Here is a 48,985-nt window from a genome sequence, read left to right as displayed (position 1 = left end):
AGGATTTCCTGTATGCATATTATATCATATCCCTAACCGCCATTCATCCCACGGCCTAAAGGCGCGTGGGTTTTCTGTCGGGAACTTTATAAAAATAGCTACCTCAGGTAGCTATTGAAAACGTAAGGGTAATTCCAACCCATTTGACTCTAGAATATCTTTATTTATAAGCATCTGTTTATCACCTTTTGTAACAAGCATGCCTTTATGAATGAGAATGACTTCATCAACAAGATCATAAGCCATATCTAGATCGTGAGTAGCAAGAATGATACTTTGGGGAAGTGATTTTAAGATATTGATAATTCTTCGTCTGGCCTTAGGATCAAGGAAGGCTGTTGGTTCATCAAGAAGCAGGATATCCGGTTCCATTACCAGTACTCCAGCTAATGCAACAAGACTCTTCTGCCCCCCTGAAAGCTTCGCACAATTTCTTGCAAGCAGGTCATCAATATGTAATTGGTAAGCCATCGCTTCGACCTTTTCTTTCACAACATCCTGATCCATTCCCTGGCTGACTAAGCCAAAGGCAATATCTTCATAGACCGTATTCATGAAGAGCTGATGGTCAGGATTCTGAAAGAGATAGCCCACCCGTTTGCGTATTGTATGTAGATTCTCTTTCTTCACTTCTATACCATCGACAAGAATCGATCCGGCCATGGGATGCAGGCCGACAATGGAAGTCAGAAGTGTACTCTTCCCACTGCCATTTTCACCAATGATAGCTGTCACAGGTGCATGGATGGTTGTTGTAAGATGATTGATAGCTATAATTGTATGATCATAGACAATACTGACATCATTAATTTGTATCATGATAACACCACCTTCAAAATAATCATTACACCCGCCATCAGTACTATGAGAAAGACATCTTCAGCATGTATTGACTGATGAGGTCCATAATAATGACCAGGATCATAACCCCTTAAGCTCATCGCATCATCAACTAAATGTGCATGATGCAAGCTTCTTACAAACAGCAAACCAAGAAAGCTTCCCATATGCTTCATCTCTAAGGCATCTTTTTTAAAATGTCTTAAAATATAGGCTTGATGCATCTTGCCTGCTTCTTCCACTAGTAAATAAATATAACGATATGTCACTAAGATAATGCTGACTAGAAAATAAGGAACATGCAGCATCACAAATGCCCCAGCTATATCTTCTAGTGGCGTTGTCGCCACAAACAAAAAGACAATGGCAAGACAGAGAAAGGTCTTAAGCATAATACTGATCATTGATAAGAGACCTATTGTTAGGGGAATATTGTAGAAACTGATTGGCGTTGGCATAAGAATAACATTGCTGAGGCCTAGAAAGAAAGAGAAAGGTAAGCCAATAAGTGTACGCTTCAGCATTTCTCTTACTGGAATCTTGGCAAGAAAGCATATAAGAATGACAAGGCAAATAAGAAAGAGATAGGAGAAGAGCGCATAGGATGTTGATGTTAAGGTAAAAATGATAAAGAATACTGTAAAGAAAAGTTTAACTATGGGTTGTAAGTGATGGATTGTTGTATCTTTTTTGGTCAGCTCTTCGATATGTTCTAAAGAAAAGAGGGAGTAGGCATATTTATTCATGACGATGTTTCTTTGAAAGCATATAGCCTGCGCCACCCGCTACTACAAGTACAACACCAGCTCCAATGATGCCTGCACTTGCCCCTGATAATGGAGAGTCGTTATTTTTAAAGGCATAATCAGGAAGTAATGATGTTTGTTCCTGAACTTTTGCGATTTCTTTCTTCGTTGTATTTTTCTCTTCGATTTCTGTTGAACCAGTAATGCTGGCAATTGACCATTCTAAGCCATCAGGATGACTTGAGGCAAAAAGTGACAATCCACCGGCAATCACAAGGGCGCTAAGGCCAATGATCAGGGATGCTTTCTTGCTTTCAACGGCATTTGTCATATAAAGTGCATCTTCAATAATAGCTGGGGAATATTTATTGACAAAGCCAACAACAGCACTTGTAATAAGCCCTTCAACAAGTCCAATCACCACATGAATTGGCAACATTAAGGCTATAAATGTAGTAAAAGGTAATGCGGTTATATGACTAGCGAGTGTCTGCAAGCTTACCGACAGTGCTCCTAGCTCTATACCAACAATACATGAAAGAATTGAAGCAATGGTCAATGTTTTACCATTAATTCCAAACTTATTTAATATTGGTTTAACGATAAGTGGATAAGCGACAAAGAGAGGTAAAACCCCCATATTGAAAATATTGCAGCCTAGCGCTAACAAACCACCATCACCAAACAAAAGAGCCTGAATGACAAGCACAGCAACAATGGACAAGAATGCAGGATACTGTCCTAGAACCATTGCCAGCATGATGCTCCCTAGAATATGGCCTGAAGAACCTGTCCCAGGTATTGTAAAATTGATCATCTGTCCTGCAAAGACAAATGCCCCCATCACTCCCATTAAAGCAACTTTATGAGACAGGTTGGCGGTATTACACTTCTTAATCGCATACGCAATCAAGAATCCAATTACAACATAAAAGATTACACCAACAGGTATCGAAATCAACCCGTCAGCCATATGCATCATAAAATTCATAACTTTCCTCCTTCAAAATACTGATTTTCATTTTAACATGTTTTCAGTTGTTATGCTAGAAAGAAGAAAAGTCTATATAAAAGGACTAGAATATCTTTAGAGTAAGTGCTTCTAAGAATCTAGGCAAAAGGGAAGAATGCAAATACGACATAAAGTTAAAGTCAAGATGCCAGTAAAGAAAAGAGGGTTTCTTAGAATAAAGAAAACTGTCATGGAAACCCATACTGTTGAAGTGGATGACAAGACTTATAAGAAACTTAAGCGAGATCATAAAGGTCAGCCTTATATAATTGAAGAGATGATGCTTTATGACGATATTTTCTTTGATGACTAGAAGCCATAAAGAAAAGCATATCAGCCATAATATGACTGATACGTCTTTTCGTCTATGCATAGTGATGAAGATAGTCGTTGATCTTTTGTGCAAGCTGTTGATGTCCCCGTAGTGTAAAATGTATGCCATCTTTATCCATATCTAAATCATCCTTCATGCTTAGATAATCAATATGATGCTTAATAGCAAGCTGTATCATAGCATCTTCAAGTTTCTTTGACTGATCGAATACATCTATAGGATAATCCCACCCAACTACACATTCATAATGAATATAAGGTGGTATCAACAATAATATCTTTTCATTTTCAAGTACAATGAGTTCTTCTAACTGCATGATGATACGATCAATCGAATAGCCACCAATAGATGAAAGGTCATTTGTCCCTAGCATGATAATCGTTAATTCATGGGGTTGTTGGATAGCTTTAGTAAAGCTACCTAAACAATTGGTCGTACGGCCACATACACCCTCATTAATAGTCTGATATTTCTCACTTTCTAGCAATCTAGGATAGTTGTCTTCAATCCTGCCACCTCCAGCATGATAGCCATATGTATTTGAATCACCAAAACAGAGTATTTTCATGATTTCCTCCAAAAAAAATCACTCATAAAGAGTGACTTTTTTATAACACAAGACTAGGTGCTGTATAAACACGAGCAAGAAGTTCCTGATTTAAGGCATAGAGTCCTTTTGGATCAGTACCAAATAAGTTATATTTCTTAATTAAATCATCAGCATTCTTTTCTTCTTCGCCCTGTTCTTTTACAAACCAGTCAAAGCACTGCATTGTACGATAGTCATTGACATCACTTGCAGCTTTATAGATTGTATTAATGAGACTTGTTACATACTGTTCATGTTCTAAGCCATAAACAAGTGGATCTTTTAAAGATTGATATGTTTTATCAGGCTTAGCAACAGCTTCAAAAGTAACACTTTCTCCATTATTTATGAGATATGTTCTCATTAACATCGCATGATCTCTTTCTTCCTGTGCCTGGATTTCATACCAGTGCGCAAAACCATCAAGACCCTGATCATGATAATAATTTGAGAAGTCTAAATAAAGATAAGCACTATAGAATTCCTGGTTGATCTGTGTGTTGATAAGTTCTTTTACTTTTGTATCTAACATTTTCTTTCTACCTCCAGTGCCACTATTATAGCACTCCTATGAAAAATAAGTTATAATTATTCGAAGAATTGGAGGGAAATTTCATGACACGTTGTTCCTGGTTGCCTGAGGGTGATAAACTCTATGAAAACTACCATGATCATGAATGGGGCAGACCGCTTCATGATGACCATAGGCTTTATGAGATGTTTGTTTTAGAGCTCTTTCAGGCTGGTTTATCATGGCGTATTATTTTAGGCAAGCGTGAAGCTTTTAGAGAAGCATATGATGATTTTGATATCAATAAGGTTGCTTGTTACGATGAAAAGAAAGTTGATGAATTGATGCAAAACAAAGCTATCATTCGCTCTTTAAATAAGATTAAAGCATCCATTTCAAACTCAAAGATTATCCTTACTATTATTAAGGAATATGGCAGCTTCAATAATTATGTTTGGTCCTTTACCAACAATCAAGTTATCTATGAAGTAGGAAAGACTACCAATGCTATCAGTGATGCGATGAGTAAGGACTTGAAAAAAAGAGGTGTAAAATATGCCGGAAGTGTAACTATCTATAGCTTCTTACAGGCTGTCGGTGTTATTAATAGCCATGAAAAAGACTGTTTTCTCTTCCATAAATAATAGAAAAACGGATTGCACAGAATTGTGTGCTTTCCGTTTTTAAACAACAATATTAAAATGACTATTTTACAGTAATAATAACGCGCTGATAACGTGTATTTGGAACATTCTTCTTTTCTGAGACTTGGATGATCATATGAATTGTGTCACCTTTTTTAGCATCCTTTGGAACAGTAAATGACATATTCTTTTGATCTGCATTGTTTATTTTAATTGTATCAATCTTTTCACTCTTATCTCGTTTTCTTATAACATTGAGCTGTAACCCACCCATTACTTCAGGTTGATCTTTCATTTTTGACACTGAGTCCTGATAAGTATCTGCTTCAAAATAACGCCACCATTTATAAGTCAATGCATCATGATCTTTATCAGTAGCTTTAGCTGTAAGTGTTACTTTTTCACCTGGCTTAGCCGATACATTGATACCTTGTTCAACACTCACCTCCGGAGCATTATTGCCTTCTTTTGATAAAGTCCATTGAACTCTATTAGCAAAGTCATTTTGAATATCATCAAACCATCTGCTTAATGTATATTGTGCTTCATATTGTTTTGTATATGGTTCATAATCCAGAACATTATTGACATATAGTTTATCAGTCTTTTTCCCAAAACGGCCGCCCCAGCCTCCATATGTTGGATTTTCCATAGAACGTAAGCCATTATTTATTAAATATAAGAATGATGGTGAATCACCTTCGGAAATAAAATCATACTTTTTATAGTTTGGGTTCTTTTTAAGATAATCCATTGTTCCTCTTTGTTCATCATAGAGTTCACCTTCAACCATCTTGCCATCACCCATAAGTGAATAATTAGCCATTAATGGCGAATTATTATTAACAATATTCTTATATTCCCAATCACTTTTTAGTGTACGGTTAACCTGATCACTATGTAATTGCCATGCATAGGCAAAATGCCAGAAGTTTGACTTATCATTAATAACTTTAATATTACTCCAATTTTTTGCTATATAATTCGAATAGCTCTCATCCTGGTCTAAGATAATATAAAGAACAAGTTTATCATTAATCTTCTTTTGGATACTTTTCCATTTATCTGTGCCTTTATATCTTTCTTCTATTGACTTAAGAGCACGAGCAGTTGTATTTGTACCACCCCAGGTCTGAACATATAATTGTCTCTTATCATCATCTAAAAAGAGCTTTTCAAGAAATTTAGAACCTTCAGTAACTTCATCCATCTCACCCTTATTTTTAATATTTCCAATTTTCGTTATACTTTTTAATTTTGTGGCAGTTGGATATGTTGCATCATGTGCTTTTAGATTATCATAGACCTTTCCATAATCATCAATATACTTATATAACCAATCACTGCCAGTCCATCGAAATGGCTTAATCCCTTTAGCATTGTCTCCAGCATAATGATACATTGAACTCGTAAGAACAATACCTGCAATATCCATTTCATTCGCATAAAGCAATGCACGTATTACCGAGTTTCTGTCATCCACTTCTCCATCAGTAGTAATCACTGTTCTTGCCTTTTCTTGTTTAAAGCGGGTTATAACATTCTCTTTCTTGGACGTCCCACCACATCCTGCAAGCATGCCTGCAGCCAAAATAACTTCTACAATTTTCCTTAACTTCATAACTTCCTCCTTAAATACTGAGATAAGTATAAAAAAGATAATCATAAAAAATAAGTTCATTTATGACCTATTGAGAGTCATTTTTGAACTTATTGCGAAATACATTAGGTGTTGTTCCATGATATTGTTTAAAGGTATTATGAAATGATTTTGTGTTAGGGAAACCTGATTCTATGGCTATTTCCTTGATTGTATACTTTGAATGAAGCAATAGGCCAGTTGCTTTTTCTAGGCGTTTATTATTGAGATACTCTTTTATTGTAATATGTGTATGATCCTTGAAAGCTCTAAGCATGTAGCCATAAGAAAAGCTGAATTGTTTAGCTAAACTCGTCATTTTGATATCTTCCCGGTAGTGTTCATCTATATAATGCATAATCGCAATCACAAAATCAGGAGTAGGATTACTACATTTATTAATCATTCTATCACTAACATATAAAGATAATTCATCTATCAAGAGATATACGAAGCCCATGGTTGCGAGTCTATGTTCAGTGATATATTCATTACAAAAATACTCTATGAGCTTTTTAAGCTTACAGTGATTTTTACTAATATGATTTCTAAACTTTATATGATCAATTTCCGGATAGATGGATTGAAGCATATCATATTCAAGCTGAATAATATAACATCGATATTTTTCATCTGCCTCCAGCAAGGATGTTGAATGAATTTCATTATGATTAATAATCGCTATCTCGCTTCTTTTAATAATATAGACAGAGCCTTCAATCATTATTCTAAAAGAACCCGAGACTGGCATAATAATCTCCACGCCATGGTGAAAATGAGCATTTGTATCAGGTACTTCATATTCTTTCGTATTCATGACAATGATATTGACTCCTACACTATCATAGGGAATCTTCTCATATAATATGTCATCTCGCCAGTTTTTTACAGACATTCCATTTATTGCTTTAATCATTCCTATCACCTTTTATGACAACTTGTATTAGATAATCTCTAACTGTTCTTATTTTAATACAATTTTGTTTATATTTCTTGAAAAATTTTCATGATTGTATACAGAGAATTATAACATTCATAAAAAAAGCCTGAGGTTGAATAACCTGAGGCTTTATGCTTGATCGTTGTTGTAGCGGGAGAGGAACTTCTTTGTACGTTCATGCTGTGGATGGTTGAACACCTGATCAGGAGTGCCCATTTCACAGACTTTCCCCTGGTCCATGAATAATACTATGTCACTGACTTCTTTCGCAAACTGCATTTCATGTGTCACAACAGCCATCGTCAGGCCTTCTTTCGCCAGATTCTTCATGACATCAAGAACATCACCAACCATTTCAGGGTCCAAGGCACTTGTTGGTTCATCAAAGAGAATGACATCCGGGTTCATACAAAGCGTACGGGCAATCGCTACTCTTTGTTTCTGCCCACCTGACAATGTTGTAACAGAAGCATTCGCAAAGCGTTCCATGCCTACTTGCTTAAGATATTTTAAGGCTGCATTTTTCGCTTCTTCCTTGCTTCTTTTGAGCACTTTGATTTGAGCAAGCATACAGTTCTCAATAACGCTTTTGTTTTCAAATAAGTTAAAGCTCTGGAAGACCATGCCAACCTTGGCACGATAGCTATTGATATTCTTGTGTTGGCGAATATCTTCGCCATGATAGAGAATCTCTCCCCCATCTGGTATTTCAAGCAAGTTCATGCATCTTAATAATGTACTCTTGCCTGAGCCTGAAGAGCCAATAATCGTAATAACCTGACCCTTATCAATAATAAAATCAACATCTTTTAATACCTCAAGCGCACCAAAAGATTTTTTTAAATGTCTGACTTCAATAACGTGTTCCATTGTCTTTACCTCTATGCACATGCATCCATTGTTGTAGCTTTATTTGTCTTGTTGAGCTTCTTTTCAATCGTATTCAAGACAAATGTCGCAATAGTCGTCAGGGCTAAATACATAATTGCTACTAACATATAGATTTCAGTATATTTCATTGTTGAACCAGCAATGCTTGTTGCCTGGAAGTAGAGTTCTGTGACCGCAATTGCATTCAACATACAACTGTCCTTGATATTGACAATAAGCTGGTTACCAATAGAAGGGAAGCTGTTTTTAATAGCCTGTGGTAAAATAATGTTGAAAAGTGTCTGGCCATTTGTCATACCTAATGCCTTAGCGCCTTCATATTGCCCACGGTCAATCGCCTGAATACCAGAACGAATAATTTCCGCCATATAGGCTGCGGTATTGATGGAAATAATAATCAAGCCTGCTGTCAAACCATCCCAATGGAAGATGGGCTTCAATAAGTAATAAAGGAAGACAGCCTGAACCATCATTGGTGTTCCTCTAAAAATCCAGACATAGAAAGAAGTCAGCCCTCTGCCAAACTTCTTAAGTGCCTTGATTGAAGATGAATCCAGTGGATCAATCTCTAGCGAACGAATAGCGCCTAACAATAAACCAATAATTAAACCTGCAACTGTACCTACAATCGCAAATGTCAAAGTCATGGCAATACCATAGCCAAATAATGGCCAGCCATCAATTAACGTCTGCCAAGCAAAATGAAAATCAATACTCATAACACTTATCCCCCTATTGATCATTATAGAGTGGAGCTCTATTAACAGCTCCTTCCATAATCTTTTGTCTTTCTTCTTGTGAAATGGAATCTAAGGCTTTCTGGACATCCTTAAAGAGCAATGTATTACGGCTGTTGTTTTTCATGCCAATCGATACAGTTGTATCCACCTTAAAGCCCGTTCCTTTATTAAATCTTACAATAGCCAAGTCCTTGTTTGCCTTGACAATACCAGTAGCGACAGGAAGTTCAGCAGTTATGCCATCCGTATCCTTGCTTCTTAACGCCATAACAAGTTCAGGATATGTTGATTTAGGAACCTGATGCTTAACCCCTTTGATCTGATCGATAATCGTATCATAGTTGGTATTCTTCTGTCCCATAACACGGCTTCCCTTGAATTGGGCGATGTCATAATACTGAGATTGTTTACTGTTCTTTCTAACAACCATAACCATGTCACTTGAATAATAAGGTGTGGTGAAATCCATGCCCTTCTCTCTTTCAGGGCTAGCTGTCATACCGGCAATAATTGCATCAATTTCACCAGACTCCACGGCACTAGGCAAGCCTTCCCAGCTGATTTTCTTAATGACAAGCTTCTTGTGAATCTTCTTGGCAATTTTTTGTGCTATGACTACGTCATACCCATCGGCAATACCAGCACCACCATCAAGATATACACCTGTTGAGCCTCTCTTGATTGCTTGCCAGTTAAATGGCTGATAGGCAGCTTCCATACCAACGACAAAATTGTCTTCAGTATTCTTTGTCGTCATGCATCCTGTTAGGACAAATGCCAGCATGATAATGACTAACTTTTTCATATTTTCATCCTTCCCGATGAAGAATAAAAAGGACTATGCATTATTTGCATAGCCTTTGTGATTGCTTTACAGATAACGCCTCTTCTTACGAAGGAGTGATTAATGTCTTTCACTAATCCCCAAGAATATCACTACCATGACATTCTTTCGGCGATGATTACCTTTCATATGCTTCAACCAATGTCTTGTCCCCATACTACTCTGATGCACCGCAGCCTTTATCTTCATCTTTAACCCCATTATACTGACTTCTACTCATTAATCAACAAAAAAGACTTCTTAGCCTATTAATCCTTGAATAAACACAATAATAATCAAAACAGGCAAGACATAACGGAAATAAGGTAACATCCATCTCTTTAGCTTTAAGCCCTTGCCCGTATTGACTTCATTAAGATAATTATCCTGACACCAGCCATAACGACTCACACAGAAAAGTAGAATAATAAGCGAACCTATTGGTAAGATGAAATTGCTGACGAGAAAATCTTCCATATCTAGAATATTCTTTGAACCAACTGTTATCCAGCTTAAGACATTATAGCCAAGTACACATGGCAATGATAGGACAAAGATGGTCACACCAGAGATCACTGTTGCCTTTTTACGAGTCCAGTTAAAATTATCCATAAAGCTCGCAATAATATTTTCAAATACAGCCATCACCGTTGTAAAAGATGCAAATGTCATAAAGACAAAGAAAAGCGTTCCCCAGATCTGTCCGAATTTCATATTAATAAAGACTCTTGGCAAGGTCACAAAGATAAGTGATGGTCCTGAATCAGGTGCGACACCAAAGGCAAAACAAGCTGGGAATATAATCAATCCACTCATAATAGCGACAAAAGTATCTAATGAGGCAATGGTTATTGATTCACTTAAGAGCGTTTGGTCTTTAGACATATAACTACCAAAGATTTCCATACTCCCCATACCTACGGAAAGGGTGAAGAATGCCTGACTCATGGCTGCCATAATGACATGCCCTAACCCACCTGCTTTTTCAACATTCCGGATATTTGGCATAAGATAGAACTTAAAGCCAGCTTGTCCACCTTTTAAAGTAAAGGAATGTAAGGCAAGAATGACAATAATACTTAGTAATAATGCCATCATGACTTTAGTCATCTTTTCAACGCCATTCTGTAAGCCAAATGAACAGATCACAAATCCCGCAATAACTGTAATAGCCATGGCTATCATCATTTCACTAGGTGATAACAGCATCTTGTTGAAAACGGCATCAACCTGCTGTGTCTTAAGATGCTGGAACTGGCCTGAGGCAAACTTAAAGGCATAATTAAGCATCCAGCCTGATACTGTTGTATAGTACATCATTAAGACAATACAGCCAAGATTCGCAATCCTCCCATGAAGATGCCATTTTGCCCCTGGCTTTTCAAGCTTACGATAAGCCTGATAAATACTTTTCCCACTCGCTCTTCCGACAGCTAATTCCATGGTGAGAATGGGCACACCAATAATCAATAAAAACAATAGATAGATGATGACAAATAAGCCACCACCATTCTGTCCAGCCAAGAATGGAAACTTCCAGACATTGCCAATACCTATCGCACACCCAGCACTGACAAGAATAAAGCCCAGTCTTGAGCTAAAACCTTCCCTTTTCATAAAAACCTCCTCAAATTGTGCCTTTCTATTCTATCATAAAAGAAAGAAAAAACTACTTTTTTGAAGATTTTGTAAGCAAATAGGACTGTTGGAGAAGCTCTTCTATTCGAGAATCTTCAAGCGTATCATCAAGAATAATGGAAACCCAGTTCTTCTTATTCATATGATAACATTCATAGATGCCTTCTTCTAAGATGAGCCTATCAACATCTGCTGGGGGAGCCTTGACATTCATGACTTCACACATGCCCTCTCCCTTTGATATCTTTGATCGTTCGATATACATGATAATCGTGATCCATTTCTTATTGTCCTGATGGCGATAGATGGCATGCTGATTGGTCTTCCAGGGAAATTCCGGCTTGAGATGGTAGTTGTCTTCAATCCACTTCGCAATGCGCATTGTCTGGTTGTAGACAAAGAGCTGGTCATCAAAGCAATGTGTGACTATATCTTCTAAGAGGGCCTGATAGCTTTCTCTGACTTGTGAGATATATGTACCTTTTGATAATGATGAATGAATCAAGGCGTATTCTTCATTGAAAGAAGCATCATAGACATGACATGCAACATGATCACTAACTTCAACAATACAATAAAACGCATCATCAAAGAAGTAACGTTTGTAGAAGTAGCAGTCCCCTTTCTTTATAAAGCCATAAGCGATTAGCTTTTTGATATTGGCTTTCTTGCGATTAAAGATGTCTTCTTGTGCCATGAGTCATCACCTCGAGATGTTTAATATATTTGGCAGGAATAGTCTTATCAACAATGGTAATCGTATGAAAATCATAATTGATATGGGCAAGCATGCCTGTTAGCTTCACATATTTCCCTTCATCATAATAAATACAGCTTACCATATCTCCCTCTTTAATTGAGGCAAGAGTATAATCAAGTTCTTCAAGTGTATCTTCTAAAATGCTTGCTTGAGAGACAACTTGTTTTTCTTTCTCTTTCAGTGCTTCTTTATAGCCCTTAAGTGCGGCGAAGGGCATGAATTGTTTAGCGCGTTGGTAATTGTCCATCTTCCCATGTTTCATCACCTTTTCGATGTCCTCCTATCTGTTCATGACGCTCTTTTGCCGTCGCGCCTTTTTCAAAGTCTCTTGCCTTAAGCAAGGCATTCGCCCCAAATTTCTTGCGAATAGCCAATGTCACTTCCGCAAGCTTTTTATCTTCTTCAATCGCTTCCTGATCACTAAAGAGATCATAAGATTCATACATCTCATCTTCTACCCGCAAGTAAGCTAGCATCATTCTTCTTACGCCATAGCGTTTATCACAGATTTTCCGATAGAGCTTAATTGTTTCATCGACAAGAATACGGCTTGAAGACGTATTGACACTTAGTGTGATAACTTTACGGCTTGGATTACGGGTATTTTTTGTATAGCCTAACATGAGTGAAATCTGTGATGTCACTAAGCGAGCATCGACAAGTTCATAGGCAAGATCCTCAGCCATTTCTTTCACCACAATAAGACCTTCTTCAAAGCTATAATCACGACTTAAGACCTGGCCGCTTGTCAATGAATGATTCTTAGGAGCAAAGTGCTTAATATCCGCAATCGTTACACTTTCCCTGCCCCAGGCATGATCTATCAATAACTCCGCATCAATACCAAACTGCCGATAAAGTTCGTCTTCATTATAATGGGCAAGCTGACGCATTGTATAGATATGCATTTGTGCTAAATGCTTGGCAATGCCTTTGCCAATACGCCAGAAATCTGTTAAGGGCTGATGATCCCATAATGTTTTTCGAAAAAGCTCTTCATCAAGATAGCCTATATGATCATCAACATGCTTAGCTGTTATATCCAAGGCAATCTTTGTAAGATACATATTGGTACCAATACCTGCTGTAGCTGTAATACCGGTATTTTGATAGATATCATCCATGATCATGACGGCAAGCTCTTTGGCGCTCATATGATAAAGGGAAAGATAGTTCGTAATATCTAGGAAAGCTTCATCAATGGAATAGACATGGATATCATCTTTAGAAATATATTTGAGATAGATGGCATAGATGGATGCTGAGACATTGATATATTCCTGCATCCGTGGTGTTGCCATTATGTAGTTGATATGCTTGGGAATTTCAAATACACGGCAGCGGTTCTTCACGCCTAATGCTTTTAAGGCTGGAGAAACAGCTAGACAGATGGTCTTTTCTGTTCGACTGCTATCGGCAACGACAAGATTGGTGGTCATTGGATCTAAGCCCCTTGCCACACATTCCACTGATGCATAAAATGATTTTAAATCAATACATAAATAGATATGGTTCATATGACCTCCATTAAAAAAGGCAGTTTTGTTTCTGCCTAATTCTTCATCCATTGCATGATGGCTTCAACAGTTTCTTCTTGTTGCTGCAAAGACGTGATTGCCGCTTTGCCATCACCTGATTGCTTGCCATAATTCGCAAACTGTCCATGATTGCCACCTTCAATAATGACTTCCTTTGTCTGCTTTGGGAAGTTCTTTTTATTTTTCTGATAGCTTTTCTTATTCAAAACATGGTCCTGACTGCCATAAAGCGTTATTGCTTTCAAAGAAGAGTTTTTAAATGAATGGGTTGGATAGCTAGCCAAAAAGATCATCCCATCAAAGTCTTTTTGATGCTTATAGGCATATTGACTTGCCATGACACCACCTAATGAATGTCCGCCAATATACCATTTTGTCACTTCAGGATATTCTTTTTGCATTCCCTCTGCTTTGTCAGACGCAAAGACGGCAAGATTAAAAGGCATATGGGGACATAGACAAAGAATTCCTTGATTGGCAAGCTTCTTTAAGAGAGGCGCATAGGCTTTATATTCCACCTTGCCTCCTGGATAGAAAATGAAGCCGGCTTTAATTTGCCCTTCTGGCTTGAAGACCAACAGCTGATCATCTTTGGCAGCCTTCTTTTGTTCAGCTGTAAGAATGTTGTTAGCTGCATGGGTTGCATGATAATAATCATTGACATATATGCCAAATGCCATTGCCAATACAAGCACAAGTACGAGAATAATGCCAATCACTCTTTTGATAATCTTTTTCATTAATAAATCACCGCTTATAGTTTACATATTTCTTTTTGAATTGTCAAAAACGACCATCGTAATGGTCGTCTTAATCATTGAGCCTTTCAACTGTTTCTAACAAGCCGCCAGTCAATGCATTTTTCACCTCATCTGATAATTCATCCACCTTCCAGCTGCTTTTCTTTGTTAAGGTAAAATAAATAGTGGACTGATAATCCTTTTGCGTGAGATGAGCAATATCATTGGTTAGCTTTTCAATTGCTTTCTCTTTGATTTCAAAACGCTTAGCACCACTAAATCTTGTGACCACAACTCTTGCCTGATAGTCTTCAAGCCAGTCTTTTAAAAGCTTGCCACTATCATAGGTTGTAATGGTGACTTGGATCTTGGCATGATTGTTATGCAAAGCCACAGCATTGATCGTGAAATCAAAGTCAAGAAACTTCTTCAAAGCTTCTTTTTTAAGATTGGTTGTATCAACACCATGAAGATAATCATCGGCCACATCAATATCTTCCTCAATGTCTTTCTTAGACATCTTCCCGCCATAGCTTAAATAAACCATTCTGGCATTCTGCTTCTTTAGACCATTAAGGAATGTAGTGAGTGTCTGTTCTGGTGTCATCATATGACAGCCGGTTAGTAAAAATAATGTTATGATGAATAATAAAGACTTCTTCTTCATATGAATACCCTCATCCATATTATATAGAATTCTTTCCTATAAAAGATAGAGAACAGAAAAAATTCGTAAAAAAACACGCAGGCTAGACAAGCTTACGTGTGAGATATTTATAGGCAATAAGTGAGGCAATCGATGTCAATAACCAGCTGACAGGATAACAATAAAGCAATACTTCATAACTATGAATCATTTTGGCGATGGTAAAGACCCAGATAATACGACTGACACAAATGCCAAAGACAGCCACAAGCGTTGGGACAATCGCATAGCCAAAACCACGCATTGCTCCTGACAGAATTTCAATGGACATATTCAGTATTTCAAAAGTGATCAGAACATACATACGTCTAACTGCATAGTCAAGGACATGCGGATCACTTGAGAAGATGGAGGCAAGCGGTCTTGCGAAAGCCACAAAAAGAATCGTTGAAACAATCGTGACAACACTCGCTTCCATCCAGCAATATTTAAGCACCTGATGACAACGGTCCATTTTCCCTGCACCATAGTTCTGACCCACAAAAGTAATAGCAGCCTGGCCAAAGCCTTCAAAGAAATAATAAGACAGTATTTCAAAGTTCAAGGCTGCTGCGCTTCCTGCAATCGCATAAGATCCAAATTGGTTCAACTGTGATTGAATGATGACATTGCTGATGGAAAAGAGGGCGCCTTGCATACCTGAAGGAATACCAATCTTAAGAATATGCAGCAACAAGTCTTTATGAATATGACATTGCTTGAATGTAAAATGGGTTATTGTTGTATCATGGGTAAGATAGATAAGCAAGAAAAGTGAAGAAAAGATATTGGATATAACAGTTGCATATGCTACCCCATCAACACTCATGCCTAGTCCTACCACAAAGACAAGATTCAAGATGACATTAATTACCCCTGCAATCGATAACGCAATAAGCGGTAAACGCGTCTCTCCTCTACTTCTTAGAATGGCTGCCTCGAAGTTATAGAGAACAATAAAAGGTACCCCTAGGAAATAAATACGCAAATAAAGTACGGCTAAGGAAAGGATATTACTTGGTGTAGCCATCAATCTTAATAGCTGTGGGGCAATCAACAGACCAAAGGCCATTAAGATAACACCAAGAATAACAGCAAAAAGCATTGATGTATGGACAGCCTGCTTGGCTTTCTTTTCTTTATTTTGACCAATAAGTGTTGCAATGACAACATTACTGCCAATTGATATACCAACAAAGGTATTGACAAGAAGGTTAATGACTGAACCATTGGCTCCAACAGCACCAAGGGCATTGCTTCCCGCAAAGTTTCCAACAACCGCTACATCTGCACTGTTGAAGAGCTGTTGAAGTATCGAAGAAACAGCAAGCGGTAACGCAAAAAAGAAAATCTTGTCAGCAAGACTTCCTTCTGTCATTTTCATGGTTTGTTTCATTTTATTCCTCCAGGCTTCTGCCAAAGCCTAAGAAATTCAATCCTAAGTGCAGATTGATGAATTCTGTTAGATCAAAGTTCTCATTTCTAAGTCCTGTCAATGATCCTTCAAATTCTTCATCACCGATGACAACCTTCCATTTACCATGATGGGGAAACATTGGAATCATGATCAGTGAATGTAATGTTTCATTGATGATATTGGTAATCATATTATATTTATGCTCATCAATTTCAATATTACTGCTGACACCATCATGAATGAAGGTAATGGTGCCTTGATCAAAGATGAGCTCTTCTGTTTTTTCTTTATTTGAAGATATGATATCTAAATCCAGCATAACAGCCCTCCCTTTTGTAAGCTCTTTCATAACTATAGAACGGTTTTATGCAATCGTCAATGACAAATAGACGTCAATTATATTCTTACTTCAAGATAGCATCTCGTAATTCATCCGTATTAGAGACGATTGTCTTGGCATGATGCTTTTTTAAGAATGATGTTGTTCTAAAGCCCCAGTTAACTGCTACAACATCCATATGGGCATTAGCGCCAGTTTCAATATCAATTTCAGAATCCCCCACATAGAGTGCCTCTTCCCTCTTGACATCAAGCACACTTAAGCACTGATTGCACATATCTGCTGCCGGCTTTCTCTTTATGCCACTCTTTTCTCCTAAATAGAAATCAAAATATCCATTGAACTGATCTTTGACAAGTTTTTCTACGGCATCATTTTGTTTATTGGAAACGACTGCTATTTTAATATGTAATTCTCTTAGTTTTCTCAACAGTTCTAAAATGCCTGGATAGGGGCTTGTCTTGATTTTACAATGATTGACATAATAAGCTCTAAAGACTTTCTGGACACGGTTAATTTCCTCATTGCTGACACTTGCTGGCAATACTTCTGCGCTTGTTCCAATGACATACAGATCTTCTTCCTTCATGCCTGTTTCTAAACATAGCGCTCTTGTAATGGCAACCTTTACCCCACTACCAAAGCATATCTTTGTATCTTCAACTTGTAAGTCATGACGATGACCAGTTTCTTTTAAAGCATAGTTCAAGCTTCCATTTAAATCTTCGATGGTATTCAGGATTGTTCCATCCATATCAAATATTACAGCTTTATACATATTCATTCCTTCTTTCTCAAGCATTATACCTTTTTATCTCTTTTCATGAAAGAGTCAATATTATCTGACTTGTCGCGATGTATTATTTTGATAATATCTCATCTTTTCTTCATACATCATACTTTCTGCTTCTCTTACCAATAACTTCAGCTCTTTATTTTCAGTCATTTTACTATAGCCCAGAGAAAGATGATAGTTTTTAAGAGCTGCTTGATGGTGAATAGCTGTGATTGTCTCTTGAAGTTTATCATTATCATGAAATAAGAATGCGACAAACTCATCCCCACCAACACGAAAACAATGTGCTTTTTCAAAATATTCAGCTAGAATACGAGCTACATATTTTAACATCTCATCCCCAGCCATATGACCTTCCTTATTGTTGAGTTCATGAAGACCATTGACATCAATATAAATACAATATGCAGGATGATAATTCTTGCTTTCTAAGATCTGTTCAAAACTGTTACGATTTCTTAAGTCAGTAAGTACATCATTCTCGCTCAAATGCTGATATTTCAGCTTTAAATAGATATTCTGATATTTGACTTTCATCATATAGCTACTGACAATAATGCTGATTAAGGGAAAGATGATCCCATTCACACAATCAAACAACAAAACATCCCGATCATCAAATAGAAAAGAAAAGACTAAAAACAATAACGCAAAGAAACAAATAAAAAGAGCCATATGTTTTGGTTTATCAGTAAAGAATAGTGGTAAGGCAAGAATAATGGCAACAAAGCTAACCGCAGGATGATCAGGATTAAGATAGGTGGAGAGAATGATGGCATAAAAAAGCAAGAGTGCACAGAAAATATGGATCTCTGCAATAATCAGCTGATGACTGTTCTTTTTATAATGAGTGATGAACAATAAAAATAATCCGACTATCAGCATTAAGGAAACATGAAGAATGGTTATTGAAATAGGATCATGAGCAGCATAAGAAACAACTGACATCACAAAAGTAAAGAGGATTGTCAAAAAAGCTAGCGTTTTTAAACTCATATAGTTCTCTCTTCGTACTGTATCAGCTATTGCTAAATAATCTTCATTTGTTAAATCAATACGAAAGAACTTAATCAATTCCTTCAAATACATATTGCTTCTCCTTGTCAATAAATAAAACACGCTTATTATATCATGAAAATCTCTTAAAAAAAAAGAAAGCACTTAGGCTTTCTATAAGTCGAGTTTGAGATCATCTTTCTTGATCCAGCCAAGCTTTCTAAAAAGCTGACCAAATAGATATGTGATAATAGCTGGTAAGACAAAAGAAATCATAATCAATCCAATCCAGTCAAAAGCAGTGATGCCACTCATCTTGCCACTAGCGATATCTTTCACCCAGCCAGTATAGACACCAATCTGACCAACAAGACCACATGTTCCCATCCCACTTGAAACAGCTGCACCATTCATTTTCAATTTGAAGATACATGTCGCAATTGGGCCGGTAATAGCTGACGTAATGATTGGTGCTAACCAGATTTTTGGATTCTTAACAATATTGCCCATCTGCAGCATACTTGTGCCAATGCCTTGAGCAAACAAACCACCAACACCATTTTCCTTATAACTCATGACGGCAAAGCCAATCATCTGCGCACAGCATCCAGCTAACGCTGCCCCACCGGCAAGACCTGTTAGATTGAGAGCTGCACAGATGGCTGCTGAAGAAATAGGTAATGTCAAAGCAATACCAACAATCACTGATACAACAATACCCATTGTAAATGGCGCTAATTCCGTTGCCCACATAATCGCATTCCCCACACTGCTTGCAGCATTACCAATTGCAGGAGCCCAAAGCATCGCTAAGCCAACCCCAACGAATATTGTTACAAATGGTGTGACAATGATATCAACCTTTGTTTCCTTGCTGACGATTTTCCCTGCTTCACTAGCAATAATGGCAACAACTAAGACGGCTAAAGGTCCACCTGCGCCTCCTAGCGTATTGGCGGCAATACCCACTGCCGTTAAACTAAAGAGAACAAGCTGTGGTGCCTGCAAAGCATAGCCAATCGAAATAGCCATGGCAGCCCCTGTTGCACTTGTCGCAAAACCACCAATCTTCACCAAAAGACTGATGCCTAGCTGCGTCCCCAATGTATTCATGATGGTTCCAATAAGTAATGACGCAAACAGACCCTGAGCCATCGCTCCTAGCGCATCAATACCATAACGCTTTAATGAAATCTTGACATTTTTTCGTTCAAGAAATGCATTGACCTGATCCATAATTCCCCTCCTGTATATATGTGTCATTTTATATGTCTTGACACCTGTCTATGAGTATATACAAAAACAGGAAAAATGCAACACTTTTCTTAACAACATATGACTAGAAACATAACTTACTCTGTACTATAATAGCTCCATGAACCATTATGTTTATATTCTAGAATGTTCTGATCACAGCTACTATACTGGCTATACGAATGATTTAATGAAGCGTCTTACTACCCACAACAAGGCAAAAGGGGCTAAATATACAAAGGCAAGACTACCCGTCAAGCTTGTCTACTTTGAACATTTTGATGACAAAAGTACTGCCTTGAAGAAAGAATATGCCATTAAGCAGCTGACTAGAAAAGCAAAAGAAGAACTTATCATGAAAGGAAAAGCTATGAAATATATTTTATTTGATCTAGATGGTACATTAACTGATAGTGGTGAAGGTATTATCAAGAGTGTTATTCATGCCCTCAATTACTATGACATCCATCTTGATTTAGAAGACTTGAAAACCTTTGTTGGACCACCACTTTCTTTATCCTTTAAGAAATATGGTATACCGGATGATGAAATCGAACATGCCATTAAGCTCTTTAGGGACCGTTATTTGACAGTGGGCAAATTTGAAAATCACCCCTATCCTGGTATTATTGCAATGCTTGAAGAATTAAAGAAAGAGTACAAGCTCTTTGTTGCAACAAGTAAGCCTGAAGTGACAGCTATTGAAATTTTAAAACACTTTGATATGGATCAATATTTTGAAAAGATAGCTGGGGCAACAAGCAGTCATGAAAGAGAAACAAAGCATCAGGTTATTGACTATCTCTTAAATACGATTGGTGATGAGCATCAATTCATTATGGTTGGTGATACAGCTTTTGATGTTATTGGTGCGAAGAAAGCACATATTGAAACAATTGGTGTGAGCTGGGGATATGGCAAGATAGAAGATTTGGAAAAAGCAGGTGCGATTGCCATTGCCAAGACACCTGAGGAATTAAAGAAATTGTTGGAATGTTATCCATTGTGATGGCTTTCCAACTTTTTTTTGAGAAAGTATGAATTTACTACACTGACAAATATGCAAAGTATATAATGAAGATAGTTGGAGGTATACTTTTATGAAGGATTTAGAATTGGGCGCAAGAATTAAGGAATTGCGTATAGAAAAAGGCCTAACGCAGCAGCAAGTTGCCGATGTCCTTGATGTCACTCCGGGTTACATTAGTAATGTTGAAAACAATCGTACGGCTATGAGTATTCATTGTCTTGCGAATTATGCAAAGCTGATAGGTATTACTGTTGACTATCTTATTGGTGCACAAGAAGAAGGCTATTCAAGTCATGCCCTTGATGCTGAGCTTGTCAATGAAATCAACAAACTCTCTGATGACAATAAAAATAAGCTTTTGAAAGTTTTAAAAATCATTAACAAGTAACTACTTACAATCTGATTGCCTCAAAAAAAGCAGCTCAATAATTGAGCTGTTTTCTTATAGAAGATGAATTGTCAAAATAAGCTGAGCAAAGACAATGGAAACCATTGAAGCAAGCTTAATGAGGATATTGATGGATGGTCCAGATGTATCTTTGAATGGATCACCAACTGTATCACCAACAACAGCGGCACGATGCTGCTGTGAGCCTTTACCACCATGATGTCCGGCTTCAATATACTTTTTCGCATTATCCCAGGCACCACCTGCATTACTCATCATAATTGCAAGTACGAACCCAGTGACCGTATTACCAGCAAGCATGGCAACAACACCATCAGGTCCCGTAATCATCCCAAAGACAACTGGAATGATGACGGCAATTAAGGCAGGTGCAATCATCAATTTCTGAGCACTACGTGTACACATATCAACACAGCGTTCATAATCAGGTTCAGCCTTACCTAAAAGTAAGCCTTTGATTTCCTTAAACTGACGACGGACTTCAATAACGATGGCTTCGGCTGCTTTGCCAACAGCTGACATTGTCAAAGCTGCAAAGAGGAATGGCAGCATACCACCGACAAATAAACCAACAAGAATGATTGGATTATTAACAGCGAGATTGAATGTAAAGTTCTTGTCCAAGGAATGAATACGATCGATATAAGATACAATCAAGGCAAGGGCTGTTAAGGCAGCTGAGCCAATGGCAAAGCCTTTACCTGTTGCAGCAGTTGTGTTTCCTAAGGAATCAAGTGCATCTGTACGATCACGGACTTCTGACTTCAAGCCAGCCATTTCCGCAATACCACCAGCATTATCAGCAATAGGTCCATAGGCGTCTGTTGCAAGGGTAATACCTAAAGTTGAAAGCATACCAACAGCCGAGACACCAACACCATATAAGCCCTGAGCAAAATCACCGCCACGTGATGAAGCAAAGTAGCTGACCAGAACAGAAATACCGACAATGACAACAGGGACAACCGTTGACATCATGCCCAGTGATAAACCACTGATGATGACAGTACCAGCACCTGTTTCAGCACTTTCAGCAAGCTTTCTTGTAGGCTTATAAGTATCACTTGTGAAATATTCTGTACTTGCACCAATCAATACACCAGCTAATAAACCAGAAAGAATGGCAATATAAACACCCATATGACCTGGTAAAAGGAATTTAATGGCGAAGAATGAAGCAATGATAATCAGAATAGAACTTGTATAAGTTCCTGTACGTAAGGCTTTTAAGAGGTTCTTCTGGGAAGCACCTTCTTTTGTCTTGATGAGGAAAGTACCAATTATTGAACATAGCACACCAAGAGCAGCAATAACCATTGGGACAGCAACACCCTTTAAACCATAGTCAGCCGCAACAGCCAAAGCAGCCGTAGAAATAATCGAACCAACATAGGATTCATATAAGTCAGCACCCATACCAGCGACATCACCAACATTATCACCAACATTATCAGCAATAACAGCAGGATTACGTGGATCATCTTCTGGTATACCAGCTTCAACCTTACCTACAAGATCGGCACCAACATCAGCTGCTTTTGTAAAGATACCACCACCAACACGGGCAAAGAGCGCCATACTACTTGCACCCATACCAAATGTCAGCATATTGCTTGTAATCTGTACTAAGCGTGCATCCATTGCCAGATCTCTAAAGGCAAAATTCAAAATGAAATACCAAATGGTCAAATCAAGAAGCCCTAAGCCAACGACTGTAAAGCCCATAACGCTACCAGCTGAAAAGGCAACACGTAAGCCCTTGTTGAGCGATTTGCTGGCGGCATTTGTCGTACGACAGTTCGCCATTGTCGCTGTACGCATGCCAATAAAGCCAGATAAGCCTGAGAACACACCGCCGGTAATAAAGGCAAATGGTGTAAACCAGCTCAAGAGATGACAAGCTGCCATAATACAAAGAATGACAAATAAGGCAATAAAGAACATCGAAACGCCACGATACTGTCTTTTCAGATAAGCATTAGCGCCGCGGCCAATGAGTTCCGAAATCTTGGTCATACGTTCACTACCTGTGTCTTCTTTCTTGGTCTTGATGAAGTTATAGGCAGCAAAGCATAATGCCATCAACGACCCAATACCAGTAAAATAAATTGCTGTAAGTCCACTCATAAACATTTCCCCCCTCTTTTTAAGATCATGAATCGACCTATCATCTATATACTATTGTAGTTCTTAACTGACTATTGGTCAATTTCTCACAAAAAAATAATAAAAAAAGGAACTGCAAAGAGTTCCTAGTCTTCTAATGCAAGATCAAAGACATGCTTGACTTCAGCTTTAATCTGTTCATATGTCATGCCAATATGGGCTTCAAAGATTTTCTTTTCATCCACATAATATGTAGGCGTAGCATAATAATCATACTGATCAGCAATATCAGGATGTTCAGTTTCTTCAATTGTTTCAACAACAACATCCTTATATTTATCTTCCTGCTTTAATTCTTTCATGGCTTTTCTTGCCTTATCACAATAGCCACAATCATTTAAATGAAACATTTTAATATTCTTCATAGGTTCATCCCCCTTTTCATCATTATCATACTGTTTTATAGATAATATGACAACGATAATGCTTTAAAAGAGATAACGTGCTTCTAATTCTTCAAGTAAGCCTAGATACTTGTCATAAATACCATTGGCCGTGCTTCTTTCTTCCCATTCATGACCTAAAGCATCCACTTTTTCCTTTGTCGCAGCTGGTAAATTGTTTTCCGCAACCTGATAAAGAATCTCATCTTCTTTACTTGTATGATCACTTAATAAGTTAATATAGCCTTCTGAAGCAAAACAAATACGTGAGGCATTGTTATCACTTGGATCTTTCTTGTAATCAAGTAGAGCACTCTCTAAATCACTGACATATTCTCTGCCACCTTCATGTTCCACAAGCATGACACCATTGATCATGCCATCCGTCATTGGAATTGTTTCAAGCATAGCTGGGAAGAGAATCACTTCTTCCTTATGGTGATGATGTTCATCACCATAGACTCTTAAGAAATCAATAATGCGTTCAACATCCTCAGTTTCAATCACATTACCATTTCTAATATCATTATCAATCGCACGCATAACTTTCATCATACGTCTAATATTCTCATGATCATTCATCATTGCTTCAATAATAAACATTTACATTTCCTCCATAATATACTCTTTTAAAACAACCGCCTGATTATGTAAACGATCCTTTGCGCCATATAATAATGTCACAGGTTGTTTTTCTAGGTGATTGAAAACCATTTTCAGAAAGTCTTGTGTATGTGGGTTTTCTGCCAGTTCCTGACGATACTGCTTTCTAAAGACCTCATACTTATCTATTTCATGATTGAAAGCTTTACGAAGCGTTGTCGTTGGGCTGATCTCTTTGTCCCAGAGATCAAGATGCGCCTTTTCTTTACTGATGCCCCTTGGCCAGAGTCCATCAACAAGAATACGCATGCCATCACTCTCTTCATATTCATCATATATTCTTTTGATCTTTAATTCATACATTTCTATCACCACGTGCTTATTATAGAGAGATATTCCTTTTAATAATGTTGTTCAAACCACAAAAAATGCCTTTATGAAAAAGGCATTAATGATGATAGAGTTTATTATTCTGATATTTAGGTTCACATGTCAGATGAATACCAAGTTTCTTGAGCACATTGACATCTTCTTGTGCTAATAGAACACTTGAATGCATTTGTAAGCCAGCTAGTTCTTTCAGCTTGCCATAAGCTCTCTTGGCTTCTTCATGATGAGTGGCTGCAATGCATAAAGCAATGAGGATTTCATCGATATGAAGAAGAGGATTCTTATTTTGTAATGTTTCAACCTTAAGCTTTTGGATAGGTTCAATAATATCAGGGCTGATAAGCTTAATATCATCATTCACATGAGCAAGATATTTGAGTGCATCAATCAGCATTGCACTACTTGCCCCAAGCAGTTCTGAAGTCTTGCCTGTAATAATTGTTCCATCAGGCATTTCAATAGCAGCAGCTGGTCCACCCGTTTCTTCCTCTTTGATATTAGCTGCGGCAACAACAGGACGATCAGCAATACTTGTATGAGCTTTTTCCATCAACAATTCAATCTTGCTAACAGGTTTATGAGAAGCATTCCCCTTACGTTCTTCATCCAAGGCATCATAATAGCGTCTTATGATTTCCTGATTTGCTGCCTTTGTAACGGCTTCATCATCAAAGATGCAATAGCCTGCCATATTAACGCCCATATCTGTTGGTGAGTTATATGGTGATGAGCCATTAATCTTTTCAAACATGGCTTTGAGAACGGGGAAGATTTCTACATCACGATTGTAATTGACGACTGTCTTACCATAAGCTTCTAAATGATATGGGTCAATCATATTGACATCATTTAAGTCAGCTGTAGCTGCTTCATAAGCTAAGTTGACTGAATGATTAAGAGGAATATTCCAGATTGGGAATGTTTCAAACTTCGCATAGCCTGCCTTCACGCCACGCTTAGCTTCCTGATAAAGCTGAGAAAGACATGTTGCCATCTTGCCTGAACCAGGACCTGGTGCCGTAACAACAACTAATGGTCTAGTTGTCTTGATATAGTCATTCTTGCCATAGCCATCATCACTTAAAATAAGCTGCATATTAGAAGGATAGCCAGGGATCATATAATGACGATAAACCTGTAAGCCTAGAGATTTCAGCTTTTTCTCATAAGCAATGGCGCTAGGCTGATCTTTAAATTGTGTTAATACAACCGATCCAACCATGAGGCCATTGGATGTAAATGCATCAATAAGACGTAAGACATCTTCATCATAAGTAATGCCTAGATCTCCACGCACCTTATTCTTTTCAATATCACCAGCCTTAATCGCAATCACAATCTCCGTCTGGTCTTTAAGTTCCTTCAGCATGCGAATCTTACTATCAGGGGCAAAGCCTGGTAAGACTCTTGATGCATGATAGTCATCAAATAATTTACCACCAAATTCCAAATAAAGCTTACCACCAAAAGAATCAATACGTTCCTTAATATGTTTTGATTGTATTTTTAAATACTTTTCATTATCAAATCCTATTTTATTCATATTCCTTTTCTCCTAACAGCCATCATATCGAAGAGTATCAAGAAGGTCAATACATTCTCATCTTTTAAAAATACTTATTCTTTGACTGACTTAGTAGCGATATAAGTCTTGATGTTAAGATCATGTAACCGCCCTTCGCCATTAGTATCTTCATACAAATCTACAAGTCTAAAGCCAGCTCTTAACTGTCCCCCAATCTGTTCACTCATATCATGGGAGAACTGCACACCACATTGTTCTTCTTGCATAAAAGCCATTGCTTTCTCATCCTTTAAGGGATTAAAAGGCATTTCCCAGATAATCTCTCGTTCATCATTATCAACAATATAATTGATTTCATTGCCTAAACCTGAAAGCATTACCCCACCCTTCTTTAAGACACGATAGGCTTCTTTAAAGACATGCTCTACATCCTCAATATAACAATTGGAAACAGGATGAACAACGAAATCAAATGTTTCATCGGCAAAAGGAAAGCGCTTTGTCATATCAGCTTCAATAATTTCAATATCATAGCCTTCTCTCTTTGCGACCATGCGTTCTGTTTCAAGCTGCTTGTCAGAATAATCCATAACTGTACATATGGCACCAGCTGCAGTTAAAATAGGCATCTGCTGGCCACCACCAGAAGCAAGACCAAGCACCTTCTTGCCTTTCAAATCTCCAAACCAGTCTTTAGGAACATGCTTTAATGGTGTTAAGACAATATCCCAATGACCTTGTGTAGCTGCTATATATTCCTCATGATTAATAGGCTGAGCCCATTGCCATCCTTCTTTTGCCCATCGATTGATGGTTTCCTTATTGATATCTTGATAGTTCATTATGCTTTCTCCTCATATTCTTTTAAGTAAGCTTTAACAGAATGATTCATCTCATGAGCAAATGATGAATCATATTTACGTTTGTAGAATGCTTCAAGCCAGGTATGATATTGAGCATCACCATAATGATATTTAAGCATCTCTTCCCTCTCTTTAGCATTCATCTCATAATAACTATTCTCAAAGACGATATCTTTGAGGTTAGCCCGCTTAGGTTTTTGTCTTTCTTGTTGTTGGGTGGTTGGATAGCCAAAAACAAGCAAGCTAGCAGGAAAAACATAGTCGGGTAAATGAAGAAGCTTGCAGATTTCTTCCTTATTTTCCATCACATCACCAATAAAACATGATCCTATTCCTAAACTTTCAGCTGCAATAACCGCATTCTCTGAGGCAATCAAGGCATCATCTACCGCAAGCAAGAAATCGCCAAATTCAGGTTGACGTGGGTTAAGTTCAATATCTTTATAAGCTTCATACCATTTATGACAATCTGCAAGATAGACAAGTATTAGCTTGGCTGAGGCTATAAAAGGCTGATTGTCACAAAGTATGGAAAGCTGCTCTTTTATCGCTGGATCAGTGATCTTGAGGATGGTATAGAGCTGTTGATTACCAGCTGTTGGAGCATTGATGGAAGCCTTAAGTATTGCTTCAACTTTCTCTTCTTCAATCTCTTGATCTTTAAAGACTCTCACTGACTTTCTTTTCATCAATATATCAATGGTTGTATTATTCATTATTTGCATTTCCTCCTATAAATATTCTATCAAATACAGATATTTGAACAAGAAAAAACAGGGTTCCCCCTGTTTACATCTGACTGATCAATGCAGCATCATTAGTACCTGCTTTAGAAATATTGTAAGAGTGATCGCCTGTTCTTTCTAAATCCTGAAGTATCTTTGTGAAGACAATACCACTAGCCGTATGACATTCATGTGCTCTTAAACGAACAATATGATCATCCAAGGCCTTATTGTTGAGGTCACGGATAAAATTACGTAAATTCAATAAACCAGTCTGATATTCTTCAAATGATTTCTCTTGATTAAATGACTGAATAGACTGATCAAAGAGAACAATGACATTCTCATAAATTTCTTTGAATTCATCAAGAGAGCTTGATGAATAAGTTAATTCATCATTAATCGATGTTTTTGTACGCGTTAAGATATTGATGGCATGATCACCAATACGTTCCAAGTCAATCAGAACATGGAAGAGACGACCAACACGGGCACTTTCAATCTTACCAATCGGACGGCTTGTGACCATGATGATATAGTCTGTAAGATTATTGTTGAGCCAGTTAATGACTTCTTCGTTGTGAAATATTTCTTCTTCGTTGGATAAATCTCTTGTCATGAATGCTTCACATGAATGCACAAAATTCCATCTTACTAAATCAACCATACGTTGTACTTCTTTTTCGATAGAAGCAATCATTGATGCATTGTATTCTACAAGCTTTGGATCGATATAAAGGAAGCGTAAGTCACTTGCATGTTCACGACTAGGGATAATACGTGTTGTAAAGCGTACAATGACATTAACGAATGGTAATAATATAAGGGCTGTTACAACCTTAAAGATAATATGACCAATCGCAACCTGTACAGAACCATTAGATGATAAGCTTGTAATAAAGCTAGTATATGGTGTAAAGAAGGCAATTGGTGTAAAGATCAACATGCCCACAACATCAAAGATAAAGTAAACAAGTGCTGCTCTTTTGGCATTTGTCTTAGCGCCAATAGAAGACAGGAAGAGTGGCATTGCACTTCCGACATTGACACCAATAATCATATAAATCGCAAATTTCATTGGCATTAAGCCCTGCAAAGCAAGTACCTGCAAGACACCAATTGATGCAGATGAAGACTGCAAAATGGCACACATGATTGTACCAACAGCTAGACCAACAAATGGATTATTAGCACTTGTGATAAAGGCTTTAAAGGCTGCACTGCTCTTAAGTACACCCATGGCCTGATCACCGGACATATACTTCAAGCCAAAGAATAATAAACCAAAGCCAAGTATAATTTCACCTGTATAAACCTTATTCTGTTTACGTCCAAAAATAACAAGTACACTACCTATAAAAATACAGGCTGTAGAAATAACAGAAACATCCAGGGCAATCAATACAGCAGTAATTGTAGTACCGATATGGGCACCAAGAATAACCCCTGTTGCCTGTGCTAAGTCCATGATACCGGCATTTAAAAAGCCCATTAACATCACGGTTGTTGCTGAAGAAGACTGAATAATTGATGTCACAAAGACCCCAAGCAAGAACCCTTTCAGTCTATTTCTTGTCAGCTTTTCCAATAAATCCTTCATCCTCTTACCGGCAACCTGGTTGATTCCATCACTCATATAGTTCATACCAAACAGGAATAAACCAAGTCCCCCAAGAAGATTAACAATGTTGAGAATACTCATACTTCTCTAACCTCTTCATTATAAATTTTCCCTAAAAAAGACAAATTTATTATACCACCTAATAGAGGTCTCTAGAAGTTTTTCTTTAACAAATTATTAACACATGTCTCTCATAATCCTTAACATATCTTAACATTTTGCTTACATATTTCTATTTATAATATAGATTGTATTGTTTTACTTTGACTCTCTTCCCTTGAAGACTTCACTAAAGTCTTCCACCATTTCCACACAGCCAACATATACATCATGATCATAGACAGCCATATATCTCACTCGCACATCCTTCATCCAGATATCCATGTGATCACGTTCCTTCTTTTTGAAATCATCAAGTAAAGCTTCAACCATTGGTCTAACACGAGCCGGATGACAATCATAGACAAGCTTGCCTATACAGCTTTTTGGTCTTGGGAAGATATGCATTTTATCTTTGAAATACAGTACATGGTCATTGGCATCAATATAAGTGATATCCTGTGGTAAGGCTTCAAGCATGATATTGAGCTGATTGATTGAAAGTTCACCAGTAGGCATTTTGATCATACCATTTGTGAAAGAGGAAGCTGTTTGTGCAGCTAAGAAGTCTTCGGCTTCCTGCCACTTAAATGTCTTGTTGACAAAGCTTGCACCCATTGCTTCTAAATCTTCATAGACATGATACCAGTCTTCCTTTGTGAAGTTTTCCATGGCTAGTGGGAAGAGAATTTCTTCTTCCTTATAAATCATTTCCTTCATACGATTGAGTACGCCTTCAACATTACTTCTTTCCTGCTCATACCATTTCTCTTCATTGATTGTACGAGATATACGGCTTAGTTCCTGCTTAATTTCATCATCAACACCCCACATCACCTGACTTGGTCCTGGATAGCCATAACGTTCAAGTAATGGCATGATGAGTTCTTCTTTTTTCGCATAATGTGGCTTGATACCCTTCAGTTCAGTAATTGCCTGAAAAACAGCTTCACGATTTCCTTCAGCATTTACCTTCAAAGCATCTTCAATCTTCTTTTCAATAATTCTATTTTCCAGTCTTAATTGACTAACAGGGTGGCCCATTTCAAGATTAATGCCTCTTTGAGCATCTTCTTCAGCCATCACTTCCTGTTCCGTACGACCATGGAATAAGGCTGAATGAATATCACAGAGCTTTTGAACACGTTCAACACTCATGCCTTCATCAATTAAGTGTTGTTCTACGCCTGTAATTTCTCTCACTGAAACATCCTTAAAAGCCTTCACAAAATCAGCACGTACGCTTTCTAAATCTTCACCATTATTCAAGCGTTCAATCATATCCCTTAAAAGCAATTCTCTGCCTTCAGGTGTACGATCATCTTTTTTGACTTCCTTGTGTTCTGTTGCTTCATGTGCAACTGTCTCCTGACTTCCATAAACACATTCAAAGCCATAGCTATTTAGCTTTGTAATGATATCATTTAAATCAAAGCCCTTTACACTACATCCCTTAGGAATGGTCATCACTCTTCCCATCATTTTAAGTGAAATAGGCTTTGTGATTTCCTTAAAGCCAATTTTAGCCATAATATCAATAAGTTCAGGATACTCTTCAACAAGAGCAGCCACTGTTTTATTTAAATCTAATTGTTTCATAGTAATCTCTCCTTTAGTTCTTTTAAACTAACTTTATTATACAAAAGACAAAAAGAAAGAATGTTGTCACAACAACATTCACTCATAATTATGATCAAAACGTTCAGACAAACTCTTTTTATTGTAATATGCATCAATAAACTGAGGCATAATCTCAATAGCTTCCCTTAAAGCTATCATATACCAATATCTTACTTCTTTTACATCATCAACATACTTTGTACTTGGCTTGTCAACCACAAACATATTTGTAAAAGGAATATGCAGAAGTGCTGTCAGTTTCTTAAGAATCATTCGTACATCATGATATTCATTATAGACAAGATTGTTGTAGAAGCGAAAGCTCTTGATGGCTTTATAAGCTTCTTTGTCCGTAATATGAAGAACATGCCCAATCGTCTTACTTGCCTGCTCATCCGCAATAAAGCTTGCGGCTGTTGACATGATGGCTGGATGTCGATCACTAAGAAAACGCATATCCAGGTCTCTTTCTAATTCATAGTGTTCAAAGTCATCATGTGTTACTTTATTAATTACCGGATGAGCTCTTGAGTCCAACAAATAATGCAAAGCAAAGCCAATCAAATAGACAAGTGTTGCATCATCTTCATATTGAAAGCTTTCTTCAAAGAAATCTCTTGCAGGTAATTTATGCATTTCAATCCCGATATCCTGCACACGATTCTTTTTTAAAGGATGGTAGTAAAAGAGTAAGTCCGGTCCTTGTAAACCTAGGTTGTAAAGATTCTTATATTGTTTAATCAGTGTCTTATGATCACTATTCATATATCTAAGTAGATCATCACCAAAACATTGATGAGTATAGCTTGCTGGCATGAAATCACCTCAAGTTAAGTATAAACATAAAAGCTAGCTGACGCTAGCTATATGTCCTTATAGTTCTTTAAACAGACCAAATTTTTAAAGCAATTTTTGCAAATTTTTTCTGACGTTCATCTATTTCTTTTGGTCCCCACTTATTGTTACTTGCGATTTCAGCATTAGGTTCTATCTTAGATTTTGCAAAATTACTTTTCTTATTTTCGAACACATCGTTTTGTTGGGATTTATTATGGTTTAATAATAATTGTATAGATTCCCTTATGACGGCCAGATCCCGTAGTAATTGAAATATTAGGAATACTAATTTTACTTAGCGCACCATTTATATATATATAGTTTGCATTATATGGTTCATCATAAAATCCTGTTCCCTTAAATATTCCATTTGCAATATTTTGACTCCTAACAATAATTTCTCTCATGTTATTTATGGCATTTTCTTTTATTATTTTGCATACTTTAATATTTGTAATAGTCCATTCATTAGAACTAATACCAGATGAGATTAAATACGAACTAAATCTATTCAAGACCTCTTTTTCATTAGTATTCCAATGATTAAGAACTTCTGAATTAAGGTTAATATCATTTTCATTCACAAATAAAGATATACCTGCTCCCATATTTGGATCATTAAATAATTTCATGAAGGACTTTTGTGTTAGTTTTATATATGTAAAATGTTTTGAGTCTGGTCGTTTACATGAGATACCTGATCCAGGTAATGGCATAACATCTAAATCAGCGATTGCATCTTCATCTAACCAATAATTGTTATCAAGAAGAATACTATGTGCTATTTGGCCCTTGACTAAATACACATCAGTTTTAGGCAAAACTTTTTTCTCAGATAATTTGGAGTAAACTGTTTTCGAAACACGCACTGCATAGATATCTTCAAGTTGAGACCTATTTAGAGCTGTGCCAATAAATTTCCAAAGTTTTCCTGTTCGTTTTATATCCCTATTTAGCTTTGATACTAATTCATACTCTTCCCAATTTCCTGCAGAAGTGCCTTTATTCTTAGAATCATCTAACATATAAATTTTAGAGAGATCTTGCTTCATTCTACCCCATTTCACCTGCAAAGAGTATCTTTTATGTTCATTCTCCATTTTTCCAGTTAGGTTTCGATTCCACGGTTGAACAGTCAATGATCCTAATGAAAGAAGTGCTGCTTCTGAATTCTCTTTTTTGTTTAAATAATCTACGATAGAAGAAATTGGAACTATAATGCCTGTTACATTTGTTCCATAATAGATATAATCAGTTTTAATATTCATTTGCTCACCACTTTTTCCATATACAAGAAAACGTTTTATTAGAGCCTCCTTATTACTATCAAAAAAAGCTTGTGCAATAGTTGCCTGTTTACTGAAATGTTCTTTTATTTCTACTGTATTTTTTAGCCTATCTTCAACAGTACTTTTTCCATCAAGAGTACCATCTCCGAACATAATTGTTAAAAAAGAGTCTTCCTCTTCATGTGTCATTCCTAATTCATCTTTACAGTAATTGATGAAACAATCAATCTTTTCTTGGTGTACAGAATTTCCACCACCCATAAATACAGTAATATTTACCTTTTCACCTTTCACTTCAATAGATATACGTGGTTTAACTTCATTATTTTTTATCTTTGAAGCATGTAATCTTTCAGACATAGCAACATAAGGGAACATAGTTTTTACAATATTTTTTATAGCAAGTGGTAACTCTGATACTCTTTTATTATTTATTATTGATATCAAATTAACATGATTTTCAAAACCTTGACTATTATTCCCAATAATATGTCCTTGCTGAGCTGTAGATTTTCTTTCTCTTTCTTTGGCTGCTTGATATTGATTTATCTTCTCTATATCTTTTTTACAAGTTCCCCACTTTATTTGGATAGAATGTCTTCTATCTTCCAACTCTGTTTTTCCTTCCAAGTTTCTGTTCCACACTTGTAATGAAAATGGGCCAATTACTAATGGAGAATTTTTAGCATTCGGCTGATTCACCAAATAATCAATGGTATCATAATTTAGTGGGCACCAAATACCTTTATTTGCATCACCATGATACAAATAATCTGCTTTTTTTCTATTGTATGTTCCCTTACGACCATAAATCAAAAAGCGTTCAATCAAACTTCTTTTATTTCGATCTAAAAATTTTTGAACCGTATTTATTTCATTTCTATATGTTTCAATCAATTCTTGATCTTTCAAACGTTCTTCTGGAGAACTGTCACCATCTAGAGTCCCATCTCCATAAAGATATAATAACAAGCTATCCCTTTCTGTTTTAGACATATCTAATTCAGTCATACAAAAATGAATGAAAAATTCAATCTTTTCTTGATGTACAGAATTTCCACTGCCTTTCTTAACACTAATATAATGTTTTTCTCCATCAACCTCAATCTCTACATCTGGTTTATATCCAGCTCCTCCGATTTTTTTTGCTTGTACAATATCTGTACCATTCACATTTTTATAAATATCTTTAATAAAGTGTTGTTGGTAAGATGTCAAACGCTTTAACATTTTATTATTTAGCGCTCCAACTAATTTTTTTTCATTTTCAACCCCATCATTTTGTCCCATTATCTTTACACCTCACTATCTACCAATTTTAACACCCTAATCATTTCTTTTGCTAACATACTAACTATTGTAACAACAACACTATTACCAATTTGCTTATAAGAATGCATAGTATTAGGTTTAATTTGATACCACTCTGGAAATCCCATAAGTCTTAAGCATTCTCTTTCAGTTAGTTTACGCATTTTTTCAACGTAAACTGGGATATTATTCCCTCCTGTACCCATTTTTGCTGTTAGACATGGCGATATTCCATCTGATCGAAAATTACATCGTGATGGTCTAATCTCATTAGCTATAAGAACATTCGTACTATCATATCTTGGACTTAATTTATATTTATCAATATATATGTTAATGTTTCTTTCACACGTTTTAGAAACTAAATAGGAATCACTCACATTAATATCTAGTATATCTTTAACCTTAAACTTTAGATCACATTTTTTAGGAAAATTATAGATTGCTCTAAAATTCCCTTTTTGACCTTCAAAGCCGATTCTTAAGTCCTTTCTAAAGCCTACACAATACCATCTTTTTCGGTTTTGGGGTACTCCATAATCACTTGCATTCATGATTCGCCACTGAAAATTGTATCCTAACTCACTCAAAACATTCTCTATAACATTTATTGTTTTTCCACCATCATGATTTACTATACCTTCAACATTTTCTAAAAAAAACGCAATTGGTTCTCTAGCCTTTATCAATCGTGCAACATCAAAAAAAAGTGTTCCTCTCGCATCTTCAAATCCTTTTCTCAATCCTGCTAATGAAAATGGTTGGCATGGAAATCCAGCTGTCAGTATATCAAATTTTGGTAATTCTTCTAGTGAAATTTTCGTGATATCTCCAAGTGGTTTTTCATTGAAATTTATCTCATATGTGTCACAGGCATACTTATCTATTTCCGAACTTCTTACGCATTTAGCACCATTTTCTTCAAAAGCAATTCTTATTCCACCAATGCCTGCAAACAAATCTATCATTTTATACTGCATCGTTATTATTCCTATCGTTAAATTTCTCCGGCATAAGATAATCATATATTAATTTTTTTGTTATGCCTTCAATCACAGGTGGACTAACCGCATTTCCGGATTGTTTATACATTTGAGTTTTACTAGTACCAATTTTTTTAATATTATCAACAAATTTTTTGCCAAATCCTTGCATGTAAAAATTCTCTACTGCTGTTATTTTCCTGATTGCTTTCTCACCATTTCTTTCAACAAATATTTTCGTTGAATCTGATCTTGCTAACACAGTAGGTGAAATTCCCTTAACTGAGTATACCCTTCTTTGTCTTTCTAAATCATTGTAAATTTCTCTGGGCAAGTCAAATAGTTTAATTATTCTTTCTTCATAGTTGTCAACATCAGTAAAGTGATTAATATTCAAAAAATCTTTTATAGAAACACTATTATAATAAAAATCGTCAGAAACTTCGCATTCTAAAACATCCTCCATGTGTTTATTTACATTGTTAAAGCTAATATCATTAAAAAAATTAAAGCCTCTAAAATCAGTTTCATTTAATTTTTCTTTTAAAGAATTAGCTTTAACACTTCTGATATCTTTATCAAATTTTTTTGTAGTTCCATTATATATACCACAAATGTATGTTCTATCTCTGTTTTGTGGAACCCCTGCTTCACTCGAATTTATAACTGTAAAATCAACAGTATATCCAATATCATTTAAAGTGCTTAAAATTTTCCGAACTGTTCGTGATTGATCATGGCTAATCAAGTTCTTTACATTTTCTAACAAAACATACTTCGGCTTTTTTTCATTAAGTATTCTAGCCACATCAAAAAATAACGTACCCCTAATATCCTCAAAACCTTTTCTTTTACCTGCAATACTAAAAGACTGACATGGAAAACCAGCCAGAAGTAAATCATGGTCTGGTATCATTTTTTCATCCATTTTAGTTATATCTCCAAAAAGATTTGTTGAATCAAAATTTGTAGCATAAGATTTACGTGCTGCTGCATCTATTTCGGATGCAAAAACTACACGATAATTCACACCAGCCATTTTTAATCCTTCTTCAAATCCACCAATACCGGAAAACAATGATACCACCTTGATTGCATATGGGTTCTCATTAATGTTTTTATTTTGAAATTCTAAAACGTCATCCACACCACAATTTAAAACACTACATATTTTTTCCAAAGACGCCATTGAAATATATTCATTATTTTTTAAATGAGTAAGAATGTTGGCACTACATTTTGCTTCCTCAATTAATTCTCTCGGTGTCATTTTACGTTCACTTATTTTATCGAATAATTTATTATATTTAACAGACATCTTTACATCGCTCCACTATAAGGTGATAATATCACGATATCGTGATGTTATCAACAATATAATGTTTTTAAATAGGGAGCTTCTCTCAGTTCCCCTCTAGGCAATGACAAATCTATCGTCATATCTGTCTAGAAGGTTTACAATAGCTTGATTGATCATAGGTTCGGACTTCCTACTGTTTGACTTCATCAGAGAATTTTCTGATAAAGTCAACAAAAGAGTACTTTCTAAGCTTATCTTTAAACATGCTGATGAAAAATATTCTTCATGCTGGTTACCTACTTAACATTCCAGGAATATTGTAACCTAGATTCAAAAATGAGGTTGCCAAACAGGATTGTTTAAATCCCTGATACCGGATTATATTTCGATTCATAGAAAAATTTCCAAATGGGAGATATTCCCTATCAAATTATATTAAATAATTTCTTATAAGAGATGCTCAGTTTCAAGCCCCACTCTAATATATAACATATAATGTATATTATATTACCACGAATGCTCGATATTGGGGAACTTTCATTGCTTTTTTTGGGTAAATATAACACGATTTTTTATTTTAATTATGCAAAACCCAAAAAGGTAGAGCAATATTTTCATATCTGATAGGGAACTTCTCTCAGTTAGCCCCTACGCATGGACGAGTCTAGCCTCATATCTGTCAAGGGCGTTGCCAATGGCCTGATTGGTCATAGGCACGGACTTCCTGATATACTTGGCTATCTTCTCCATGAAGTGTCTTCCTGTATATCTGTGGTTGTACCTGTACTCCTGCTCAGCCAGCAGCAGTAGCAGGTCCCTCTTGCATACGCCCTTGTAGATGTTCTTGATGTTGTTCTCAAAGTTGCTGGCTACAATATTGAGCCATTTCATCTTGTGGTTTCTGTCCTGGTAGTCAACTTTTGAGTTCTCAAGCTCTACATAGTCCTTCATCCACATGAAGCATGTATCGTTATCAGTGGAAACCTTGCGCTGCTTGTCCATGACGACATGCTTGAACATGAAGTTCCTGACAGGGCTGGCCTTGTGTCCGGGAAGGACATGAAGCTTCATGTGCCTGGGATACTCGTTGTCGCCGTCAGTGGAAAGAACCATCAGCACCTGCTGCTTGTTCTCTAAGCCTTTTCCACGCTTGCCGCCTGGATTTCTTCCACCAACCTCAATGATATCAGCCTCATAGAACATTGATTCGAGGTTCTTCTCATTGTTGCTTTCAGCCATAAGGATCCTGAACTTTCTCAGGTATCTTCTTGCAGTCTTTACTGAGACATCGATGTTATTGGCCAGATCAGGGGCGCTCAGTCCTCTGTTGCTTGTGAAGAAGAGATAGAGCGCAATGAGGATCTGAAGCAGGGTAAGGTTGGAGTTATCAAGGATAGTGCCACCAAGCAAGGTATGCTGCTTGCCACATTTCTTGCACTGAAGGATGTACCCGTTCTTGATGTCACTTCTCTTAATGAGATAGTACTCATGGCATTCGCATCTGTCACATACAAATCCTTCAGGGAACTTGATTGTAGTGAAGAACTCAACCTGCTTGTCCTCATCAGAGAATCTTCTGATGAAGTCAACCAGGGAGTCCTTTCTTGGCTTGGCTTTTGCGTGCTGATGGAATCTGTTCTTCATGATGGTGGACCTCCTTGACTATCTAAGACTATTGTAGCCTAAATTTAGTAACGGTGTCGTCAAGAAGGGCCGTTTAAATCCCATATGTGGGATTATATTTCGAAACTTCAAAAAGGACTTACTGAGAGTTGTTCCCTATCAGATTTTCATAAACCAACCTTTTTATACTTTATAATCAATCAGTTATTTACTCTAGTTATTTAAAACCAAATGCATTAATTGTTCTATTCTTATCTTAAATAAACCTTATTCTAATTGACTAACTTATCATAATATTAAAAGTACTTCTTCAACCTATTTCATGACATAGAATAATGTCTACTACTCTTAACCATAGGTAGCTTGTTTAATATTGTATTAAATGCTGATGCATATTTCCTTCGTATTTAATTTGTTTCACTCTTAAATTCGAAATACTTAATATATCTATCTTCAGGAGATGACTATTTGCTACATGTTAACTTATAAATCTTACTCAGCTTTTTGATTTTTTTGCCATAAGTTCCCATTTCTTCTCTCTCCACCAAGCACAAATTCAGCTGCAGTTGATAAATTTTGAAATACCCTTTCATCCTTCAAAATAAATTTTTCATCTATTTGTTCAATAAATCCTTCTTCGACACATTCATTTCTAATTTCACTTATTTTAGGATTGGTTTCATTTGTTAAATCAATGATACTATTAGCAAGAACAGCCACTCTACCATCCTGATACAAATAGCCCTTAGCTACTAATTCTTCATTTGAATACAAGTATAGTATTTGATTTTCATCAGCAATATGGACTTTGCTTTTAATATACGGGAATATTTTTTCAAAACGTTTTATCATTTGATTTGTACGTTCGTCAATGTCATCCAAATCCCAATCCGTTTTCTTTAAGATTTCAGTATTTAACTTTATATGATTTGATTTTTCTAGCACTTTCTTCTTCTCTACAAAGTCTCTATTTTGCATTGTTGAATTGTCTATGGATGATACGATTGTTAGATTTCCTAATCTATTGACAAATGATGCATACTCATCGTCACTTAAATCGCTTGTTTTTTCTGTCCAGTTATAATCCCTTGTTTGTGGCATCACATGCTCTATATTAAGTTGTTTTAAATCAAGGATTACTTTGCTTTCATCCATTTCTAGTTGATCCAATAACCATTTACTTTTACTTAACGTATAGAAATTAGCCGTTTTTAAATTATTAGTAATTTCTGCATCTGTAGGTAAGTGTGCATTAGTATTGAGGTTTTTAAATACAAGTTCACTTTTTACTATATCAATAAAGTTTTTGCCACCCACAGTATTGTACTCATCTAAAACATTTTTTAAAATACTTGGAAATTTTCGACTTATATCATTTGCATCTTTTCCAGCTAAAATACGTCTAGTAAAGTATATATTAGTCAATTTAATAGTTTTCTGAAGTTCATATTTATTTATTTTTCCCTGATGATATAAAGAGAATACTCCTAAGATAAATGGTGCATGCGTTTCATAATGAAGGTTTCTAAAATCATATATGACCTGTCCTAATTCATCTTTTTGATTACTCAAATATAATCTATGAAAATCTTCTGATGATTGCTTTATTTCTGATAGTATTTTTTCACTATTGGTTTCGCCATCTACTTGTTTCCAATACTCCTTAAAAGCGTTATAGATTTTATTAGCTCCCGTTAGATTGAACTGTTTAGATGCTAAATAAAATCTAAAGAAAAAATCGAGTTTCCTACTATGATCAGTGTTAGTTTCTAAATTCTTCCAATATAAATCATATAAATGTTCTTGTTCATCATTTCCCTTATTCATTAAAATGAAATTTCTAATTAAGTCCGATTGTGAAAGTTTTGCCCCTGTAGAGTTAATAGATTCAAAAATTTCCTGAGGATTATCAGAGCTATCCAATTCAATAAGTACAACATAAAGTCTATTTAATGTGCTTAAAATAGACATATAATCATAACCTTCTTCAATGAATCCTTTCAACACATCATAGATATAGAAAAAATTTTGTTTAATATTTGAAGAATCATCACATTTGCCTAATTCCTCAAAATTTTCTTTTGAAATATAATTATAGGCGTCATCATCAGACACTTGTGGTTTTAATTTATACTTGTACTTTTCACTAAGCTCGTTTTTTTCAAAAAAAGTATTTTCTAGATACCCACGAAAAAAGTCATCCGTGCCAGGTAACGCTTTCGAAGCATTTTCTTCACTTTCCCTTGCTTTATCTTTAAAGAGTTTTCTAAGTGCATGAACAATTAAGAATATAGTTGTGATTCTTTGTTGTCCATCCACAACAGAATTTTCTACAAATCCCTGCACTGTTGTCGGATAAGTAATAATGGTTCCAATAAAATGTTTACTTTCGTTATTTTTTAACAAGAGAGTTATATCATTCATTAATTTTGCTATTTGATCATTCTTTTTCCATGTGTAATTTCTTTGATATACTGGTATGATAAATTGCTTACCGTTACTTCCAGGTCCTAATAACCCGTATAATAATTGATACTCAACTGGCTTCATTTCGAAAAACCTCCATATTCAATAATAACAGAGTTTGGTCTATTTGTCAGAAATCTAGAAAAAATTCTCATAAACAATATTCAAAAATAAAATCTATCTTTCTAATTAATAGTCTTCCATTTAGAAGAGCCATAAGCTATTTTAAGAAAAATGCTTGCCTATTCATAAGCTTTATTATGTAATCTTATCCTATTTATATGTAGTGTCTCATAATCCCACATTGTCAGTCCATTTGAAATTAATGTCAAGAATTATACCTAAGAGAAATAATACTACAGAATACGATTCGAGCAGTGAATAACATGTGGTTTACTTATCCCTTATCCCCTAAAATTTTTCCTAATTATACCAGCTTCTCACTTTTGATAACAGAGGCAAGAAAGAATAAGCATATAAGAAAAAACAGGCCTAAGTTAAGCCTGTTAAATATAATATTCAAGATCATGATCAACTTTCATATTGAAGATTTCAAAGATTTTATCTCTAATATGAATAAAGTCATCAGAAGTACGGTCTCTTTCAAAAGGCATGTGGACATCCACGATGCTTTTAATACGACCTGGATTAGGTGATAATACGACAATACGATCAGCTAAATAGACAGCTTCTTCAATATCATGTGTGACAAAGATAATTGTTTTCTTTTCTTTCGTAGAAAGAAGACGAGTATCATCCTGAAGTTTCATTCTTGTGATGGCATCCAATGCTGCAAATGGTTCATCCATGAAAAGAATGTCTGGATTTACCGCCAATGCTCTCGCAATTGCTACACGCTGTTGCTGTCCACCTGATAACTGATGTGGATGACGGTCTTTATACTCCGATAATCCGACAAGTTCTAAATAGTGCTTGATGCGTTCATCTTGTTCTTGTTTGCTTAAGCCCTTTGTTTCTAAAGGTAAAGCAACATTCTTTTCAACACTACGCCATGGCAGCAAGCCATAGTTCTGGAAGATAGTCACATAGCGTGTATCAGGTTTTGTGACTGGTGTGCCATCAATGGTGATTGTGCCACTTGTCACTTTCTCAAAGCCAGCTATGGCATTCAATAATGTTGTCTTGCCACATCCTGAAGGACCTAAGAGACAGGTGAATTCACCTTGATTAATGGATAGATTGATATGATCCAAAGCAAGAAAGCTTGTCTTTTCTTGTTTGTATTCTACACTTACATCTTTGATATCAATATACATATTTAGCCTCCAAATCCCCATGTTTTTCTGATTGTCTTTTCTAATAGTCCAATGGCATGATCTAAGATAAGACCAATAAGACCTATCGTAATGATGACCGCCAGTAAGGCATCAGGACGCATGGTATTTTTGGCATCCATAAGCAGAAAGCCTAATCCTGTCTGACTGCCAACCATTTCCCCTGATACTAGAAATATCCAGCATGTTCCAAGTGCTAAATGCAAGCTATGGAAAATTTGTGGAAAGGCAGCTGGTAAGACAATCTTGAAGATCGTCTGTAACTGTGTTAAGCCAAATGTCTTTGCAACCTTAAGATAGACAGGATCGACATTAACGACTGCTTTCACGGTTGAAAGAAGAATGGGAAAGAAGCCAGCAATAAAGATAATCGCAATGGCAGGCATGTTGCCAATGCCAATCACTAAGACAAGAAATGGTAGCCAGGCGACAGGTGCTATTGGCCTGATCAGCTGAACGATGGGATTGACATAGCTAAAAGCTTTAGGAAACCATCCCAGTAATAAGCCAAAGCTTATTCCTAGTATTGCTGCAAGGAAATATCCAATCAGGAATCTCAATAAGCTATCTTTGATATGAACCCACAAAATAGCATCCGTTGTGGAACCGGAAAGACCTTTTGTCGCTAAACCTACAAAGGCATTAAAGACTTTAAGAGGTGAAGGAAAGAGTGCTGTATTCATTCCGCCAAAGATTACTGCAAGCTGCCAGAGAATGATGAGAATAAGAAATGAGATAAGTATTGTTCGTATTTGTTTAAGCGTTTTCTCCATGGGCATTTGCTCCTTGATAGATGAAATCTTGATAGCTTGGTGGATTAGGATTGATACCATCCTGTTTGACCTTTAAAGCCAAGTTATCATAATCTTCTTGAGTCAGTGTTAAATCATCAAAGTGGATCCAGGCTAATGACTGCTTAAGAACAGCTTTATCCTGACCAAGATATTTTGAAGCAATGCGCATTGCTTCTTTTCTTTTTGCAAGTTTCTTGCCAGCTTGTTTATAAGCTGAGATGACTTGATTGATTTGTGTTTGTTTCTTTGTAATGGCAGCATTATTGAAGACCATTGCGCAACAAATAGAATTCTGCCAGAGTTCTTCCGATGTCTTGAGAACATGACCTATTTTCGTATTAATGGCTACTGCCCCAAATGGTTCAGCAACACAATAAGCATCAATAGCGCCACTATTTAATGAAGACGGCATTTCACTAGGAGCGAGCTGGATGATTTTGACATCATTCTTTGAAAGATGGGCTTTTTCTAAAGCGAGCTGGATTAAGATGTTGTGGGAGGACTGGGCATGGGGAATGGCAATTGTTTTGCCTTTTAAATCGGACAAGTTCTTGATGTCCTTTTTGGCAATAATGACATTGCCATCTTTATGGCCCAAAGCCACAGCTTTAAGATCAATGCCATTGCTTTTCGCTTTCATCGCCAGTTCAACAAGTACTGATGCCCCATCAATTCTTCCGGCATTCAAAGCATCCATTAAATCCGCCCAGTTATTAAATTTTGTGAGTTTTATATGAACATTTTTTTGATCTAAGATTTCTTTTGTTTCAAATACAGATAAGGCATGGGTGATTGGCAAATAGCCAAGGTTGATTGTCTTGCTGTTGTCTGCCTTACTACTGCAGCCAACTAGAACTGATAAAGCAAGAAGTAAGGCAATAGGCTTACGTATCATTATTTAATCCCAGCCTAGAGCCTTACGCTGTTTCTTGAAATCTTCAACAATCTGTTCACCCAGTGCTTTTGGATCAACGTTGACAATCATTGCTGATCCAAGTAAATCCTTTGTTTCTTCCTTGAGGAAGTTGATGACATTGGCAGAGCCATGAATAGGCGCTTCAACGCAATGATAAGAATTAAGGCCCATGAGGCGGAAGCCAAGCGCTGCATCAATGCCCTTTTCATTACCCCATTCAGGTGATGAAAAGGCAAATGGCAAGTCACAAAGCTTTTCACCAAGAACACCGGCAAGATCACCAAATATGGCTGAAGAACGGGCATTATCAATACATTCGCCAACATGCCATACAGGTGGTAAATCATCACCTAATACTTCATGCAACCCAACACCGGCAAGCGCACCTGCGCCTTTCTTACAATAGCCAAGCTTCATCAGTGGGAAGGATGCACAGCCATTTGTGAGAATGAGAACATTATTTTTAATCAAGACATCGGCAACATCCACAATTGTACGTTCATATGGTACTTTAGGATTATTACAGCCAACCATATTGACAATACCAAGAATCTTGCCACTCTTAAGTGCTTCTGCCAATGGTTTCATTGAGCCAAAATGACGATGTACATATTCTAGTGAGAAACCGACTTCAGCTTCAACTTCATATGGAGGAATATGGACTGGTGTACCCTTTCTTGCCGCAAAGCTTTCAATTGCACGTGTGACAATCTTTCTCGCAATGGCTTTTGTTTCACCAATATTGGAATGATGGTGATCGTAGGCAATATGTTCTGCTCCTGGCAAACGTGCTGAATCACTTGTTGTGACAACTGTTGTCTTGAAGCATCTTGCGACATCCATAATAGCTGGGAAGACATCCTGGACATCAGCCACCCATAAATCTAATGCACCCGTTGCTAGAACAAGTTCAGCAGTCACCGCATTAGAAAGAGGAATAACACCTTCATAGCGATACATAGCTGATAATCCACTACAACAAATACCATAGAAGCGTATCCCTTTAGCTCCTACCTCCTTAGCCATCTTGATGAATTCTTCACTCTGTCCTTCCTTGACAATCTGACTGACAAGCGTTGGTAAATGGCCATGGACAGCGATATTGACATAGCCTTCCTTTAAAGCACCCATATTGGTCTTTGATGTAACACGATCACCAACCCCAAACAAGCCATCAGTCGCAATGCTTGTCGCAAGTACTGTACTGAATACAAATGTCAGTCCACAACGTAAGAACTGCTGCATAACATTCTTCCAGTCACCATCCGTACCAACACCTGTACGATGATAGGCTTCAAATGTTTCATGGTAGGCTGAAATAGGCAGAATATCAAGCTTCTTCCAGATTTCCTGGCGTTCTTTTGGGGCACAGGCAGTAATTGTCTTATATTCATCTGGTTCTGTTCTTGATAAATCTTCCAATAAGATATTGGCAAGATCAATGGTGATGTTTTTAATTTGGCGATGCTCAGTCTTAATGCCAAATTGCTTGGCTACAGCACGAATCTTGTTTTCCCCAATTAGTGGTAAGTCGAGCTTACCTTCGGCTGCCCACTTCAATGAAAGAATGACTTCTCTAGCATGTATGCCATGCTGAGCAACACCTGAAGCAGCTGAACGTAAGAGATTTCTTGCGACAATCAGATCAGCATCCGCACCGCAGACACCTTTAGGACTTTTCTTCGTAATCTTGCAAGGTCCCATATTACATATCTTACAGCACACGCCTGATAAGCCAAATGAACACTGTGGCTGCTGGCTATCAAAGCGGTCAAAAGCTGTTGGCATATCCAATTCCTTCATTCTCACTAGCATCTCTTTAACAGCTGGATCAGGTGTTTTTTCCAACACTTCTTCAGCCTTAGGAAATGTCTTACGATAATCATTGACAGCCTGCATATAGTCAGCTGTAAACTCTGCTTCATGAATGTGGGTATAAAGATGTCCATGCTCATCTTCATGGGTATGTGCATGGTGATCTGCAGGAACGATGACAGTTGGAACACCGTTCTTGTCAAAGCCAATCAAGGCACGATGGGAATGCTTTTCTGTACTCATACTCTTTCTCCTCTATTACCTATCTTTTTAGTAGGTATTAATGTTATTGGGGATATAATACGAGAGATTGGCGCATACGTCAACACTATTTTTTATAGTAATTTATCATTAAACTAAATTTTATTGATAATTGTCTAATAAATGAAAAAAGAGCTATCAACTAGCTCTTTACAACAATATGATCCATTACTTTTCCAATATTATCATTAAAGACAAGGTCAGCACCTGTTCTTCTGCCTACTTCTCCTTTATTCATAAGAATCAGATAATCCCCATGGAAATAATCAATAAGATTGGCAGCTGGATAAACATTTAAACTTGTCCCACCGATAATAAGACAATCCGCATGATTGATGAGGTCTCTTGAATGCAACCAGGCATCTCCAGGTAATCCTTCACCATACATAGTCACATCAGGACGTATCATTCCACCACAATCAGGACAATATGGTACTTCCTGCTCACAAGTAAAGATATAATCGGCAGGGTAGATCTTCTTGCATTTCATACAATAATTACGATATGTTGTGCCATGAATTTCATAGACATGCTTACTGCCAGCCTTTTGATGCAAGCCATCAATATTCTGAGTAATCACCCCATCAAGCTTTCCCTTTTCTTCCATCAAGGCAAGCTTATAATGGGTACGGTTAGGTTTAATTGATCTTGTATCAAGTTTTTGTCGATAGAATTCAAAGAATACCTTAGGATGATTGACAAGACATTCATGGGAGAGAAGATATTCTGGTGAATACTGGTCAAATTCAACATCATGCTGGTTATAAAGACCATCTTTGCTGCGAAAATCAGGTATTCCGCTTTCAGTTGAAACCCCTGCCCCACCAAAGAAAACAATATGCTGACAAGTGTCAATAATATCATTAAGTGCTTCATATTTCTCATTCTCGTTGAGTCTTGATAAATAGGCACTTCTTTCTTTTCTTCCTTTCTTCATCCAATCTTTTTCAAGCATGATCATCACCTCTTGCATCCATTATACCCCTTTATCTTGATAAGCGTACAAAAAAACGATCCTGTCATAAGATCGTTCTTTCATTATTAACGTGATGTCCAGTAGCCATAAATGCCTAAGATAATCAATAAGCCAAACATGATTGCTGACTGCATGACATTAAAGAGGAGTGATGCTAATAAACCAACAACACCAATACCAATCACAACTGAGAACCAGCTATGTTCACGCTGAATGCGTTTAGCTGTACGGCTCTTATCAAGCTCCAATGGCAATTTGTCATGCATCGCATTACCCTTAAGCAAACTGCCCATTGACTTTGTTTCATATTGCTTAAAGATATAAGCTTGTTTTTTTGTTTTGTTTGGTGTGTGGGCGTTATAAAGCATTTGTTTAGCCTGCTTGCTTTTTAGTGAAAAATGAGGCTTTGTCACACCACGATCCACTTGTTTATAGGTTTTGCGCTTGGCGAGGGCAATACTTGGGAATGTGATTTTTGTAACCGCCTTGCTGACAGGCTTTGTCATTTTATAGTTTTGTTTATTGTAGCTTGAGAAGCTTATTTTAGTAGCAGCATTGCTTTGAGCCTTCTTTGGCTTAAGGGATGATTCATGCGTAAAGTGAATTGTATAGTCATTTTGTTTTTTCTTAACTGGCTGTGGTATAACGAAATGAATTCTTGGTAACTCTGCCTGTTTCTTAAGTGGACGTGTTTCATGAATAAAATGAATCTGTGGAATACTATCCTTTGCACGTACCGGCCTTTCTTCACTTCTAAAATGAATCTTAGGAATGCTCTCAACGACTTTTGTTTCCTTATGTTCACTCTGGAAATTGATTTTTGGAATACCATTAACCTTCTTGACTTCCTTATGCTCACTCTGGAAGTTGATTTTTGGAATCTTATTGAGAGATTGTTTTTCTATGAGCGTGTTATCAAAGTGTAACTTAGGAAGACTCTTGTCCGGTGCTTTCTTGAAACTGCGTTCTTCCTCGAAATGAATAGTGACAAGATCAGATTGCTTCTTCTTGAACTCAAGTTTTGGGCCAAAATGAATCTTTGGGAGTGTTTGTGATGGCTTTGTATATTCTCGTTTTTGCGTTTGAAAGTTTATTGTAGGAAGAGGAGCACGAGGATGGGCAACATGCTGGTTGCTTTCAAAGTTTATATATGTCTCCTGCTTTGTTTTTGGTTCTTTGAAAGAGCCTCTTTTGAAATTGATTGTTGGCAGGGGTGCACGAGGATGAGCAACATGTTGATTATTTTCAAAGTTTATATGTGTTTCTTGTTTTGCTTGTGGCTCCTTGAAAGAGCCTCTTTGAAAGTTAATTGTTGGTAAGGGTGTCTCATAATGTTTCTTATTGAGCAAGGATTCTCGTTCGAAGTTAATATGGGATTGTCTGCCTGTTGTTTCTTTTGCTTGATAGGTTCTTTCATAATGACGATCGATATCACTTGACAGCATTTCTTCATCGTGTGCTTCATAGCGCTTTGTGGATGTTGTCAGGTCAATAGAATCCTTCATTCTCTTTCTTTTATAGATTTCTAATAATGAAGGCTTTCTTATTCCTCCTGTTTGTTCATCTTTATAGGGACGCTTATATGCATTAGAAATCATATGGGATTGTTTTGTATAATAACGAGGTTCTCTTTCTAAGGGAGAATCATCGAATGTTTTCTTTTTTCTAGCCATGTCTTTCACCTACGTATGTAGTATATACGAATTTCTTCTAAGAAACAACAAAAGAAAAAAGGTGGCATAGCCACCTTATGTATGAAAATATTATTTAGCTTTGACTTCAGCAGTACCTAAGTCACGACCTTCATTGAAG

General features: G+C 36.7%; 48 protein-coding genes and 1 riboswitch (1 of these 49 running past the window's edge). Of the genes, 4 read left to right on the top strand and 44 right to left on the bottom strand.

The window, feature by feature from the left end; translation table 11 throughout:
• Positions 1-111: 111 nt before the first annotated feature.
• The 3 genes from T529_RS0100505 to T529_RS0100495 are packed head-to-tail and all read right to left on the bottom strand — an operon-like array spanning position 112 to position 2,577.
• Complete coding sequence (locus T529_RS0100505) at positions 112-819, bottom strand: energy-coupling factor ABC transporter ATP-binding protein (RefSeq protein ID WP_033161641.1); 708 nt, start codon at positions 817-819, stop codon at positions 112-114.
• Positions 816-1,586, bottom strand: coding sequence for a cobalt ECF transporter T component CbiQ (cbiQ, locus tag T529_RS0100500; RefSeq protein WP_033161640.1), 771 nt, complete (start codon positions 1,584-1,586; stop codon positions 816-818). The genes T529_RS0100505 and cbiQ overlap by 4 nt, the downstream gene beginning before the upstream one ends.
• Positions 1,579-2,577, bottom strand: a complete 999-nt coding sequence (locus T529_RS0100495) for an energy-coupling factor ABC transporter permease (protein WP_238560759.1) — start codon at positions 2,575-2,577, stop codon at positions 1,579-1,581. The genes cbiQ and T529_RS0100495 overlap by 8 nt, the downstream gene beginning before the upstream one ends.
• Before the next feature lie 136 nt (positions 2,578-2,713).
• On the opposite strand from T529_RS0100495, the gene T529_RS0100490 reads away from it, so the two are divergent.
• Positions 2,714-2,911: a hypothetical protein gene (locus T529_RS0100490; RefSeq protein WP_033161639.1), complete on the top strand. Its 198-nt coding sequence runs from the start codon at positions 2,714-2,716 to the stop codon at positions 2,909-2,911.
• Positions 2,912-2,963: 52 nt separating this feature from the next.
• Here the strand turns inward: T529_RS0100490 and T529_RS12425 are convergent, their stop codons facing one another.
• Together T529_RS12425 and T529_RS0100480 are read right to left on the bottom strand one after the other, a co-directional pair.
• Positions 2,964-3,500, bottom strand: coding sequence for a GDSL-type esterase/lipase family protein (locus tag T529_RS12425; protein WP_051646780.1), 537 nt, complete (start codon positions 3,498-3,500; stop codon positions 2,964-2,966).
• A 40-nt stretch (positions 3,501-3,540) separates the two neighbouring features.
• On the bottom strand, positions 3,541-4,053 hold the full coding sequence (locus T529_RS0100480; RefSeq protein WP_033161638.1) for a ferritin: 513 nt from the start codon (positions 4,051-4,053) through the stop codon (positions 3,541-3,543).
• Positions 4,054-4,136: 83 nt separating this feature from the next.
• Here T529_RS0100480 and T529_RS0100475 point away from each other — a divergent pair, with 83 nt between their 5' ends.
• Complete coding sequence (locus T529_RS0100475) at positions 4,137-4,676, top strand: DNA-3-methyladenine glycosylase I (protein WP_033161637.1); 540 nt, start codon at positions 4,137-4,139, stop codon at positions 4,674-4,676.
• Positions 4,677-4,737: 61 nt separating this feature from the next.
• Here T529_RS0100475 and T529_RS0100470 read toward each other — a convergent pair whose 3' ends face one another.
• The 16 genes from T529_RS0100470 to T529_RS0100395 form a co-directional block, all read right to left on the bottom strand.
• The gene (locus T529_RS0100470) at positions 4,738-6,297 is read right to left on the bottom strand and encodes a DUF1593 domain-containing protein (RefSeq protein ID WP_033161636.1); all 1,560 of its coding nucleotides are present in this window, start codon (positions 6,295-6,297) and stop codon (positions 4,738-4,740) included.
• A 67-nt stretch (positions 6,298-6,364) separates the two neighbouring features.
• A complete protein-coding gene (locus tag T529_RS0100465) occupies positions 6,365-7,231 on the bottom strand; it encodes a helix-turn-helix transcriptional regulator (RefSeq protein WP_033161635.1) in 867 nt (288 codons plus the stop codon).
• 153 nt (positions 7,232-7,384) lie between these two features.
• Complete coding sequence (locus tag T529_RS0100460; RefSeq protein ID WP_033161634.1) at positions 7,385-8,125, bottom strand: amino acid ABC transporter ATP-binding protein; 741 nt, start codon at positions 8,123-8,125, stop codon at positions 7,385-7,387.
• Positions 8,126-8,136: 11 nt separating this feature from the next.
• Positions 8,137-8,865, bottom strand: coding sequence for an amino acid ABC transporter permease (locus T529_RS0100455; protein WP_033161633.1), 729 nt, complete (start codon positions 8,863-8,865; stop codon positions 8,137-8,139).
• A gap of 13 nt (positions 8,866-8,878) precedes the next feature.
• On the bottom strand, positions 8,879-9,691 hold the full coding sequence (locus T529_RS0100450) for a transporter substrate-binding domain-containing protein (protein WP_033161632.1): 813 nt from the start codon (positions 9,689-9,691) through the stop codon (positions 8,879-8,881).
• Between the two features lie 65 nt (positions 9,692-9,756).
• A riboswitch (Lysine riboswitch) is annotated at positions 9,757-9,920 on the bottom strand.
• A 50-nt stretch (positions 9,921-9,970) separates the two neighbouring features.
• A complete protein-coding gene (locus T529_RS0100445; RefSeq protein ID WP_033161631.1) occupies positions 9,971-11,326 on the bottom strand; it encodes a sodium-dependent transporter in 1,356 nt (451 codons plus the stop codon).
• A 52-nt stretch (positions 11,327-11,378) separates the two neighbouring features.
• Positions 11,379-12,044 (bottom strand): MmcQ/YjbR family DNA-binding protein, encoded by a 666-nt coding sequence (locus tag T529_RS0100440; protein WP_033161630.1) that lies wholly within the window; start codon positions 12,042-12,044, stop codon positions 11,379-11,381.
• Entirely contained in the window at positions 12,022-12,372 is a 351-nt protein-coding gene (locus T529_RS0100435; protein WP_156032127.1) for a YolD-like family protein, read from the bottom strand. Before T529_RS0100435 ends, T529_RS0100440 begins: the two co-directional genes overlap by 23 nt.
• Complete coding sequence (locus tag T529_RS0100430) at positions 12,332-13,624, bottom strand: Y-family DNA polymerase (RefSeq protein ID WP_033161628.1); 1,293 nt, start codon at positions 13,622-13,624, stop codon at positions 12,332-12,334. The genes T529_RS0100435 and T529_RS0100430 overlap by 41 nt, the downstream gene beginning before the upstream one ends.
• A gap of 35 nt (positions 13,625-13,659) precedes the next feature.
• Positions 13,660-14,385: an alpha/beta hydrolase gene (locus tag T529_RS0100425; protein ID WP_033161627.1), complete on the bottom strand. Its 726-nt coding sequence runs from the start codon at positions 14,383-14,385 to the stop codon at positions 13,660-13,662.
• 70 nt (positions 14,386-14,455) lie between these two features.
• Positions 14,456-15,052 (bottom strand): hypothetical protein, encoded by a 597-nt coding sequence (locus T529_RS0100420; protein ID WP_033161626.1) that lies wholly within the window; start codon positions 15,050-15,052, stop codon positions 14,456-14,458.
• An 82-nt stretch (positions 15,053-15,134) separates the two neighbouring features.
• Entirely contained in the window at positions 15,135-16,466 is a 1,332-nt protein-coding gene (locus tag T529_RS0100415) for an MATE family efflux transporter (RefSeq protein ID WP_033161625.1), read from the bottom strand.
• A gap of 1 nt (position 16,467) precedes the next feature.
• Positions 16,468-16,806, bottom strand: coding sequence for a hypothetical protein (locus T529_RS0100410; RefSeq protein ID WP_033161624.1), 339 nt, complete (start codon positions 16,804-16,806; stop codon positions 16,468-16,470).
• A gap of 85 nt (positions 16,807-16,891) precedes the next feature.
• Positions 16,892-17,605, bottom strand: a complete 714-nt coding sequence (locus tag T529_RS0100405; RefSeq protein ID WP_033161652.1) for an HAD family hydrolase — start codon at positions 17,603-17,605, stop codon at positions 16,892-16,894.
• Between the two features lie 60 nt (positions 17,606-17,665).
• A complete protein-coding gene (locus tag T529_RS0100400; protein ID WP_033161623.1) occupies positions 17,666-18,712 on the bottom strand; it encodes a GGDEF domain-containing protein in 1,047 nt (348 codons plus the stop codon).
• 81 nt (positions 18,713-18,793) lie between these two features.
• Entirely contained in the window at positions 18,794-19,855 is a 1,062-nt protein-coding gene (locus T529_RS0100395; protein WP_033161622.1) for a PTS sugar transporter subunit IIC, read from the bottom strand.
• A gap of 139 nt (positions 19,856-19,994) precedes the next feature.
• Here T529_RS0100395 and T529_RS0100390 point away from each other — a divergent pair, with 139 nt between their 5' ends.
• Positions 19,995-20,882, top strand: a complete 888-nt coding sequence (locus T529_RS0100390) for an HAD-IA family hydrolase (protein ID WP_081823024.1) — start codon at positions 19,995-19,997, stop codon at positions 20,880-20,882.
• A 91-nt stretch (positions 20,883-20,973) separates the two neighbouring features.
• Positions 20,974-21,291, top strand: a complete 318-nt coding sequence (locus T529_RS0100385) for a helix-turn-helix domain-containing protein (protein ID WP_033161621.1) — start codon at positions 20,974-20,976, stop codon at positions 21,289-21,291.
• Positions 21,292-21,345: 54 nt separating this feature from the next.
• Here the strand turns inward: T529_RS0100385 and T529_RS0100380 are convergent, their stop codons facing one another.
• The 23 genes from T529_RS0100380 to T529_RS0100275 form a co-directional block, all read right to left on the bottom strand.
• The gene (locus T529_RS0100380) at positions 21,346-23,439 is read right to left on the bottom strand and encodes a sodium-translocating pyrophosphatase (protein ID WP_033161620.1); all 2,094 of its coding nucleotides are present in this window, start codon (positions 23,437-23,439) and stop codon (positions 21,346-21,348) included.
• A 125-nt stretch (positions 23,440-23,564) separates the two neighbouring features.
• A complete protein-coding gene (locus T529_RS0100375) occupies positions 23,565-23,843 on the bottom strand; it encodes a thioredoxin family protein (protein ID WP_033161619.1) in 279 nt (92 codons plus the stop codon).
• A 63-nt stretch (positions 23,844-23,906) separates the two neighbouring features.
• Entirely contained in the window at positions 23,907-24,464 is a 558-nt protein-coding gene (locus T529_RS0100370; protein ID WP_033161618.1) for a hemerythrin domain-containing protein, read from the bottom strand.
• Positions 24,465-24,827 (bottom strand): DUF488 domain-containing protein, encoded by a 363-nt coding sequence (locus T529_RS0100365; RefSeq protein WP_033161617.1) that lies wholly within the window; start codon positions 24,825-24,827, stop codon positions 24,465-24,467. It abuts the gene before it with no gap.
• A gap of 85 nt (positions 24,828-24,912) precedes the next feature.
• Positions 24,913-26,397 (bottom strand): DUF1846 domain-containing protein, encoded by a 1,485-nt coding sequence (locus tag T529_RS0100360; protein WP_033161616.1) that lies wholly within the window; start codon positions 26,395-26,397, stop codon positions 24,913-24,915.
• Positions 26,398-26,471: 74 nt separating this feature from the next.
• Positions 26,472-27,221 carry a class I SAM-dependent methyltransferase gene (locus T529_RS0100355; RefSeq protein WP_033161615.1) on the bottom strand — a complete coding sequence of 250 codons (750 nt, stop codon included), beginning with the start codon at positions 27,219-27,221 and terminating at the stop codon, positions 26,472-26,474.
• Positions 27,221-27,958: a nitroreductase family protein gene (locus tag T529_RS0100350; protein WP_033161614.1), complete on the bottom strand. Its 738-nt coding sequence runs from the start codon at positions 27,956-27,958 to the stop codon at positions 27,221-27,223. Before T529_RS0100350 ends, T529_RS0100355 begins: the two co-directional genes overlap by 1 nt.
• A 73-nt stretch (positions 27,959-28,031) precedes the next feature.
• Positions 28,032-29,669 carry a Na/Pi cotransporter family protein gene (locus tag T529_RS0100345; RefSeq protein ID WP_051646778.1) on the bottom strand — a complete coding sequence of 546 codons (1,638 nt, stop codon included), beginning with the start codon at positions 29,667-29,669 and terminating at the stop codon, positions 28,032-28,034.
• A gap of 177 nt (positions 29,670-29,846) precedes the next feature.
• The gene (locus tag T529_RS0100340; RefSeq protein ID WP_033161613.1) at positions 29,847-31,286 is read right to left on the bottom strand and encodes a DUF438 domain-containing protein; all 1,440 of its coding nucleotides are present in this window, start codon (positions 31,284-31,286) and stop codon (positions 29,847-29,849) included.
• A gap of 78 nt (positions 31,287-31,364) precedes the next feature.
• Entirely contained in the window at positions 31,365-32,123 is a 759-nt protein-coding gene (locus tag T529_RS12420; protein WP_051646777.1) for a zinc dependent phospholipase C family protein, read from the bottom strand.
• A 67-nt stretch (positions 32,124-32,190) separates the two neighbouring features.
• Positions 32,191-32,337 carry a GmrSD restriction endonuclease domain-containing protein gene (locus T529_RS13685; protein WP_162172982.1) on the bottom strand — a complete coding sequence of 49 codons (147 nt, stop codon included), beginning with the start codon at positions 32,335-32,337 and terminating at the stop codon, positions 32,191-32,193.
• A 19-nt stretch (positions 32,338-32,356) separates the two neighbouring features.
• Positions 32,357-34,723 carry a hypothetical protein gene (locus T529_RS0100330; protein WP_033161612.1) on the bottom strand — a complete coding sequence of 789 codons (2,367 nt, stop codon included), beginning with the start codon at positions 34,721-34,723 and terminating at the stop codon, positions 32,357-32,359.
• A 5-nt stretch (positions 34,724-34,728) separates the two neighbouring features.
• On the bottom strand, positions 34,729-35,724 hold the full coding sequence (locus T529_RS0100325; protein WP_081823022.1) for a DNA cytosine methyltransferase: 996 nt from the start codon (positions 35,722-35,724) through the stop codon (positions 34,729-34,731).
• Positions 35,714-37,045 carry a DNA (cytosine-5-)-methyltransferase gene (gene dcm, locus T529_RS12415; RefSeq protein ID WP_051646776.1) on the bottom strand — a complete coding sequence of 444 codons (1,332 nt, stop codon included), beginning with the start codon at positions 37,043-37,045 and terminating at the stop codon, positions 35,714-35,716. Before dcm ends, T529_RS0100325 begins: the two co-directional genes overlap by 11 nt.
• A gap of 630 nt (positions 37,046-37,675) precedes the next feature.
• Positions 37,676-38,671: an IS1595 family transposase gene (locus T529_RS12410; protein ID WP_051646775.1), complete on the bottom strand. Its 996-nt coding sequence runs from the start codon at positions 38,669-38,671 to the stop codon at positions 37,676-37,678.
• 471 nt (positions 38,672-39,142) lie between these two features.
• Positions 39,143-41,200: a DUF262 domain-containing protein gene (locus T529_RS0100310; RefSeq protein ID WP_033161610.1), complete on the bottom strand. Its 2,058-nt coding sequence runs from the start codon at positions 41,198-41,200 to the stop codon at positions 39,143-39,145.
• A gap of 422 nt (positions 41,201-41,622) precedes the next feature.
• Positions 41,623-42,393, bottom strand: a complete 771-nt coding sequence (locus T529_RS0100305; protein WP_033161609.1) for an ABC transporter ATP-binding protein — start codon at positions 42,391-42,393, stop codon at positions 41,623-41,625.
• Between the two features lie 2 nt (positions 42,394-42,395).
• Positions 42,396-43,184, bottom strand: coding sequence for an ABC transporter permease (locus tag T529_RS0100300; RefSeq protein WP_202962249.1), 789 nt, complete (start codon positions 43,182-43,184; stop codon positions 42,396-42,398).
• Positions 43,168-44,100 carry an ABC transporter substrate-binding protein gene (locus tag T529_RS0100295; RefSeq protein ID WP_033161607.1) on the bottom strand — a complete coding sequence of 311 codons (933 nt, stop codon included), beginning with the start codon at positions 44,098-44,100 and terminating at the stop codon, positions 43,168-43,170. The genes T529_RS0100300 and T529_RS0100295 overlap by 17 nt, the downstream gene beginning before the upstream one ends.
• 3 nt (positions 44,101-44,103) lie before the next feature.
• Complete coding sequence (cooS, locus tag T529_RS0100290) at positions 44,104-46,179, bottom strand: anaerobic carbon-monoxide dehydrogenase catalytic subunit (protein ID WP_051646774.1); 2,076 nt, start codon at positions 46,177-46,179, stop codon at positions 44,104-44,106.
• A gap of 160 nt (positions 46,180-46,339) precedes the next feature.
• A complete protein-coding gene (locus tag T529_RS0100285) occupies positions 46,340-47,152 on the bottom strand; it encodes an NAD-dependent protein deacylase (protein WP_238560758.1) in 813 nt (270 codons plus the stop codon).
• A gap of 86 nt (positions 47,153-47,238) precedes the next feature.
• A complete protein-coding gene (locus T529_RS0100280) occupies positions 47,239-48,846 on the bottom strand; it encodes a hypothetical protein (protein ID WP_033161606.1) in 1,608 nt (535 codons plus the stop codon).
• Positions 48,847-48,936: 90 nt separating this feature from the next.
• Positions 48,937-48,985 carry the 3' portion of a fused HPr family phosphocarrier protein/2-hydroxyacid dehydrogenase gene (locus T529_RS0100275; protein ID WP_033161605.1) on the bottom strand. The gene runs 1,256 nt beyond the window's last position, so only the last 49 of its 1,305 coding nucleotides appear in the window; its start codon lies beyond the right edge, outside the window — the gene reads right to left on this strand; the stop codon is at positions 48,937-48,939.

Source organism: Sharpea azabuensis DSM 18934 (assembly GCF_000702165.1).
Classification (GTDB): Bacteria; Bacillota_I; Bacilli_A; order Erysipelotrichales; family Coprobacillaceae; genus Sharpea; species Sharpea azabuensis.
Note: the sequence above shows the minus strand (reverse complement) of the source record. Positions and strands in the feature narration are given on the sequence as shown.

Bases quoted from the DNA above. Each gene is read 5' to 3' on its own strand.
- T529_RS0100405 (WP_033161652.1), bottom strand. From the start codon at position 17,605: ATGTATAAAGCTGTAATATTTGATATGGATGGAACAATCCTGAATACC.
- T529_RS0100440 (WP_033161630.1), bottom strand. From the start codon at position 12,044: ATGGCACAAGAAGACATCTTTAATCGCAAGAAAGCCAATATCAAAAAG.
- T529_RS0100375 (WP_033161619.1), bottom strand. From the start codon at position 23,843: ATGAAGAATATTAAAATGTTTCATTTAAATGATTGTGGCTATTGTGAT.
- T529_RS0100380 (WP_033161620.1), bottom strand. From the start codon at position 23,439: ATGAGTGGACTTACAGCAATTTATTTTACTGGTATTGGGTCGTTGATG.
- T529_RS0100455 (WP_033161633.1), bottom strand. From the start codon at position 8,865: ATGAGTATTGATTTTCATTTTGCTTGGCAGACGTTAATTGATGGCTGG.
- T529_RS12425 (WP_051646780.1), bottom strand. From the start codon at position 3,500: ATGAAAATACTCTGTTTTGGTGATTCAAATACATATGGCTATCATGCT.
- T529_RS0100310 (WP_033161610.1), bottom strand. From the start codon at position 41,200: ATGAAGCCAGTTGAGTATCAATTATTATACGGGTTATTAGGACCTGGA.
- T529_RS0100350 (WP_033161614.1), bottom strand. From the start codon at position 27,958: ATGAATAATACAACCATTGATATATTGATGAAAAGAAAGTCAGTGAGA.
- T529_RS12420 (WP_051646777.1), bottom strand. From the start codon at position 32,123: ATGCCAGCAAGCTATACTCATCAATGTTTTGGTGATGATCTACTTAGA.
- T529_RS0100300 (WP_202962249.1), bottom strand. From the start codon at position 43,184: ATGGAGAAAACGCTTAAACAAATACGAACAATACTTATCTCATTTCTT.
- T529_RS0100345 (WP_051646778.1), bottom strand. From the start codon at position 29,669: ATGAGTATTCTCAACATTGTTAATCTTCTTGGGGGACTTGGTTTATTC.
- cooS (WP_051646774.1), bottom strand. From the start codon at position 46,179: ATGAGTACAGAAAAGCATTCCCATCGTGCCTTGATTGGCTTTGACAAG.
- T529_RS0100285 (WP_238560758.1), bottom strand. From the start codon at position 47,152: ATGCTTGAAAAAGATTGGATGAAGAAAGGAAGAAAAGAAAGAAGTGCC.
- T529_RS0100365 (WP_033161617.1), bottom strand. From the start codon at position 24,827: ATGTATGAATTAAAGATCAAAAGAATATATGATGAATATGAAGAGAGT.
- T529_RS0100420 (WP_033161626.1), bottom strand. From the start codon at position 15,052: ATGAAGAAGAAGTCTTTATTATTCATCATAACATTATTTTTACTAACC.
- T529_RS0100400 (WP_033161623.1), bottom strand. From the start codon at position 18,712: ATGTATTTGAAGGAATTGATTAAGTTCTTTCGTATTGATTTAACAAAT.
- cbiQ (WP_033161640.1), bottom strand. From the start codon at position 1,586: ATGAATAAATATGCCTACTCCCTCTTTTCTTTAGAACATATCGAAGAG.
- T529_RS0100425 (WP_033161627.1), bottom strand. From the start codon at position 14,385: ATGAAAAAGATTATCAAAAGAGTGATTGGCATTATTCTCGTACTTGTG.
- T529_RS0100480 (WP_033161638.1), bottom strand. From the start codon at position 4,053: ATGTTAGATACAAAAGTAAAAGAACTTATCAACACACAGATCAACCAG.
- T529_RS0100370 (WP_033161618.1), bottom strand. From the start codon at position 24,464: ATGTTTATTATTGAAGCAATGATGAATGATCATGAGAATATTAGACGT.
- T529_RS0100465 (WP_033161635.1), bottom strand. From the start codon at position 7,231: ATGATTAAAGCAATAAATGGAATGTCTGTAAAAAACTGGCGAGATGAC.
- T529_RS0100430 (WP_033161628.1), bottom strand. From the start codon at position 13,624: ATGAACCATATCTATTTATGTATTGATTTAAAATCATTTTATGCATCA.
- T529_RS0100410 (WP_033161624.1), bottom strand. From the start codon at position 16,806: ATGCTGGATTTAGATATCATATCTTCAAATAAAGAAAAAACAGAAGAG.
- T529_RS0100460 (WP_033161634.1), bottom strand. From the start codon at position 8,125: ATGGAACACGTTATTGAAGTCAGACATTTAAAAAAATCTTTTGGTGCG.
- T529_RS0100340 (WP_033161613.1), bottom strand. From the start codon at position 31,286: ATGAAACAATTAGATTTAAATAAAACAGTGGCTGCTCTTGTTGAAGAG.
- T529_RS12410 (WP_051646775.1), bottom strand. From the start codon at position 38,671: ATGAAGAACAGATTCCATCAGCACGCAAAAGCCAAGCCAAGAAAGGAC.
- T529_RS0100395 (WP_033161622.1), bottom strand. From the start codon at position 19,855: ATGGATCAGGTCAATGCATTTCTTGAACGAAAAAATGTCAAGATTTCA.
- T529_RS0100295 (WP_033161607.1), bottom strand. From the start codon at position 44,100: ATGATACGTAAGCCTATTGCCTTACTTCTTGCTTTATCAGTTCTAGTT.
- T529_RS0100390 (WP_081823024.1), top strand. From the start codon at position 19,995: ATGAACCATTATGTTTATATTCTAGAATGTTCTGATCACAGCTACTAT.
- dcm (WP_051646776.1), bottom strand. From the start codon at position 37,045: ATGTCTGTTAAATATAATAAATTATTCGATAAAATAAGTGAACGTAAA.
- T529_RS0100475 (WP_033161637.1), top strand. From the start codon at position 4,137: ATGACACGTTGTTCCTGGTTGCCTGAGGGTGATAAACTCTATGAAAAC.
- T529_RS0100305 (WP_033161609.1), bottom strand. From the start codon at position 42,393: ATGTATATTGATATCAAAGATGTAAGTGTAGAATACAAACAAGAAAAG.
- T529_RS0100360 (WP_033161616.1), bottom strand. From the start codon at position 26,397: ATGAATAAAATAGGATTTGATAATGAAAAGTATTTAAAAATACAATCA.
- T529_RS0100495 (WP_238560759.1), bottom strand. From the start codon at position 2,577: ATGAATTTTATGATGCATATGGCTGACGGGTTGATTTCGATACCTGTT.
- T529_RS0100470 (WP_033161636.1), bottom strand. From the start codon at position 6,297: ATGAAGTTAAGGAAAATTGTAGAAGTTATTTTGGCTGCAGGCATGCTT.
- T529_RS0100355 (WP_033161615.1), bottom strand. From the start codon at position 27,221: ATGAACTATCAAGATATCAATAAGGAAACCATCAATCGATGGGCAAAA.
- T529_RS0100450 (WP_033161632.1), bottom strand. From the start codon at position 9,691: ATGAAAAAGTTAGTCATTATCATGCTGGCATTTGTCCTAACAGGATGC.
- T529_RS0100385 (WP_033161621.1), top strand. From the start codon at position 20,974: ATGAAGGATTTAGAATTGGGCGCAAGAATTAAGGAATTGCGTATAGAA.
- T529_RS0100330 (WP_033161612.1), bottom strand. From the start codon at position 34,723: ATGGGACAAAATGATGGGGTTGAAAATGAAAAAAAATTAGTTGGAGCG.
- T529_RS0100490 (WP_033161639.1), top strand. From the start codon at position 2,714: ATGCAAATACGACATAAAGTTAAAGTCAAGATGCCAGTAAAGAAAAGA.
- T529_RS0100325 (WP_081823022.1), bottom strand. From the start codon at position 35,724: ATGCAGTATAAAATGATAGATTTGTTTGCAGGCATTGGTGGAATAAGA.
- T529_RS0100445 (WP_033161631.1), bottom strand. From the start codon at position 11,326: ATGAAAAGGGAAGGTTTTAGCTCAAGACTGGGCTTTATTCTTGTCAGT.
- T529_RS0100505 (WP_033161641.1), bottom strand. From the start codon at position 819: ATGATACAAATTAATGATGTCAGTATTGTCTATGATCATACAATTATA.
- T529_RS0100415 (WP_033161625.1), bottom strand. From the start codon at position 16,466: ATGAAACAAACCATGAAAATGACAGAAGGAAGTCTTGCTGACAAGATT.
- T529_RS0100280 (WP_033161606.1), bottom strand. From the start codon at position 48,846: ATGGCTAGAAAAAAGAAAACATTCGATGATTCTCCCTTAGAAAGAGAA.